Raw genomic sequence first — 56,493 nt, forward strand, 5'->3', positions numbered from 1 at the left:
CATGACCCACTCCTGGTGTGCTGAGGAACATTCCCCAGCCCCAAGACTGGCCACTCTGCGGGCCCCGCACAAGCCAAAACCCCAAAGCCAAACGCGGTGACCGCCCCTCTGAGGCAGCCACCGCGTCTGCGGTTTAGTTCAACGTGTTGTAGGGCTCATCAGCCCGCCGCTTATCACGGCGCCTGTGCCCCGAATCGGGTGCATCGTTGCTGCTTGAAGTCCTGGATCCATCGGATGTTTTCCGTGGTTGGGCTGTGGTGCCATCCGGCACTAAAACTTCCGGCAAAAGCGGCGCTTGTTACACATTCGATGCCAAGCGCCGCTGGCCTTTAGATGGCTTCGGTGCGGCGCAGCAGCCAGTCTTTGGCGGCGCCGCTGACGCGGGGCAGCAGGCGCTCGCGCACGGTGGCGTGGTAGCGGTTGAGCCAGTCGATCTCGTGCGCTTGAAGCAGGCTGCGCTCGATGGGGCGGGTGTCGATGGGGCAGAGGGTGAGCGTCTCAAACGCCAGCATCTCGCCAAAGGCGCCGTTCTCCGCGGTTGGCAGCGGCACGTTGAGCACGAGGTTTTCGATGCGCACGCCCCACTGGCCGGGGCGGTAGAGGCCGGGCTCGATGGAGGTGATCATGCCGGGCTCCATGGCCATGCTGGGGTCGGGCAGGCCTTTGGAGATGTTCTGCGGGCCTTCGTGTACGCCGAGGTAGTAGCCCACGCCGTGGCCGGTGCCGTGGCCGTAGTCCAGGCCGGCTTCCCAAAGCGGTGCGCGGGCGATGGCGTCCAGCATGGGGCCCAGGGTGCCGCGCGGGAAGCAGGTGCGGGAGAGCGCAATGGTGCCGCGCAGCACGCGGGTGTAGTCGGCCTTTTGCTCCGCGGTGACTTCGCCCAGCGCCCAGACGCGGGTGATGTCGGTGGTGCCGGCCAGGTATTGGCCGCCGGAGTCGATCAGCAAGAGGCCATTGGTGCCCAGGGCCGCGTGGCTTTCCGGCGTGGCGCGGTAGTGGGGCAGGGCGCCGTTGGCTTGCCAGCCGGCGATGGTGGCGAAGGAGAGGCCTTTGAACCCGGGTTGGCGGGCGCGGGCGGCGGTCATGCGCTCGTCCACGGTCAGTTCGGTCCAGGCCTCGCCCGCGGCCAGAGCGGCTTCAAACTCGGCATAGAACTCGCACAGGGCGGCGCCGTCGCGTTCCATGGCGTCGCGCACGTGGGCGGCGTCGGCGGCGCTCTTGCGGCTCTTGGCCTGGGTGCTGGGGTTGATGGCTTCGACCACGCGCACGGCCTGGGGCAGGCTGTTGCGCACGCCGTAGGTCACGCGCTTGGGGTCGAGCAGCACGGTGCTGCCGGCGGGCAGGGCGGCCAGCACGACCGTGGCTTGTTCGTAGGGGCGCAGGTGCACGCCCTCGGCGGCGAGCTGGGCGTTCAGGGCGGCGTCCACCTTGCCTTCGGCCATGAAGAGCTGGGCCTGCTGCGTGTCCACCAGCAGGTGGCCGATGAAGACGGGGTTGTAGTCCACGTCGCTGCCGCGCAAGTTCAGCGTCCAGGCCAGATCGTCCACGGTGGAGATCAGGTGGTGCGTGGCGCCGGTCTTCTTCATGGCGGCGCGCAGTTCACCCAGCTTGTCGGTGCGCGTGCGGTCCACCCAGGGGGCGTCCAGCGCCACCACGGGGGCGGTGGGCAGGCCGGGGCGGTCGGGCCAGATGCTTTCGAGCGCACTTTGGTCGTGCACGAGGGCGATGCCCTGGGCGGTCAGGGCCTTGAGCAGGGCTTGGGCAAACGCGAGGCCAAGCACGTGGGTGTCCACGGCGAGCTTGTGGCCGGAGCTCAGGTGTTGCGTCAGCCACTCGATGACATAGCTCGGTGCGGCGGTGGGCACGCGCACCAGTTCGATGCCGCTGCCGGCCAGCTCGGCCTCGGCCTGCGTCCAGTAGCGGCTGTCGGCAAACAGTACGGCGCTGCGCTCGGTCACGACCAGGGTGGCGACGGAACCCGTGAAACCGGACAACCACTGCCGCGCCTGCCAGCGCTCGGGCAGGTATTCAGACAGGTGGGGGTCGGCCGAGGGCACGAGCAGGGCCTGGCAGCCGGTGCGGGCCAGGGCCAGGCGCAGTTCGGCCAGGCGTTGGGTCACGGGGGAGGTGCGGGTGTCCATGGGCAGTCCGTAGGCTGGGGTCAAGCAACCCACGATTGTGGCCGGGGACGGCGGGCTCGCCATCCGTCATGGGCTTGGTCGCTGTGACGCCCTGCTCAGAGCTCGGTGCGCAGCGCCCAGAGCTCGGGGAACAGCACCACGTCCAGCATCTTGCGCAGATAACCCACGCCCGAGGTGCCCCCGGTGCCGCGCTTGAAGCCGATGACGCGCTCGACGGTGGTGACGTGGCGGAAGCGCCAGAGCCGGAACGCGTCTTCCAGGTCCATCAGCTCCTCGCCCATTTGGTACAGGTCCCAGTGCTGCTGCGGCTCGCGGTAGACCTGCAGCCACGCGGCTTTGACACCCTCTTGCGCGGCGTAGGGCTGGGTCCAGTCGCGCTCCGTGGCGGCGCTGGGCAGGGCCAGCCCCCGGCGGGCCATGAGGCGCAGGGTCTGGTCGTACAGCGAGGGCGCTTCAAACGCGGCTTGCACGGCGGCCAAGCGCTCGGCGTGGTGGGCGTGCGGCTTGAGCATGGCCGCGTTTTTGTTGCCCAGCATGAACTCGATCTGGCGGTACTGGAAGCTCTGAAACCCACTGCTCGGGCCGAGGTAGGGCCGGATGGCGCTGTACTCGGTGGGCGTCATGGTAGACAGCACGTCCCACGCATGGACCAGTTGCTCAAAGATGCGGCTCACGCGGGCCAGCATCTTGAAGGCTTCGGGCAGGCGGTCTTCGGCCACGCAGGTGGTGGCGGCTTGCAACTCGTGCAGGGCGAGCTTCATCCAGAGCTCGCTGGTCTGGTGCTGCACGATGAAGAGCATTTCGTCGTGCGCGGGCGAGAGCGGCTTTTGCGCGCTCAGCACCTGATCCAAGCCCAGGTAGTCGCCATAGCTCATGGCCTGCGAGAAATCGAGCTGCGCCCGCTCCTCGTGGACGATGTCTTCGGGTTTGGGGGCGTGCGGGCAGCTCATCAAGTCACCTTGTTTTGTTTTTGGAATTCGGGGGCGCGCCAGGCCTCGGTGGCCAGGATGTCGGCCAACTGCGTGACGGCGTCAAACGCATCCGCAAAGCGGGTGTAGAGCGGGGTGAAGCCAAAGCGCAGCAGGTGCGGCTCGGCCTCCAGGCGGCGCGGGTCGCCGGCGCGGAAGTCGCCCACCACGCCGCGGGCGATCAGCGCCTGCATCACCGCGTAGGCGGCGCCGCTGAGGTCGCCATTCAAGGCCAAGGAGACCTGGCTGCCCCGTTGGGCGCTTTCCTTGGGCGTGACGATGCGCGCCTGCGGCACGCGGGCCTCGACCTCGTCCATGAAGAGCTGGGTCAGCGCCAGCGACTTGCTGCGCAGCGCGGCCATGCCGCCGAGCTTTTGCGCCTGTTCAAACACCTCAAGGCCCGATTCCAGCGCCGTCATGGCCAGCACCGCGGGCGTGCCGCATTGGTATTGCTGGATGCCGGCCGCGGGTTGGTAGAAGGGGCTGAAGGCAAAGGGCTGGGCATGGCCCAGCCAGCCCGACAGGGGCTGGTAGCTCAGCCCATGGTGGCGCGGGTGCACCCACACAAAGGCTGGGGCGCCGGGGCCGCCATTCAGGTACTTGTAGCCACAGCCCACGGCGAAGTCCGCCGCGCTGCCCAGCAAATCCACGGGCACAGCGCCGGCACTGTGGGCCAGGTCCCAGATGGTGAGCGCGCCGGCCTGCTGCGCCCAGCGCGTGAGCAGGGCCATGTCGTGCATGCGCCCGGTGCGGTAGTGCACGTGGGTCAGCATCAGCACGGCGCAGCGCTCGTCCAGGTGGGCGGGGATTTCGTCGGGCGTATCCACCAGCACCAACTCACCCCCATGGGCGCGCACCACAGAGTCCGCGATGTAGAGGTCGGTGGGGAAGTTGCTGCGCTCGCTCACCACCTTTTTGCGCTGGCCTTGTTGCAGCGAGAGCGCGGCGTGCAGCACCTTGTAAAGGTTGATGGAGGTCGAGTCCGCCACCAGCACCTCGCCGGTGCGGGCGCCCACCAGCGGGGCCAGCTTGTCGCCCAGGCGGCGCGGGGCGTCGATCCAGCCGGCCTTGTTCCAGCTCTCGATCAGGTCGCTGCCCCACTCCTGCTCGATGGCGCGGCGCACACGCTCGGCCGTGGCTTTGGGCAGGGCGCCCAGCGAGTTGCCGTCCAGGTAAATCTTGCCCTCGGGCAGTTGGAACAGCTCATGCAAGGGGGCCAGGGGGTCCTGTGCATCGAGTTGCAAGGCGTCATCACGGGTCATGGCATCACTCCAAAGAACGCAGCACCGCACGCACCGGGGAGGCACAGGCCCCCACCCAGCGCAGCGGCAGGGCAATTAGCTCGTAGTCGCCCTCGGGCACCTCGTCGAGCACCAGGTTTTCCAGCACCCGCAGATCATGCGCGCGCAGCTGCTGATGGGCATCCAGGGTTTTGCTGATCGCCGGGTCCACCGAGGCGGTGTCGATGCCCACCAAGCGCACGCCGCGCTCGGCCAGCCAGGCGAGGGTTTCGGGCGCGTAGGCCGTGAAGTCCTCGCGCCAGACGCGGTCGGCTTGCTGGGCGGTGCGTACCAGCACGCGCGGCGGCAGGTCCACACTGGCATGGGCCAGATGCTCGGGGCGAATCAGCGCGCCCACACCGATGGCGTGAATCACCCGGCAGGGGCCCAGGTAGGCGTCCAGATCGACCGCGTCAATGGCTGGGGCGCCGTCGGCGTAGTGCAGGGGGGCGTCGGCATGGGCGCCCACGTGCGGGCTGGTGGTGACGGCGCTCAGGTTCACCGGACATTGCGGTGAGCGGCGCGCGGTCCATTCGAGCGCAAAGGGTTGGTCCCCCGGGAAGATGGGGGCATCGGCGCTGACAGGCGGGGAGAGATCCCAAAGGCGGCGTTTTGGCATGGGCGCGCACCATAGCGAGGGTTGAGGGGGCGTGGTGTCGGTTAAATCTGACACCGCACGCGCCTTATCGTCTCTGAAGCTGCGTTACCCGCCAAGCGGTGTGGTGTGCAGGATCCTGAGTGCATCGTCGCGATTGGCAGCCAAGCCATTGGTCCATTCGCTGGCCAAGCCCTGTCGCGCCAAGTCCGGCAGCAACTGGGCCCGCACAAAGGCCGATTGGCCGTAGCGCGTGATGCGGCGGTAATGCTGCTGCGCCACCCGGGCCACAAAGGCGGTGTAGGGCTCGGCGAGCTCGGGCGCGAGTTCAAAGCCTTCGTAGTTGACGACGCCGTCCACCCGCTGGGAAAGGGTTTCGAGCTTGGCTTCAATTGCGGTCTGAAGGGCCGCCAAGTCCTCAAGGGTGCGGATCTGAAGGTGCGACAGGTCCAGGAACAACACGCCGTGCTGGGCATCGAACACCAGGCGCTGCGCCAACGGACGGCGCAGCAAGCGCTCGCGCAGGGCGAGGGGCTCGGGGGCGAAGAGTGCGGCCTCCATGGGGCGCAGATCGGGGCTGAGGGCCGGGCGAAAGTCCATCAGGGCCAGGACGTCCCGTTCCACATCCAGGCCCGGGGCGACTTCGATCAGCTCCAAGCCCGTGGGGGTGAGGCGCAACACGCAGCGCTCGGTCACGTACAGCACCGGCTGGCCGCGCGCCGCCGCATGCGGCCCGCTGAAGGTTCGGTGCTCCACGGCGCGCACAAATTTGCGCACGCCATCGCCCCCAAACTGCCCGGTGAACACCAGGCGCTTGGCCGCCTGCGAGATGTTGATGAAGCCCCCCGCGCCCGCCAGGCGCGACCCAAAGCGGCTGACGTTCACGTTGCCCTCGGCATCGCACTGCGCCAGGCCCAAAACCGCCAGATCCAGGCCGCCGCCGTCGTAGAGGTCGAACTGGTAGGGCTGGTCAATGACGGCCTGCGTGTTGACCGCCGCGCCAAAGTTCAAACCCCCGGCCGGGATGCCGCCAATCACGCCAGGCTCGGTGCTGAGGGTGATCAGGTCAATCACTCGCTCCTCGGCCGCCACGGCGGCCACGCCTTCGGGCACGCCGATCCCGAGGTTCACCAACTCCCCGGCGCGCAACTCCAGCGCTGCGCGGCGGGCGATCACCTTGCGGGCGCCGGGGGGCAGCGGCGTGAGTTGCGTCAGGGGCACGCGCAGGTGGCCGGCAAAGGCCGCGGAGTAGGGCGTGGCAAAGGTCTGCAGGTGCTCCTCCGCCCGCTCGGCCCGGACCACGCAGTCGACCAACACGCCCGGCACCTTGACCTCCCGCGGGTGCAGGCTGCCGCGCTCGGCCACCTGCTCCACTTGGGCGATGACGATGCCGCCGCTGTTGTGCACCGCCATGGCCAGGGAGAGGGTTTCCAGCGTCAGCGCTTCACGCTCCAGCGTGAGGTTGCCGTCCAGGTCTGCCGTGGTGGCGCGAATCAGCGCGACGTGGATGGGAAAAGTCTTGTAAAGCAGCAACTCCTCGCCGGCCAGCGTCATGCGCTCGACCAGGGTCTCTTGCGTGCGCTCGTTGAGTTTTCCGCCGCCGTGCAGCGGGTCCACAAAGGTGCCGAGGCCCACGCGCGTCAGGTGGCCCGGGCGGTGCGCGGCGATGTCGCGGTACAGGTGGGTGATGACCCCTTGCGGCAGGTTCCAGGCCTCGATCTCGCCGGCCACGGCCAGCTGCTGCAGCTTGGGCACCAAGCCCCAATGCCCGCCAATCACCTGGGCCACCAGGCCCGCGTGGCCCAAGTGGTTGAGCCCGCGCTCGCCCCCGTCTCCTTGGCCCGCGGCATACACCAGGCGCAGGTTGCGCGGCTGGCCCGTGGATAGATACCGCCGCTCCAGCGCCAGCGCCAGGGTTTCGGCAAAGCCAATGCCCACAAAGCCACTCGTGGCCACGGTGTCCCCGTCGCGCACCAAGGCCAGGGCCTCGTCGGCCGTGACCAGCTTGCCGCCTTCGTAGGCACGCAAGCCCTCCAAGAGTTCACGCGGTGTGTGGGGCATGGGGGCTCCAAAGGCGGGGGAATCCGCCGGTGGGCCCAGCTTAGCGGCCGGGTGGACCGCCGCCCTTGACGTGGCTCAGTCCCGGAATTGGGGCGGCGCGCCGCGCCCCGCCATCAAGGCCTTCATCAGGTCCTCAGACAGTAGCAGGCCAGCATTCCAACTGGCAATTTGCTGCAAGCCATCGGCCACGCTGTGGTCGCGGGCGTAGTTCAGGGCCTGTTTGCTGCCGCGCACGGCCAGCGGGGATTTGGCTGCGATTTGCTGGGCCAGCGCCAGCACCCCAGCGTCGAGCGCTTCGCGGTCATCGAACACGCGCGTCACCCAGCCGCACTGCAGGGCTTCGGGGGCCGCCATCTCGCGCCCGGTGTAGGCCAGCTCCCGCACCAAGCCTTGGTGGCCGATCAGCTTGGGCAGGCGCTGCAGCGTGCCCACGTCGGCGACCATGCCGATGTCGATCTCTTTGATGGCGAAGTGGGCGTCGGCGCTGCAGTAGCGCAGGTCGGTGCAGCACAACAGGTCCACGCCGCCGCCCAGGCAGGCGCCGTGCACGGCGGCGAGGATGGGTTTGCGGCAGCGCTCCAGCGCGCTCAGGCAGTCTTGCAGCTCCAAGATGAGGCCGTGCAGCTTCTCGCGCACGCGGGCTTCGCAGTCGTCTTGGATTTGCTGTTGCAGGCCCATCATCATCTTGAGGTCGATGCCCGCGGTGAAATGCGGCCCCTCGGCGCGCAGCACCAGCGCCCGCACCTCGGGCGTGCGATCGGCCCATTGGGCGGCAGCCCGCAACTCCTGCCACATCGGCCAGTTCATGGCATTGGCCTTGTCGGGCCGGTTCAGGCTCAACACGGCGACGGCGCCGTCCAGGCGCAGCGCCAGGGTCTCAAAGGGGGGCAGGGTGGGCTCGGTCATGGGGGATCCTCAGGGGACTGGGGCGGCGCCATCATCCCGTGCGGGCGGGTCGATGGCGGCCGCTTTCCTGGGGGCAGCTCTCAAGCCCCCATGCGGGCTTTGCCGGTGGTGTAGCGCTCCACCCAAGCCAGGAACTCACCGTACCAAAGCTGGCTGTTGCGCGGTTTGAGCACCCAGTGGTTTTCGTCCGGGAACCACACGAGGCGGGCCGGCACACCGCGGGCTTTGAGGGTGTTGTAGTAGGCCAGACCCTGGGCGTCGGGCACGCGGTAATCGAGTTGGCCGTGGATCACCAACGTGGGCGTGACGGCGTGCTGCACCACGGCGTGGGGCGATTGGGCATCCACCTTGGCCGGGTCCTCCCAGTAAGCGGCGCCCAGTTCCTGCGGGAACCAGGTGTAGCCGTCGGTGGCGAACATGCCCTGCCAGTCAAAGCAGCCTGCGTGGCAGATGTAGGCCTGATAGCGCCCTGGCGCCACGCCGCGGCCGGTGTGGCCGTTCATCCAGGCCACCATGTAGCCACCGTAGCTGCCGCCACTGGCGCAGATGCGTTTCTTGTCGATCCAGCGCTGCCGCAGCAGCCAGTCGGTGCCGGCCTCCACGTCTTGCAGCTCCAACTGGCCCCAGCGGGCGTTGATGCTGCTCTTAAAGGCGTTGCCGAAGCTGGAGGAGCCGTGGTAGTTCACGCAGGCCACCACCTGACCGGCATTGGCGAACACCTGGTGGTTCCAGCGCCAGTGCCAGCTGTCCCCAAAGGCGGTGTGCGGCCCGCCGTGGATGACCTGCAGCGCCGGCCACTTTTTTTTCTTGTCGAAGTCCGGCGGGTAGACCAGCCACATCTGAACCGGGTCGCCCTCGGCGCCGTCAACCCACACCTCTTCGTGGGCGCCGAAGCGGTGGGCGGCCAGCGCGGCATCGTTCAGGGCCTCCATGCGCTCGGGGCCTTGCTCGCCGAGTACCGACAGGCGGGGCGGGAACTGCACGCTGTCGTGCAGCACCACCACCACGCCCGCCTGAGCATCAAAGCTCGCCGCGTGCCCCCCTTCGAAGAGCACGGCGGGCTCGCCCGCGGAGGCTGGTAGCGCCCATTCCCAGAGGTGCTGGCGGCCGTGCTCCTCGGCCATGAAGCGCAAGGCCAGGTCGTCTTCCCGCCAGCGCAGCGGAGCGGTGACTTCGCGGTCCCACTCGCTGCTCAGCACCGCCCACTGGCCCCGGTCGTCCAGCACAGCCAGCTGCGCGGGTGCCGTGTGGCTGCGCCCCCGCTCACTGGCGATGAAGGCCAGGTGGCGGCCCGCGTGGCTGTGCCGGGGCGCGTCGAAGTCCCAGCCCGCGACCTGCAACAGCGTGCGCAGCGCGCCGGTTTTGACGTCGATTTCACCCAGCGCAAAGCAGTTTTCACTGCGCTTTTCTTCGGCGGGGTCGAACGCGAACACGATGCGCCGACCATCGGGGCTGATGTCAAAACTGTGCGCGCCGGGTTCTTTCCAGTCCAGCGAATGCTCGGAGCCTTCCATCAGGTCGCGCACGCGACCGGTGCGCAGGTCCAGCACATGCAGGTGCGGCACGCGGCCCATGGGGATGTGGTGGTCCCAGTGGCGGTACATCAGCTCGTCCGTCACATAGGCAGAGGTCTTGCGCGCCTTGAAGGCCGCAAGCGCCTCGGCTTGTGCCTTGGCCCCGCGCAGGCCGGGCCAGACCCAGGAGATGAAGGCAATGCGCTGGCCGTCCGGGAACCAGCGGAAGGCCTCGACCCCTGTCGCCACCGTGGCGGCGCGCTGGGCCTCGCCGCCATCCGGGGCGATCAGGTAGAGCTGCGGTTCTTCGTCCTTGCTGCCGCCTTGTTCGCGCTTGGCCATGAAGGCGATGCGCTCCCCGGTCGGGCTCCATTGCGGGGCGCTGTCCTTCTCGCCCGCCTCGGTCAGGCGCCGCGGCTCACCCCCGAGCGTGGAGAAGAGCCACAGGCTGCTCTGGGCCTTGTTCGCCTCCATGTCGTAGCGCGTCACCGCGGCCACGGCCTGCGCCCCATCCGGGCTCAGCGAGGGCTCGCCAATGCGGGCGAGGGCCCACAGGGCGTTGACATCAAAGGGGGCGGCGGGCGTGACGGTGCGCGGCATGGCAGGGCCTCAAAGGGATGAGCCGCGCAGTTTGGCAGGTTCGGTGGTCTCCCGTGGCGCTGGATGTTGCGATTGGCGGCGGGTGGCCAAGATCATCGAGCCGTACGCTTCACGTCTCGGCCGCGGCACCCAGGCGTTGCACCAAGAACTCCACCGCCACCCGCACCTTTGGGATTTGGTAGCGCGTCTGCAGGTAGAGCAAATAGATCCCCGACTCCACACCGCGGCCGACGGACACCGGCTGATCGAGCGTGACGGGGACCAACTCGCCGGTGCGCAGGTGGCGCTCCAAACCCCACTCCGACAGCAGCACCAAGCCGCGGTGCCGGCAGGCCATCGCGATCAGGCTGGCGCCATCGTTGCTGATGAAGGCCGGCGTGACGGGCAGTTCGCGCCAACCGTCTTCGTCCAGCCCTTGCCACTTGATCACGGCGTTCGGGCCGCGGTACATCAGGGCGCGATGGGATGTCAGGTCGTCGAGGGTGCGCGGGGTGCCCATCGCTTGTAGGTAGGTGGGCGATGCGGCCAGGATGAAGCGGTTGGGGTCGAGCCGACGCGCCACCACCCGGTCTTGCGGCTGGCGGCCGCCGCGGATGGCGATGTCGATTTGGTCACGCCCCAGGTCCACCAGGGAATCGCTCAGGTGCACGTCCAGCAGGATATCCGGGTAGCGCTCTGAGAACTCTTGCAACGCGGGCATCAGCAGCAGTTGGCCGTAGCTGGGCATGGCGCTGATGCGCAGGGTGCCACTGGGGGTGCTGCTGCGCTGGCCAACCAGCTCTTCGGCGTCGTGCAGTTGGGCCATGCCGGCGCGGACTTGCTCCACGTAAAGCGCACCAAGTTCGGTCAGCCGCACCGTGCGCGTGGTGCGATGCAGCAGTTCAACGCCCAACTCGGCCTCCAGGTCGGAGATGCGGCGCGAGATCGACGAGGCCGGCACCCCGAACGCCTTGGCGGCGCGGGAGAAGCTGAGGGTGTCCGCCACCCTGACGAGGTAATTCAGTGCGCGCAGTTTGTCCATCGCTCGGCCCTTTGGCGGCTCAAATTTGCTGATTTGACAAAAGATTTTGCCGAATACGCCGTATTCCGTCTTGAACGAGTCTTCCCTAGCATTCAACCCATCGACAGCCACTCGCCACACGGCGCCAAGGAACCCGACATGACCACGATGCTCAAAGCCCAATACGCCGAACGCGGCCCGATCCCGCAAGCGGTGATCGCCCCCGTGCCGTTCGAGCGCCCCGTGTTGTCCCAGGGCCAGGCCCTGGTGGCCGTGCTGGCTGCGCCGATCAACCCGAGCGATGTCTTGATGCTGACCGGCCAGTACGGCCTGTTGCCGCCGTTGCCCGCCGTGGGGGGCAGTGAGGGCGTGGGCCGCGTGGTAGAGCTGGGGCCCGACACGCAAGGCCCCGCCATCGGGCAGACCGTGTTGCTGCCCGCCGGTGCCGGCACCTGGGCCACCCATGTGGTGGCCCCCGCGGCCCGATTGATCCCATTGCCCAACGAAGCTGACCCCCAGCAACTGGCCATGCTCACGGTGAACCCGCCCACGGCGTCCCTGCTGCTGAGCGAGTTTGTGGCCCTGCAACCGGGCGACTGGGTGATCCAGAACAGCGCCAACTCCGGTGTGGGCAGCTACGTGGTGCAGCTGGCCAAATTGCGCGGGCTGAAGACGGTGAACATCGTGCGCCGCGAATCGGCCGTGGCCGGTGTGCAGGCGCAGGGGGGTGACGTGGTGCTGGTCGACGGCGACGATCTCGCCGAGCGCGTGAAGGCCGCCACGGGCGGCGCCGAGATCCGGCTGGGCATCGATGCCGTGGGCGGCAAGGCCACGATGCGACTCGCCGGCGCTCTGGCCGAGAGCGCAACCATCGTGAACTACGGGGCACTCGGTGGCGAGGCCTGCACCGTGTCGCCGCGCGAACTGGTGTTTCGCGACGTGACCCTCAAAGGGTTCTGGCTGGCCCGCTGGTTCCGCACTACACCGCAGGCCACACAGTACGCGCTACTGACCGAGTTGGCCGGGCTGATCGCCGCCGGCAAGCTCCGCACGCCCATCCAGGCGACCTATGACGTGGCGCAGATCCAGGAAGCGATCACCGCCGCAACGGCGGACGAGCGGCAGGGCAAGATCTTGATCACGCCGGCGCACGGCTGAGCGTGCGGCCCCTTGGCGAGGGGGCTGGCGGGTGGTTTCGAGTCGCTTGCAGAGCACAGCGCCGTGGCCCACTGTCAGCACCCCCCGCGTGCGCCCTCAGGCCCCGATACGCCACGCCGCCAAAAACTGCTCCCGCAAGACCCCATCTCCCTCGCGCCGCCAGGCCGCGAACACCGCCGAGGGTTCGAGCGCTTCGGTCAGGCGTTTGAACACCACGCCGGGGATGCCGGCGCGCGCAAATGCTGCGGGGACGATGGAGACGCCGAGACCCTGGGCGACCAGCGAGACCACCGAGAGCCAGTGGCGCCCTTCGTGCTGCAGGCGGGGGTAGAAGCCGTGGGCGCGGCAGATTTCGATGATGCGGGCGTGGTAATCCGGTGAGCCCTTGCGGGAGAAGAGGATGAACGGGTGGTCGGCCAGGGAGGCCAGGGTGATCTCGGCCGCCTCCGCCGCCGGATGAGCGGCGGGCAGGCAGGCCAAAAACGGTTCCGCGTAGAGCGGTTGGCTGGTGAGGCCGGGGGGCAGGCGGTCGGTGTGAATGAGGGCGAGGTCCAGCTCGTCCTTGAGCAGGGCGTCGATCTGGTCTTGTGAGTTCAGCTCCACCACCACCACCTCCACGCGCGGGTGCCGGGCCTGAAAAGCCTGCAGCCAGTGGGAGAGCCCGTGGTGCAGGGTGGAGCCCACAAAACCCAGGCGCAGGCGGCCAACCTCGCCGGCCTGCACCTCGCGGGCCAGGGCGCAGGCCTGCTCGGCACCGTCCAGCAACGCCAGGGCCCCGGGCCGAAAGGCCTCACCGGCGGGGGTGAGGCGCACGCCCTTGCTGTCGCGCTCAAAGAGCCGGGCGCCGACGCTGGCCTCCAACTGCTGGATGGCGACCGAAAGCGGGGGTTGGGACATCGCCAGCCGCTGGGCGGCGCGGCCGAAGTGCAGCTCGTCGGCCAGGGCCATGAAGCAGCGCAGGTGACGGAATTCCAGGGTTCGGGCCGGAATGCTCATATGCGATACGAATCGTTGCAGTGGTTTTTTGAATTGGACACGAATCGTCACGCCTTGGATACTCCGCGGCTTCGGAACGGAGACACCACGATGGCCACCAAAGCAAGTTTTCACTGGGACGACCCCCTGCTGCTGGACCAGCAGCTGACGGACGACGAGCGCATGGTGCGCGATGCCGCGGCGGCTTATTGCCAAGAGCGCCTGATGCCGCGCGTGCTGGAGGCCTTCCGCAACGAGCAAACCGACCCGGCGATCTTCCGGGAGATGGGCGAGCTGGGCCTGCTGGGCCCCACCATCCCGACGCAATACGGCGGCGCCGGCCTGAACTACGTGTGCTACGGCCTGGTGGCCCGCGAAGTGGAGCGCGTGGATTCGGGCTACCGCTCGATGATGAGCGTGCAGTCGTCCCTGGTGATGGTGCCGATCAACGAGTTCGGCAGCGAAGCCACCAAGCAAAAGTACCTGCCCAAGCTGGCCACCGGCGAGTGGATCGGCTGTTTTGGCCTGACCGAACCCAACCACGGCTCGGACCCCGGCTCGATGGTGACCCGCGCGCGCAAGGTGCCGGGCGGCTTTGAGCTCACCGGCAGCAAGATGTGGATCACCAACTCGCCCATCGCGGACGTGTTCGTGGTGTGGGCCAAGGACGATGAAGGTGCTATCCGCGGCTTTGTGCTGGAAAAGGGCTGGAAGGGCCTGACCGCCCCCGCCATCCACGGCAAGGTGGGCTTGCGCGCCAGCATCACGGGCGAGATCGTGATGGACGGCGTGTTCTGCCCCGAAGAAAACGCCTTCCCCGAGGTGCGCGGCCTAAAGGGCCCGTTCACCTGCTTGAACAGCGCCCGCTACGGCATCGCCTGGGGCGCGCTGGGTGCGGCCGAGTTCTGCTGGCACATGGCGCGCCAGTACACGATGGACCGCAAGCAGTTTGGCAAGCCCCTGGCGGCCAACCAGCTGATCCAGAAGAAGCTGGCCGATATGCAGACCGAGATTACGCTGGGCCTGCAAGGCTGCCTGCGCTTGGGCCGCATGAAGGACGAAGGCACGGCCGCCGTGGAGATCACGTCCATCATGAAGCGCAACAGCTGCGGCAAGAGCCTGGAGATCGCCCGCATGGCGCGCGACATGCTGGGCGGCAACGGCATCAGCGACGAATTCGGCATCGCCCGCCACCTGGTGAACCTGGAAGTTGTGAACACCTACGAGGGCACGCACGACATCCATGCGCTGATCTTGGGCCGTGCCCAGACGGGCATCGCCGCGTTCTGATGCACGCCACCATTGCCCTGGTGGGCGCGGGTCGCACCGCCGCTCATCTGGGCCAAGCCTTGCAAGCGGCCGGTTGGCCGCTTGTTGCTTTGGGTGTGCGCGATGCCTTGCGTGCGGCGCCGCTGGCGCAGGCCTTGGGGCTGGCGCCGCTCACGCCGGCCGAAGCTTGTGCGCGGGCGGATTGGGTGTTTCTCGCGGTGCGGGACGCCGACATCGCACCCGTGTGCGCGGCCCTGCCGTGGCGCGCGGGGCAGGTGGCGGTGCACCTCAGCGGGGCCACGCCGCTGGGGGCGCTAGAGCCGGCGGTTGCGGCCGGAGCGCGTGCGGCGGGCTTTCACCCGTTGCAATTGATGGCCGACCCGCTGCCCAGCCGCGAGGCAGCGGCGCAGGTGTTTCGCGGTGTGGTGGTGGGCATCGAGGCCGAGGCCTTGGATGCAGCGCCACTGCACCACCTGGCGCGCGACCTGGGCGCGCTGCCGCTGGCCTTGCAGTCCGAGCAACGGGCGCTTTATCACGCAGCGGCCAACTCCGGTGCCAGCGGCCTGCTGGCCCCCTTGAGCTTGGCGCAAGCCTTGATGGCCCAAGCCCTGCAGACCGACGAGGCCACCGCCTGGGCGGCCTTGGCACCGCTGGCGCGGGGTGCGTTGGATGCTGCGCTGGCGCGGGGCGTGGGCGGGGCGCTGTCCGGCCCGCTGGCGCGGGGCGATGCCGCGGTGTTGCACCGCCATGTGCAGGCCTTGCAGACCCAAGCGACGGCGGATCAACAGCAGCTGTACGAGGCCCTGATGCGGGCGCTCTTGCCACTGGCCGCCAAGCGCCTGCCGCCGGAGGCGGTGCAGGCGCTGGAAGACAGTTTGAGGGCCTGAGTCAGGCCCTCCTTTGATCGGCTTACTCGCCCAGGTACGCGGCGCGCACCTTCGGGTCCGCCAGCAGCTCGTGGCCGCTGCCGGTCATGGTGACGACGCCGGACTCCATCACGTAGCCGCGGCTGGCCAGCTGCAGGGCGCGGCTGGCGTTTTGCTCGACGAGCAGGATCGTGACGCCCTGGCCGTGGATCTCGTTCACCACCTCGAAGATCTTGTCCACCATGATGGGCGAAAGACCCATGGAGGGTTCGTCCAGCAGCAGCACCTTGGGGCGGGCCATCAGCGCGCGGCCCATGGCCAGCATCTGCTGCTCGCCGCCGCTCATGGTGCCGGCCAATTGGTCGCGGCGTTCCTTGAGGCGCGGGAAGAAGGTGAAGACGCGCTCCATGTCCGCAGCGATCTCGGCCTTGTCGTTGCGGATGTAGGCGCCCATCTGCAGGTTTTCGACGATGGTCATGCGCGTGAAGGTGCCCCGGCCTTCGGGCACCATGACCAGGCCTTGCTTGGCCAGGTCCCAGGCGCCTTGGCCGCGGATGCTGCGGCCGAGGTATTTCACGTCGCCGTCGGCCACGGACTGCAGGCCGGTGACGGCCTTGAGCGTGGTGGTCTTGCCGGCGCCGTTGGCGCCGATCAGGCTCACCAGCTCGCCTTCGCGCACTTCAAAGCTGACGCCCTTGACAGCTTGGATGCCGCCGTAGGCGACCTTGAGCTTCTCGACTTGGAGGAGGATGGGTTGGCTCATGGTGGGATCAGTGCGTTTGGGCGCCGAGGTAGGCCTCGATCACCTTGGGGTTGCGTTGGACTTCGGCGGGCGTGCCTTCGGCTATGGGCTTGCCGTAGTCAAGCACGGTGACGCGGTCACACAGGCCCATCACCAGCTTCACATCGTGTTCGATCAACAAGATGGTGCGGCCGTCTTTGCGGATGCGGTCGATCAGTTCGCGCAGCACCACTTTCTCGGTGGCGTTCATGCCGGCGGCGGGCTCGTCCAGTGCGATCAGCTTGGGGTCCGTGGCCAGGGCGCGGGCGATCTCCAGGCGGCGCTGGTCGCCGTAGGAGAGCGTGCGGGCGCGGAAATCGGCGTACTTGCCGATGCCCACGTAATCCAGCAGCTCGCGGGCGCGGGCGTCAATGGCCTTCTCTTCCGCCTTGAAGGCTGGGGTGCGCAAGATGGCGCCCAGCAGGCCGCTATGGGTGCGCACGTGGCGGCCCACCATTACGTTCTCAGCCGCCGTCATTTCGGGGAAAAGGCGGATGTTCTGGAAGGTGCGCGCAATGCCGGCCTTGGCCACCAGGTGCACGGCCTCGGGCTTGTAGGCCTGGCCGCCGAGCTCGAAGGTGCCGGAATCGGGCACATAGAGCCCGGTGATCACGTTGAAGAACGTGGTCTTGCCGGCGCCGTTGGGGCCGATCAGGCCCACGACTTGCCCTTGCTCGATGGTGATGCCCACGTCGGAGAGGGCTTGCACGCCGCCAAAGCGTTTGCTGGCGCCGACAACTTTCAAAATGGTGTTCTTGCTCATGACGCCTTACTCCTTGACGGGCACCGGGGCGGGTTTGCCATGTTCGGGGGCGGGCCACAGGCCGCGTGGGCGCATCAGCATGATGACGATCATGGCCAGGGCCACCAACATCTGGCGCAGGATGGCCGCATCGATGCGGCCGTCGGTGAGCTGTTGCACGTCACCGGCCACATAGCGCAGCACCTCGGGCAGGGCAGCCAGCAACAGGGCGCCGAGGATGACCCCCGGCAAGTGCCCCATACCGCCCAGCACCACCATGGCCACGATGAGCACCGACTCTTGCAGGCTGAAGGATTCCGGGCTCACAAAGCCCTGGAAGCCCGCGAACATGGCCCCGGCCACGCCGCCAAAGGTGGCGCCCATGCCGAAGGCCAGCAGCTTGAGGTTGCGGGTGTTCAGGCCCATGGCCTTGGCGGCGATTTCGTCTTCACGGATGGCCATCCAGGCACGGCCGATGCGCGAGTTCTCCAGGCGGTGGCAGATCAGCACCGACACCACCACCAGGGCGAGGAACAGGTAGTAGTGCAAGGTCACGCCGGGCAATTCAATGCCGAACAGTGAGGTCTTTTGCGACAGCGAGACGCCGAACACGTGGATGGAGTCGATGCTGCCGATGCCGCGCGGGCCGTTGGTCAAGTTGACCGGGTGCTCCAGATTGTTCATGAACACGCGGATGATTTCGCCAAAGCCCAGCGTCACGATGGCGAGGTAGTCACCCCGAAGCTTGAGCGTGGGGGCACCGAGCAGCACCCCGGCCAAGGCCGCCAAACCGGCGCCCAGCGGGATGACGATCCATAGCGGCGTGTGCAACCCATTGGGAAACCACTCGGCAATCAGCGGGAAGTTCTCGATCAGGTGCGGGCTGCCCATCAGCGCGAACATGTAGGCGCCGACGGCGTAGAAGGCCACGTAGCCCAGGTCCAGCAGACCGGCGTAGCCCACCACGATGTTCAGCCCAAGGGCCAGCAGCACGTAGAGCAGGGCGGTGTCCAGAATGCGCACCGGCCCAGAGCCGAACTGCTGCGCCACCAGCGGCAGCCCCATCAGGGCCACCGCGCAAAGCAAAAAGGTGATCAGTTTTTTGTTCATGAAACGCTCCTTAAGCGCGGTCCGCCACGCGCTCACCCAAGAGGCCCGAGGGGCGCAGGGTCAGCACCAGGATCAGCGCGACGAAGGCAAAGATGTCGGCGTAGTGGCTGCCCAGCACACCGCCGGTCAGGTCGCCCAGGTAGCCCGCGCCAATGGCTTCGATCAGCCCCAGCAAGATGCCGCCCACCATGGCGCCTGCCAGGTTGCCGATACCGCCGAGCACGGCGGCCGTGAAGGCCTTGAGACCGGGCATGAAGCCCATGGTGTGCTGTGCGGTGCCGTAGTTGGCGGCCCACATCAGGCCGGCTACGGCGGCCAGTGCGGCACCGATGACGAAGGTGGCCGAGATCACGAAGTCGGGCTTCACGCCCATCAGTGCGGCAACCTTGGGGTTCTCGGCTGTGGCCCGCATGGCGCGCCCGAGTTTGGTCTTGTTGACCAGCCACATCAGCGCAGCGAGCAGCACGCCCGTGGTGACCAGGATCACGACCTGGGTCACCGAGATGACGGGCCCGCCCAGGTTGAAGGGTTCGGCCGGCAGCAGTTGCGGGAAGGGCTTGGGGTTGGGTTTCCAAATCACCATGGCCAGGGTCTGTAGCAGCAGGCTCATGCCCATGGCGGTGATCAGCGGTGCCAGCCGGGGTGCGCTGCGCAGGGGCCGGTAGGCGATCTTTTCGATGCTGAAGTTGACGATGGAGCAGACCACGATGGCGCACAGCAGCGCCACGATCATCAAGGCCCAGCCGGGCAGGCCTGCGCCGGCCAGGGCGCCCACCACGGTCCAGCTGACCAGGGCGCCAATCATCAAGATCTCACCGTGGGCGAAATTGATCAGGTTGATGATGCCGTACACCATCGTGTAGCCCAGGGCCACCAGGGCGTACATCGCCCCCAGCACCAGGCCGTTGATCACTTGTTGAAAAAAAACTTCCATGGGTATTGAGCGCGCGAACGCCCCTCAGGGATAGAACCCAAGAACATAAGCAGATTGCGTGCCAAACCTCTGAAACGGGGCGTTCCCTGGGCGCCACGCCTGGGCTTGTCGCCAACGGGGCGGGAAGCCACACTTCAGCCCCCCGGGTCGTCTGGCGATCCACCTGCGTGATTACCCTGATGCCCCGATCCCCTTTAAGCCCGCTCAGCCGTCTGTTGTGGCGGCACCAAATGGCGCTGGCCACCGGCCTGACGGTGGTGCTGGCAGTGGCCGGCTTCAGCTTGACCCACCGTTTGACCGAGCGTGCGGGCTTGGAGCGACTGACCGAGCTGGGGGTGGAGCGCCTGGAGCTGTACGCCGGTAGCCTCGAAGCGGAGATCACCCGGCTGGCCCATGTGCCCGCCCTCGTTGCCTTGGGGGACGAAGTGGCGGCGGTGCTGGAGGGGGATGCCGGGGCGGAATCGCGGGTTCAGCGCCGACTGGCGCAAATCAATGCCCAAGCGGGCTCTCTGTTGATCGCCGTGGTGGACCGTGCCGGCAAGTTGAGATTGTTCAGCGCCTCGGAGGCCCCCAGTGTGCTGGAGACCGCTCGCCTGGAATCGATCGCCGCCGCTTTGGTGGACGGGCAGTCTGGCTTCTTCTCATCGAACGAAACCAGCACCGATTACTTCCATGCGGCGCCGGTGCGCCGGGGGGACCGGGTGCTGGGGCAGGTGATGGTGCGCATCAATCTGGCGCCGTTGGAGGCCACCTGGGTGGGGCTCGGGCAGCGCTCGCGGGGTGAAAAACTCCTGGTGGTGGATCGGCAGGACGTGGTGACCCTGAGCTCCGTGCCGGCGTGGAAGTACCGCCGGTTTGTCGAGGGCTTCAACACCCAGAGCTGGGCGGAGATGCCGCGCCATCTGTCCCTGCACTACCCGCCGCAGGGCCGGGATGCGCTGCGCTGGGAGTCACGCGGCGAAGCCAGTGCGGGGTCGATGCTGTGGCAGTTGCAGGCGCCTGAGGGGGATCGGGCGCGGGACTTGCCCACGCGGTTGTTGGTGCAGGAGCGTCCCATGATGGCCTGGGGCCTGCGTTTGATGACCCTGTCGGACCCGACGGAAGTGTGGCGCGATGCCGGCCGTGCGGCCTGGGGCGGCGGCGCTTTGGGGGCGTTATTGGGGCTGCTGGGCATTTATTACCTGTTCCGGCGTCGGGCCATGATTCAACTGGCCCGTGCACGGGATGCGCTGGAGCGCGAGGTCGAAGAGCGCACGCAGGCCCTGAGTCAAGCCAATGCCGAGCTCACGCGAGAAATTGAGCAACGGCTGCGAGCCGAGGACGAGTTGGTGCAGGCTGGCAAATTGGCCGTTCTGGGGCAGTTGTCGGCGGGGGTGGCCCATGAGGTCAACCAACCGCTGACGGCCTTGCGGGCGCTGTCGGCCAACTCGCAGCGGTTTCTGGAGGCCGGCAAGCTGGAGGCCGTGCAGCGAAATTTGGTCAATATCGAGGCGGCGGTCGAGCGCATGGCGCGCATCACCTCGCAGCTCAAGAGTTTTTCGCGGCGCAGCGGAACCCGGCACGAACGGGTGAACTTGGCGCAAGCGGTGGCCAATGCCCGGGTGTTGTTGGAGCACCGCCTGCGCGAAGCCCAGGTGCAGGTGGACGAGCAGGTGGAGGTCACGTTGCACGTCCATTGCGATGGCACGCGACTGGAGCAGGTGCTGGTGAACTTGATCGGCAATGCGGTCGATGCCATGGAGACCGCGCCGGCGCGTCGCCTGGGCCTGCGTGCCTGGACTCAGGGGGCCCGGATTTTTGTGGCGGTGAGCGACACCGGCGCCGGGCTGAGTGCCGAAGCGCGGGCTCGTTTGTTCGAACCGTTCTTCACGACCAAGCCGGCCGGGCAGGGCCTGGGCTTGGGGCTGGTGATTTCAGCTCAAATCGTGCGGGAGTTTGGCGGCATGCTGGTGCCTTGGCCGGGGGAGTCGGGCATGGAGTTCCGCTTTGACTTGCCCGCTGCACATGATGAGGGACGTTGAGATGTTTGAAGGCGTGGAAGTGCTGTACGTGGAAGACGATCCGCAGGTCCGGGAGTCTCTGGTGCAGACCCTGGAGTTGGCGGGCCTGACTGTGCGGCCTTTTGAATCCGCGGAAGCCCTGTTGAGTGCCTTTACCCCGGGGCAGGCCGCTGTGGTGGCCACCGACGTGCGCTTGCCGGGGCTGGACGGTGTGGCCTTGCTGGAGCGGCTGCTGGCGCTGGACGACACCCTGCCCGTGGTGTTGGTGACGGGCCACGGCGATGTGTCCATGGCCGTGAAAGCGATGCGGCTGGGCGCGTATGACTTCATTGAGAAGCCGTTTGCGCCTGAACGTTTTGTGGAAACCCTGCAGCGGGCCATCGAAAAGCGGCTGCTGCGCCAAACGGTGGAGGACTTGCGGACGCAGTTGCAAGACCGGCACGGCATCGAAGCGGCGTTGCTGGGTCGTTCGGCGGCGATGGAACAGGTGCGACAACGGGTGCTCAAGCTGGCCGGCACGAATGCTGACGTGATGATCTTGGGCGAAACCGGGACGGGCAAGGAGTTGGTGGCGCGCTGCCTGCACGACCACAGCAAACGGCGCGATCGTCATTTCGTGGCCATCAATTGCGGTGGGCTGCCCGAAAGCCTGTTTGAAAGCGAACTGCTGGGTCATGAATCGGGCGCGTTTACCTCAGCCGCCAAGCGACGCATTGGCAAGTTGGAGCACGCCAATGGCGGAACCCTGCTTTTGGATGAAATCGAGACCATGCCCGTGGCACTGCAGATCAAACTGCTGCGGGTGCTGCAAGAGCGCAAGTTGGAGCGCTTGGGCTCCAACGACGAAATCAAGCTGGACGTGCGGGTGATTGCGGCGACCAAGGCGGATTTGCTGAAGCTGTCCGACGAAGGCAAATTCCGTGCCGACCTGTACTACCGGCTGAACGTCGCTGTCTTGGAGCTACCCCCGCTGCGTGAACGGCGCGAGGACATTCCCTTGTTGTTTGAACACTTTGTGGCACAGGCCGCCGAGCGCTATGGATGCGAGCGCCCGGACCTCGACCCCGACAAGCTGCGGGAGCTGATGGCGCACGACTGGCCCGGCAACGTGCGCGAAGTGCGCAATGCGGCCGACCGATTTGTGCTGGAAGGCGGCGGGGAGTCCCTGCTCCCGGTCTCGGCGCCAGGAGGGGTGAATTTGGCGCAGCAACTGGAAGCGGTCGAGCGCGCCTTGATCGAGCAAGCGCTCAGCCGCCATGGCGGCAACGTACAGCGGGTCATGGAAGCCCTTGGGGTTCCCAAGAAGACGCTGTACGACAAACTTCACCGATTGGGGATTGAGCTGGAGCGTTTCCGCGGGGATCGTCCGTGAGGGGGCGGATGTCGGTTCGGTTACTGGGCCGGGTGTTCGGCTGGGCCCTTGGCTTGGGCGTCAGTGTTTCGGTGAGCGCGCAGCCCCCGGCCCCGCCGAAGCCGTCACCGACGGTGATCGTGCAAGGGATTCAGTGGGGCTCGTCGCAGCGATTCGAAGGCGATCAACGCCTCTTGCCCGGTCAGGCTCTGGAGGTGTGTGGGCCGCTGAACCAAGGCCAGGCGGTGGAGTGGAGTTTCTACGCCAGCGCCCCGCTGGGCTTTCAGGTGCTGCACCGCATTGGCAAGCGCGTCTATCGCGCTGACCAGCGCACCAAAGCAAAGTCCCTGCAGGGCCGCCTGGTGCCGGAAGAATCGGTCCGCTACTGCTGGTCGTGGACCAACCGCACCCCAGCACCGGCCGCCGTGGCTTTCATGCTGCGGTATTGAGCGGCTCCGGGAGCCGCTGGGCGTCAAACTCAAAGCGGAAGCACGAGCCGACGCCTTGGGTACTCTCCACCTCAATCTGCCCCCCCATCAGGCAGACCAAGCGTTGAGCAATGGACAGACCCAGCCCCGTGCCGCCGAAGCGCCGGGCAATGGAGGCGTCCGCTTGCTGATAGGGTTTGAAGAGGGCCTGCTGCTGTTCCGGGCTCATGCCAGGGCCGGTGTCGGTAACGGCAAGGCACAGGCGCAATTCGGTGCACCCTTCGCCCCCAGGACTCTCTGAGTGCCAATCGGCGCGTTGAATGTCGACACGGACCTCGCCCTTGGCCGTGAACTTCAAGGCGTTGCCAACCAGATTGACGATGATCTGCCGCAATCGAAGGGCATCGCCCAGGAGATGGTGGGGGACGCCCGGCTGAATGCGTGCCGCCAACTTCAGCCCTTTGGCATGCGCTTGCGGCAGCAGCGGCCCCAGCGCTTCTTTCAGGCACTCATGAAGCGTGAAGGGCGCGCTTTCCAGTTGCACCCCGCCAGCTTCCAGTTTGGCCAAGTCCAGGCTGTGGTTCAGCAGTTCCAGTAAACCTCGACCGGACTGCAGGGCCAGACCCAGCAGTTTGCGCTGGCGGTCCGTGATCTCACTGCCCATGACCAGTTCGGTGAGGCTGATCATTCCCGCCAGGGGCGTGCGCATTTCATGGGCCAGATGCGAGGCCATCTCGGTTTGTCCACGGGCCTGATGCTGCGCTTCGCGGAGTTGGCGCTGGACTTCCAGTCCCGCTTCGATCACGTCGTGAATGTCGACGCCCACCAAACGCCCGGTGTCGGTGGGGCCGGCGTGCAACTCCAAGCGATACCACCGGGTGCCCTCGGGGAGGTGCAGTGAAGCGGTGTGGCGCCAGACCTGGTTCTTACGAGCGGTATCCAGGGCCTCCTGGGCCCGCGGGGCATCGGCCAGCAAACGGGCCAGGTCCGAGGCCTGCGCCCAGCCTTGGAGGCGCTCCAGCAGGTCCAGGGCGACGGCGCTGCCCGCCAGCAAGCGACCCGAGGCCAAGCACAGCTCGGCAGACAGGCCAGGGTCAGCGGTCCGGACGGGAGGCGATGCGGTCATGGGCAGGTGGGAACAGCCTCGCCGTTTTAGCACGTAGCTGGGGGGGCCGTCCTTAGCGGCTTGCCCTCACGCGCAGGATTTCGTCCAAGATCAAGGCGATGGCCCCGAGGGTAATGGCGCTGTCGGCCACGTTAAAGGCCGGGAACGACCAACCGCCCCAGTGGAATTGCAGGAAGTCCACCACATAGCCGTGCCACAAGCGGTCCACGCCGTTTCCCACGGCGCCACCCAGAATGAGTGCCAAGGCACAAGCGAAGAGTCGCTGATTGCCATGACGCCGCAGCATCAACGTGATGAACACCGCGGCAGCCGCAGCCAAGCCCGTGAAAAACCAGCGCTGCCACCCGCCGGCCCCAGCCAAAAAGCTGAAGGCAGCCCCGGTGTTGTGGGCGCGAACCAAGTTGAAGAAATCGGTGACGCGACGGCTGTCGTGCAGGTCAAACGAGCCCAGGATCAAAACCTTGGTGAACTGGTCGGCAAGTAGCACGATGCCAGCCAGCGCCAGCCAGCGCCACCAGTTGGGAACCGCGGCCTTCATTAGGCGTGCGCCCGGGCTTCGCCCGCGCCATGCAGGTTGTCATCGCAGCGACCGCACAGCTGCGGGTGCGCGGGGTTGCGACCCACGTCCTCCCGGTAGTGCCAGCAGCGCTCGCACTTGTCCGCGGTGCTGGGGTGCACCTCAACGGCCAGGGTTTCGCCCGCGACCAGCTCCACGTGCGAGACGATCAGCACAAACTTCAGGTCGTCGCCCAGGCTGTTCAAGACCGCCCAGTCGTCCGCGCCCACCGTCAAGCGCACTCGCGCTTGCAGGGAGGCCCCGATGCCGCCTTCGGCGCGCACCGCTTCCAAGGCCTTGTTGACCTCGGCACGCACGGCCAAGACGCGGTTCCATTTGCCGATCAGGGCCTCGTCGGCGCCGGCGAAGGCCCAGAACTGCTCTTCAAAGAGGCTCTTGCCGCTGCCAGCCACACCAGGTTGGCCGGCCTGGGCAAAGAGCGGCCAGGCTTCTTCGGCGGTGAAGCTCAGGAAGGGGGCCATCCAGCGCAGCATGGCGTGCGTGATCTGCCACAGCGCCGTCTGCGCCGAGCGGCGCGCCAGGCTCTTGGGGGCGGTGGTGTAGAGGCGGTCCTTCAGCACGTCCAGGTAGAAGGCGCCCAGGTCCTCGGAGCAGTAGACCTGCAGCTTGGCCACCACGGGATGGAACTCGTAGCGTTCGTAATGGGCCAGGATGTCGGCTTGCAATTGCGCGGCGCGCGCCAGGGCGTAGCGGTCCACCTCAAAGAGCTGCTCTGCCGGCACGGCGTCGGTGCTGGGGTTGAAATCGCTGACGTTGGCGAGCAAGAAGCGCAAGGTGTTGCGGATGCGGCGGTAGCCGTCCACCACGCGCGCCAGGATCTTGTCGTCAATGCCCAGGTCCCCGCTGTAGTCGGTGGCGGCCACCCACAGGCGGATGATCTCGGCGCCCATCTTGTCGGAGACGGTTTGCGGGGCGACCACGTTGCCCACCGATTTGCTCATCTTGCGGCCCTGGCCGTCCACGGTGAAGCCGTGGGTCAGCAGGCCCTTGTAGGGTGCGCGGCCGTGCAGGGCGCAGCCCAGCAGCAGGGCGGAGTGGAACCAGCCGCGGTGCTGGTCGTGGCCTTCCAGGTAGAGATCGGCCTCGGGGCCGCTCTCGTGCGCCAGCCCGGCGTGGCTGCCCTTCATCACGTGCTCAAACGTGGAACCGGAGTCGAACCAGACCTCCAGGATGTCGGTGCTCTTGCTGTAGTTCGCGCCTTCGGCGCCGAGCACATCCTCGGGGGTGAGGCGGCTCCAGGCCTCCACGCCGCCGGCTTCGACGATGTCTGCTGCCTTGTCCAGGATGGCCATGGTGTCGGGGTGCAGGTCACCGCTGTCCTTGTGCAGGAAGAAGGGCAGGGGCACGCCCCAAGCGCGCTGGCGGCTGATGCACCAGTCCGGGCGGTTGGCGATCATGTCGCGCAGGCGCCCACGGCCGTTTTCGGGATAGAAGGCCGTTTCTTCGATGGCGGCCAGGGCCAATTCGCGCAGCGTCTGGGTGGGGGCTTCACGCGTGAAGACACCTTCGGTGCCCTTGTGCGGTGCGTCCATGCGGATGAACCATTGCGACGCGGCACGGTAGATCACCGGCGTCTTGTGGCGCCAGCAATGCGGATAGCTGTGGGTGATGGTGCTGGTGGCCAGCAAGCGGTCGGCGTTTTGCAGCGTCTCGATGATGACGGGGCAGGCCTTCCAGATGTTCAGCCCGCCAAAGAGGGGCAGGTCCTCGGCATAACGGCCGTCGCCCTGAACCGGATTCAGGATTTGGTCGTGCCGCAAGCCGTGGTTCATGCAGGAGAAGAAGTCATCCAGGCCATAGGCCGGGGCGCTGTGCACGATGCCGGTGCCGTCCTCGTCGGTGGCGTAGTCCGCCAGGTACACCGGCGAGAAGCGGGCATAGCCGGCGTCGGTGGCGGCCAGTGGGTGGTGGAAATTCAGCCCCGCCAGGGCCTCGCCCTGGGCGGTGGCGACGACCTCGCCCTCCAGAGCCCAGCGCTTGAGGCAGTCTTCGACCCGCGCCTGGGCGACGATGAAGGAACCGCGCGCCGTCTTCACGGCGGCATAGCGCAGCTTGGGGTTGAGGTTCAGCGCCTGGTTGGCGGGCAGCGTCCAGGCGGTGGTGGTCCAGATCACGGCGCTGGCCTGCAATTCGCCCTCCAGGCCAAAGGCCGCCGCCAACTTGGCGGGTTCGGCCGTGGGGAAGGCGACATCCAGGGTCTGGCTCTTTTTGTCGGCGTATTCGATCTCGAATTCGGCGAGCGACGAGCCGCAATCAAAGCACCAGTACACGGGCTTCAAGCCGCGGTACACAAAGCCGCGCTCGATGACCTTCTTGAAGGCGCGGATTTGCCCCGCCTCGTTCTTGGGGTCCATGGTGGCGTAGCGGTTCGACCACTCGCCCAACACGCCCAGGCGCTCAAAGTCCTTGCGCTGCAGCGCGATCTGTTCGGTCGCGTAGGCGCGGCTCTTGGCCTGCATGTCGTCACGGCTCAGGTGGCGTCCGTGGGCCTTCTCGATGGCGTTCTCGATCGGCAGGCCGTGGCAGTCCCAGCCGGGCACGTAGGCGGCGTTGAAACCCATCAGTTGGCGGCTCTTGACCACCATGTCCTTGAGCACCTTGTTGACGGCGTGACCGATGTGGATGGCGCCGTTGGCATAGGGCGGGCCATCGTGCAGCACAAACTTGGGTGCACCCGCGCGCGCGGCGCGCAGGGATTCGTAGCGCCCCTCGGCTTGCCAAGCCGCAATCCAGCCCGGTTCACGCTTGGGCAGGTCGCCGCGCATCGGGAAGGCGGTATCGGGCAGGTTCAGGGTGCTGCGGTAATCAGGCGCTTGGCTCATGGCAGTCAGGGTTCAAATGGCCCGGGCGGGGGCTCAGTGGATCGGCAGTTGGGGGCAAGGCAGTGCCTTGCCAGGTGCCGCTTTCGGCACAACCGATCGTCAAATTCGGTCGCGGGTGGTTTGGCGCCGCTCGGCGGCATGGCCGTCGAACCACGCACGTGCTGCCGCCACATCCGCCGCGATGGCGGCGGTTAGGCTGTCCAGCCCTTCAAATCGGGCTTCATCACGCAGTTTGTGCAGCAGTTCCACGCGGGCGAGTCTACCGTAGCCCCCCTCTGGGCCCAGCGAAGCCGGCCACTCCAAACAGTGGACCTCGAGCAGCATCCGCCCGCTGTCATCGACTGTTGGGCGACTCCCCAGCGACGCCACACCGGGCAGGGGCGTCGGTCCGAGGCCTTCGACCTGAACCACGAAGATGCCGCGTGCGGCGGGCTTGGGGTGCGAAAAGCGTAGATTGAGGGTCCGAAATCCGCTGCCCAAAGTTCGGCCCAACTTGAGTCCGTGCAGAACATGGCCCGTCACCGCATAGGGCCGGCCGAGCAGGGCGCTGGCGCGGTCCATCAGCCCAGCCCCCAGCGCCTCGCGAACCGCGGAGCTGCTGACGCGCAGGCCATGCACCTCGTAACTCATCATGCGGGCGACATCGAACCCGAGTTGTGTGCCCAGGGCGTCCAGCGTGGCGTAGTCGCCTTGGCGTTGAGCGCCGAAGCGGAAATCGTCGCCGACCAGGACATAGCGGGCGCCGAGGCCTTTGACCAGAACCTGTTCGACGAAATCGCGTGCACTCAGACGCGCCAAACGCGAATCAAACTTCAAGACCACGGTTTGGTCGATGCCACACCGCTCCAATTCGGCCAGTTTGTCCCTCAGCGTGGCGATGCGCGCTGGCGCCAGCTCGGGTTTTCCAGCCAGTTTGGCGAAGTGGTCCCGAGGATGCGGTTCAAAGGTCAGCACACAACTGGGCAGACCCCGGTGCTGCGCTTCGCTGCGCAGGAGGGCCAGCATGGCCTGATGGCCCCGGTGCACGCCGTCGAAATTGCCGATGGTCAGCGCGCATGCAGGCGCGATGGCGGGGTGGTGAAAGCCTCGGAAGACCTGCATGCTCAGTACCGGCGCTCCAGGGTCAGCACTTCGTTCTCTCGCTGCATTTGAAAGCGTTTCAAAAAGCTGTTGCCGATCAGCACCAAGTTCATCGGCTGGGGCGTGACGATGGCCTCCACGCCCGGCACTTCGACATCGCCGATGCGGACGCGGTCCAGCGTGAGCACATGACCGGGCACGCGCCCATTGGCGGTTTGAACCCACACCTGGCGTCCGTTGCGGTAGCGCAATCCCATGCGCTGCGCGTCGTTCACCCCAATGGCGACCGCGGTGGCCCCGGTGTCGATCATGAAACGCATCGTCTGACCGTTGATCATGCCAATGCCGGTGAAGTGACCGTCTTCGTCCGCGCCCAGGACAATTTTTTGTTGGCTGGACGTTGTGCCCTGTGAGACCGGCAGGGCTCCCAGTCGCAGCAGTTGGCGCTGTCCGTCGAACTCGACCATCGCGCCATCGTCAGACAAGCCAATCAGCCGCACGCCATCGATGGTCTGCCCGATTCGCACTGATCGGACTTGGCCTTCAATCACCAACAGGGCGGTGGAGGGCCCCAGGGTGCCGTTGAGCGAGACCCGCAACCCGGCTGACCACGCCGGCAGAGCGAGCAGCGCACAGGTCAGTAGCAGCGGGCGAATCATGGGGGTCAGTCCCGGAAGTTGTTGAAGCTCAGCGGGGTGTCGCTGATTTCCTTGCGCAGCAGGGCGATGCAAGTTTGCAGGACGTCCCGGTCCTTGCCCGTCACCCGGACAGCGTCCCCCTGAATCCCGGCCTGCACCTTGAGCTTGCTGTCCTTGATCTTGCCCACGATCTTTTTGGCCAAGTCGCTGGGAATACCGGCGCGGACTTTCCAGACCTTCTTCACCTTGTCCCCGCCCAGTTTTTCGACTTTGGCCTCGCGATCAAAGTAGGTGAGCTCCACTTTGCGCTTGGTCATCTTGTCCATGATCACGGTTTCGAGTTGCTCCAACTGGAAATCCGAATCACCGACCAACTCGATCGTGCTGTCTTTTTCTTTGCCCTTGAGCTCAATAGAGGCGCCGGTACCTTTGAAGTCAAAGCGGGTTCCGATTTCCTTGGCGGCGTTGTCCACACCATTGCGGATCTCAACAAAATTGGGCTCAAGAACGGCGTCAAAAGATGGCATGGGATTCTCTTTCTGAGGGTTACGGGGACAATTCTCCGCGATGAACCCGCTGCATGCTCCCCCCGTGGTCGAAACCGATGTCGACCTGCGCCCCTACAACAGCTTTGCGTTGCCTGCGCGAGCCCGCCGCCTGATTCGCCTGCGCTCCGAGGCCGACTTGCGCTGGGTGATCAACCACCCGGAATGGGGTCCGGTGCCGAAATTTATTTTGGGCGGGGGCAGCAACTTGGTGCTGACACGGGACGTGCAAGCCCTGGTGTTGAAGGTGGAAGTGCTGGGCCGTCGACTTTGGGATGACGGCGACAGCTGGGTGGTGGAAGGCGGCGCAGGGGAGTGCTGGCACGATTTTGTGCAGTGGACCTTGCAACAGGGGGCCCCAGGTTTGGAAAACCTGTCCCTCATTCCGGGAACGGTGGGTGCGGCGCCGGTCCAAAACATTGGTGCCTATGGCGTTGAAGTGCAGGATCGGTTCGAGAGTCTGGATACGGTGGACCTGATGACGGGCCGAACGGTCACGCTGGACCGCGCCGGCTGCCGGTTTGGTTACCGTGACTCGGTGTTCAAGCAGCATCTCAAGGATCGCAGCGTCATCCTGCGCGTTCGATTTCGGTTGCCCAAGTCTTGGCGTCCCGAGTTGGGCTATCTGGACCTGCAGCGCGCCGCAGAGCAAGCCGGCGTGGCGGAGCCCACTGCTCAGCAGGTGGCTGATTGGGTGTGCGCCATTCGGCGGGCCAAATTGCCGGATCCGGCGCAGATCGGCAACGCCGGTAGCTTTTTTAAGAATCCGGTCGTCAGCGAGGCGGTGTGCCGCGAAGTGATTGCCCGCGATCCACATTTGGTTCACTACGCCCTGCCGGATGGCCGCTACAAGCTTGCGGCTGGCTGGTTGATTGATGCCTGTGGTTGGAAAGGCAAGTCCATTGGCGGAGCCGGGGTCTACGAAAAACAAGCCTTGGTGCTCGTGAATCGTGGGGACGCCCGAGGGGGGGAAGTGCTGACCCTCGCGCAGGCCATCCAGGCTTCGGTGTTAGCTCGGTTTGGTGTGGTGCTGGAAGCCGAACCCGTCGTGGTCTGAGCCTTGGCCTTAGGGCACGACGAGGCTGCCACAGGTTTGGTCTTGCCCCTGGTGGCGGTCTCGGGGGCGGGGTGGGCGTTCCGTCGAACCTTGAATCACATCGTGCCAACGCCACTGGGCCTGAATTCGCCACGGCCCGCTGCCGCTTAAGGCGTAGGCGTCCTCGAGACGCACGGTCACGGTTCGCGTTTGGTGGGCCGCCCAGCGCTGGTATTCCGCTTTCTCGGGGTCGCCCCGTTTGGCCCGGCCGCCTTGGTAGGGCAAGGCGGTGTCGCCTTGGTGCACCGTCACGAATGGGTTGAGCCAAGCCCCCTCAAAGGGGCTGCCCCATGTCAAGAGCCACACGGCCGTGGCGCTTGTGTTGCGCAACTCAAAACGCAGCCAATGCCCCTTGGCATCGGCCCTGATGGTCATGTGGCACGCCAGCGGCGCCGGGGCGGGGGCGGGCGGCACGTTGGGCGCCTGGACTGCGGCACTCATGAGAAGTAGGGCTTCGGTCAGCATGGTTCAAGTGTGCGCCGCTTGGCCCGCAGCGCCAAGGCCGGAATGAAAAACGCCGCCCCGTGGGGCGGCGTTGAGAGGCAAGCAACGCTTGATTTAGTTCTGAGCCGGGGTGTTCTCGGCAAAGTATTCGTGGTTGTCCGAGTTGTCCAGCGCCTTGGCGGGATCGCTCTGCGCCAGGCTCTTGGCCGCCGATTGACCATAGGCCCAGTCGTCGGTGCCGGCGATGACGTTGAAGTGCAGCATTTCGTGGATCAAGGTGCCGGCCTTGCTGTCGGTGCCGGTCATGCCCGCGTTCCAGAAGGCGCCGCACAGGTAAATCTTGTACGGTTGCGTCGGGTAGACGTAGGCGTAGGTGCCGGACTTCTTGCAGCTGCAGTCAAAGGTGATGGCGGCGTTTTGGAACGCGTCGCGGGTCTTGGTGAAGTGATCCAGGGCGGTGGCGCGGCCGGCGCTGCTGTAGGTGCCGAACCAAGTCACGTAGCGCGGCGTGCCGCTGCTCAACGTCGACAGATAGCTGGTGGACTGCACCGCGTAGTTGGTGGCTGCCGTGCGAGCAGAGCCCAATTGGCTTTGTTGAGTCGACGAGCAACGGCCGGTGAAGCTGGTCGAAGCGGCGCTCGGGGCCGGATCACTAGGAGCCTTGGTGGCGCTGAGTTGGGCGGTGCGCTCTTCCAGCTTCAAATAGATCGGCTGGCTGTGCAGCGCCTCGGCGCTCGAGCCGCTGTGGCCGTGCGCGTCGTAGCGAATGGTGTACAGACCGTTCTGGCTCATGTCATAGAGGCCGGTCAATTCCACCGAGAAGTTGAGGCTCTCGCCCGCGGCCAGCTTGCGATGGTCCACGGCGCGCGGCATCACGCGCTTGTAGTGAGCGCCCAAGTACAGGGGGCGGGTGCCGTTAACTTCGATCCTGAACAGCGACTCTTCAATGTCGTCGCTGGGCAGCTGCCAGTTCAGCACTTGCACCGGGTGGCGGCAGGTGTTGGTCACGGCCACGTTGACCGTGACATCGGAGTCACCACGCACCACCGGCGACGCGGCGCTCAGGCGCACATCCACACACGACTGGCCCGCTTGGGCGCTCAGGGCCAGGGCGGTGCCGGCCAGGACGAACAGGGTCTTTTTCATGGCGAAAGGAGTAGAAGTGCGCTTCAGGCGCTGGGTTGACGAAAAACGAATTGAAGCTTCGTTTCTCATCAAAAGGAATGAGGGCGCACCCGAAGTGCGCCCTCATTCGCGGGGTAGGAAAACCCCAGGTTATGGATTCGCGGTGATGTATGCCTTACATGCCGACGTAATTGGGGCCACCGCCGCCTTCGGGCGTGATCCACACGATGTTCTGGGTCGGGTCCTTGATGTCACAGGTCTTGCAGTGCACGCAGTTCTGCGCGTTGATCTGCAAGCGGTCGCTGCCATCCTCGTTCTTCATGAACTCGTACACCCCGGCCGGGCAGTACCGCTGTTCCGGCCCGCCAAAGCGCGCCAAATTGGTGGCCACGGGCACGCTGGCGTCCTTCAGCGTGAGGTGGGCGGGCTGGTCTTCGGCGTGGTTGGTGTTGGAGATGAACACCGAGGAGAGGCGGTCAAAGCTGAGCTTTCCATCGGGCTTGGGATAGGCGATGGGCGCACAGGCGCTGGCGGCTTTCAGCGATTCATGATCGGCTTTGTGGTTGTGCAGGGTCCAGGGAGGCGACTGCACGCCAATCTTGGGCAGCAGCCATTGCTCAATGCCCGTCATGAGCTGGCCCATGGTCTTGCCCTTCTTGAACCACAGCTTGAAGTTGCGGGTTTGCTGCAGTTCCTCGTTCAGCCAGCTTTGCTCAAAGGCGGCCGGGTAAGCGCTCAGCTCGTCTTGCGCGCGACCGGCGGCCAGGGCCTCGGCTGCCGCTTCGGCGGCCAACATGCCGCTCTTGATTGCCGCGTGGCTGCCTTTGATGCGCGCGGCGTTCAGGTAGCCGGCATCACAGCCAATCAGCGCGCCGCCCGGGAACACCGTTTTGGGTAGGGCTTGGGGGGTGCCGTTGTTGATGGCGCGGGCACCGTAGCCAATGCGCTTGCCGCCTTCGATGTGGGCCCGAATGGCCGGATGGGTTTTCCAGCGCTGCATTTCTTCGAAGGGGCTCATGTGGGGGTTCTGGTAGTCCAGCCCGATCACGAAGCCCAGCGTGACCTTGTTGTCCTCCAGGTGATAGAGGAAGCCCCCGCCAAAGGTGTCGTCCACCATGGGCCAGCCTGCCGTGTGCACCACTTTGCCGGGTTGGGCCTTGTCGGCCGGGATTTCCCAAAGTTCTTTGATGCCGATGGCAAAGCTCTGAACATCCCGCCCTTCGGTGAGCTTGAAGCGAGTCAGCAGTTGCTTGCCCAGATGCCCTCGGGCGCCTTCGGCAAAGATCGTGTACTTGCCGTGCAGCTCCATGCCGAGCTGGAAGTCGTCACCCGGTTCGCCGTCCTTTTTGACCCCCATGTTTCCCGTGGCCACGCCTTTGACGCGGCCCTGCTCGTCAACCACCACCTCGGCGGCGGCAAAGCCGGCAAAGATCTCGACGCCCAGGTTTTCAGCCTGCTGGGCCATCCACTTGACCACGTTCGAGAGGCTGACCACGTAACAGCCGTGGTTGTGGAAGGTGCGGGGCACCAGCCAGTCCGGCGTGCGGGTGTGGCCGGTTTCACTGAGGAACAAGATGTCGTCACCACTGACCGCCTGATTCAGCGGGGCGCCCAGTTCCTTCCAGTTCGGGAACAGCTCGGTCATGGCGCGGGGGTCCATCACCGCGCCAGAGAGGATGTGTGCGCCGGCCTCGGAGCCTTTCTCCAGCAGCACGACGCTCAAGTCCGGGTTGAGCTGCTTGAGGCGAATGGCTGTTGCCAAGCCCGCAGGCCCGCCACCGACGATCACCACGTCGTACTCCATCGATTCACGAGGGCCAAACTGAGCCAGGATTTCTTCGTTCGTCATGATTGGTGCCGGTTCAATGAGCGCAGGGCGATTCTAGGAATTTCAAAAATAAAACGAACGGTCGTTCTATTTTCTTGGAGCGGGTTCCCTAAAGCCGATACGGGAAAGCCCCGTGCTAACGTGGCCGCTCCTTCCCAATAAATGGGGCTGCATTGTGCAGTGCAATACAAATGAGCATTTCCATTGATCTTTCTGGGCGCGTGGCCCTGGTGACCGGCGCCTCCAGCGGTTTGGGTGCCCAGTTCGCGCGAACCTTGTCGCGCGCGGGGGCGGCGGTGGTGTTGGCCGGGCGTCGCGTGGAGCGGCTGAAAACACTGCGCGCCGAAATTGAGGGCGAGGGGGGGGACGCGCACGTCGTGACGCTGGATGTCACGGATGTGAGTTCCATCCGGGCAGCGGTGGCCCATGCTGAAACGGAAATGGGGACGCTGGACATCCTGATCAACAACTCGGGCGTGTCCACCATGCAGCGGCTGACCGAAGTGACGGAACAAGATTTCGACTTCGTGATGAATACCAACGTGCGCGGTGCCTTTTTCGTGGCGCAAGAGGTGGCCAAACGCATGCTGGCCCGGGCGCAAGGCTCGGCGCCTGGTAGTTTTACGGGCGGGCGCATTGTCAACATCGCCTCCATGGCCGGCTTGAGGGTGGTCAGTCGCATCGGTGTCTATGCCATGAGCAAGGCGGCCGTGGTGCACATGACGCGGGCCATGGCCTTGGAGTTCGGGAAGTACGGCATCAATGTGAATGCCATTTGTCCGGGTTACATCGATACCGAGATGAACCATCACCACTGGAGCACCGACGCTGGCAAACAGTTGATCGAGATGTTGCCGCGCAAGCGGGTGGGGGTCCCGGCCGATTTGGACACCGCCTTGTTGATGCTGTGTGCCAATGAAAGTCGATTCATCAACGGGGCCGTGCTGCAGGCCGACGACGGATTTGGAGTCTGAATGCTGGTGCGAGATCTCACCCCGCTGGAGGCCCGCGTCCTCGCCGTCTTGGTGGAAAAACAGCACACGGTGCCGGACAGCTACCCGCTGTCGCTGAACGCGCTCACCTCGGGCTGCAATCAGAAAACCGCCCGTGATCCCGTGATGAGCGCGGACGAATCCGACGTGCTGGCGGCGCTCAATGCGCTCAAGGACCTGAGTCTGGTGTTCGAGGTCAGCGGCAGCCGGGTTACTCGGTTTGAGCACAACCTCAAGCGCGTGTACGGGGTGCCCGGTCAGGCCGAAGCCTTGCTCACCATCCTGATGCTGCGGGGCCCGCAAACGGCGGCGGAACTGCGATTGAACAGCGAGCGTTTGCACCGTTTTGCGGATGTGTCCTCGGTGGAGGGGTTTCTTGAAGAGCTGGCGGAGCGCGAGCCGCCCTTGGCTCGCAAGCTGCCGCGGGCACCGGGCGCGCGCGAGAGCCGCTGGGCTTCGCTCCTGTGCGGTCCGGTTCAGGTGCCAGAAGGCGGCGTGCTGACCGGGGCAGCCAGTGGCCAGGACGAGGAGATCGCCCGGCTGCGGGCTGAAGTGGAGCTCTTGAAGACCCAATTGGCCCGCGTGATGCGGGAGTTGGGGATGGACGCTGGGGCGGTTGAATGAGTCAGCGGCGCCGCTGGGTGGCCGAATGCGTCCGCAAGATCGAGGCCGACTTTCAACGCAGCGCCGACACGCACCTGATTCCGGTGGCGGTGCCGGGGTTTCCGGACATTGATTTCTATCTGAAGGACGAGTCCAACCACCCGAGCGGGAGCCTGAAGCATCGACTGGCTCGCTCCCTTTTTCTCTATGCGCTGTGCAATGGATGGTTGCGCGAAGGCGCACCGGTGGTGGAAAGCTCCAGTGGTTCTACGGCGGTCAGTGAAGCCTATTTCGCTCGTTTGCTGGGGTTACCGTTTGTTGCGGTGATGCCCGCGACAGTGAGCGCGACCAAACGGGAGGCGATTGCGTTTTACGGGGGGCACTGCCATCTGGTCGAGGACCCCACACAGGTGTATGCCGAAGCCGAACGGTTGGCGCGTAACAGCGGCGGCCACTACATGGACCAATTCACCTATGCCGAGCGGGCGACCGACTGGCGGGGCAACAACAACATTGCCGAGTCCATCTTTGCCCAGATGGCCCGGGAGCGTCACCCCACCCCGGCCTGGTTGGTGTGCAGTGCAGGAACCGGCGGCACCCTGGCCACGCTCGGGCGGTTCGTTCGCTACGGCCGCCATGCGACGCGCGTGTGCGGGGGGGATGCGGAGCGTTCCGTATTTTTTGATCATTACCAGACCCGAGACCCGAATCTGACGCTGGACTGTGGCTCGCGCATTGAAGGGATCGGCCGCCCCCGCGTCGAATCTTCGTTCTTGCCCGACGTGATCGACGCCATGGTCAAGGTCCCCGATGCCTGGAGCGTCGCCGCCATGACCGCGCTGTCACAGCGTTTGGGGCGCCCCGTCGGCCCCTCGACCGGAACCAATTGGATCGCCGCGCTGGCGTGTGCGGCGGAGATGGTTTCGCGGGGAGAGCAGGGTTCCATCGTGACGTTGCTGTGCGACAGCGGTGAGCGCTATCGGCACAGCTACCACGATGCGCACTGGTGCGAGGCGCAGGGCATCAGCGGCGCCGCGTTCACAGAAAGCGTGTCGGTGTGGATGGATCGGGGGGCAGCGCTTCCTGCTGATTTGAAAAGCGCGTGGCGTTTGGGCGGCGCCTTGGCACAACAGGAGGGCGCCTGATGGTGATGCGTGTGGGCTGGGCCCTGGTCTTGGGTTTTTGCATGAGCTGGGCGCAAGCGGCCGATTCAGCACGCCAGGGCGTGGTGATGGCACTGGGCGGATCGGTCCGTTTCGACAACCAAGCGGTGTGGACCCGATTGGTTCAGGAAGCCGGCGGCAAGGGGGCTCGTTTTGCCGTGTTTGCGACGGCCGCTGGCAACCCGGACCGCACGGCGCAGCGGTTGAAGGCGACGCTTGAACAGTACGGGGCGGTGGCCGAAATCGTGCCGGTGGCCCCGCGATTGAAGGGCGTGGATTGGAAGGCCACACGCGATGACCCCAAATGGGTGGAGCGCGTGGCTGCCATGGACGCCGTGTTCTTTTCTGGGGGCTCCCAAGGCTTGATCGTCGACGCCCTGCAACCCGAGGGACAGGCCAGCCCCATGCTGCAGGCGATTCGCCGGGTTCAGCAGCGGGGAGGGGTGATTGCAGGCACCAGTGCCGGCGCGGCCATCATGAGTGCCTGGATGTTCCGCAACGCGCCCGACACCCTGGCTGTTCTTCGCGGGCAGTTGCGTGACGGACAGGAGGTCGACCGCGGCTTGGGTTTTGTGGGCGCTGACCTGTTTGTCGATCAACACTTCTTGCGGCGGGGCCGTATCGGTCGTTTGTTGCCCTTGATGCATGCCAAAGGCTACCGCTGGGGGTTGGGGATTGAGGAAGACAGCGCGGCCTTGATTGCTGGGAATCAGATCGAAGTGGTGGGGGCTCGGGGAGCGTTGCTGGTGGACTTGAGCCGTGCCGAACGAGACAAGCGACTGGAACCCTTCAATCTCCGGGGCGCGCGGGTTAGCTTTCTGGACCGGGGCGACCGCCACGATCTGAGTACCGGGGTGACCACACCCTCGGCGGCCAAACTCACCGACCAGCGCATCGACCCCAACGCGTCAGATTTCAAGCCCTATTTCGACCAGGACCCGTTCTTTCCAGATATCTTGGGGGACAACGTGCTGGTGCGCGCCATCGTGCAGTTGGTCGATGGCCCCACCCGGGAATTGCGGGGCATTGCCTTCAATGGGACCGAACTGCGGGCGCTGCCAGCCCCTCCGCCGGGGCGGCGGGCCAAGCCCGAACCGACACCCGAGGAAATGGGTTTTGAGTTCAGGCTGCACATCCTGCCGGACACCATTGCCTACTACACCGGGGCCCTAGGGGGCGAGGACTACACCGTCTTGCGGGTCGGTTTGGATGTCCTACCGGTTCGCATGACGGCGCCGATCTACCAAGCTTGGCCGCCGGTTAAATCGCCCCAGCGCAAGAACGCACCACCGGAGCGCATCCGTCGCGCTCAAGGCCCCGAGAACCCGCGCGGTTGAGCGCGAAGGAATCCAGATGGAACGTCAAACCCATGTGCTGCAGGGCAGCACCGTTGGCACCCAGCGCTCAGTTCAAAGCCTGCACTTCGGTGCCGGGTCGCGCCGCGTTTACATCCAGGCCAGTCTGCATGCGGATGAAATTCCGGCCATGCTGGTCGCCCACCACCTGCGGCAGCGCCTCACGGTGCTCGAGCAGCAAGGGCAACTTCAGGCCGAGGTGGTGCTGGTGACGGCGGCCAACCCGCTGGGGCTATCGCAGCAAATCCTGGGCAAACACCAGGGTCGTTTCGAATGGGACAGCGGTCACAACTTCAACCGGCACTATCCGGATCTGGTCGAGCCGGCGCTGGCGCGGGCGCGAGCCAGCGGCGAGTTGGGCGCCGATGCGGCTGCCAACACGGCGCTGCTGCGGCGGTGCATGCAGGAGGCGCTGGCGCAGGTCCAGCCCCGCAACGAGTTGGCGAGTTTGCGCCACACGTTGCTGGGTCTGGCACTGAGTGCGGAAGTGGTCCTGGATCTGCATTGCGACAACGAAGGGGTCATGCATCTCTACAGCACGCCGGAGCAGTCCGGGATGGCGGCGCAGTTGGGGCAGTGCCTGCGGGCTGAAGTGGCACTGCTGGCCAATGAGAGTGGGGACTCCCCGTTCGATGAGGCTTGCTCCACGGCATGGCCCCGGTTGCAGCGGGCATTGGCCCCGGATCACCCCCTGCAACTGGGCTGTTTCGCGGCCACCGTTGAGCATCGGGGCGTGTGCGATGTCACCCATGAATGGGCGGCCCAAGATGCCGAGGGCCTGCTGCAATTCCTGGGTCTTCAGGGGCTGATTGTGGGCATGACCCCGCCCCCGGACCACGGCTGCGCCCTGCGCCCCCTGGCCGGATCCCTGCCGGTGGCGGCACCGCATGCGGGTGTGGTCGTGTTCTTGAGCGATCTGGGTGGCGCGGTATCGGCTGGGGAATGCCTGGCTGAGTTGATTGACCCAGTGAGCGGAGAATCCACCCGACTGCTCAGCCCGGTGGATGGGCTGTACTACCGTCGCGAACAACAGCGCTGGGTGCAGGCGGGGCAGACAGTCTTTCAAGTCGCGGGGGCCGAGGCTCAGCGCGTGGGCAAGTTGTTGTCGGCCTAGGCCGGCGCGGATGAGAGCGTGGGATGCAAAGCCTGATCGTTGAAGACCTGCACAAAAAATACGGCGACCGCGAGGTGCTGAAAGGCGTTTCGTTGGCGGCCAAGCCCGGGGACGTGGTGACGCTGATCGGCTCCTCGGGGTCGGGCAAGAGCACTTTTTTACGCTGCCTGAACCTGCTGGAACAGCCGCATCAGGGTCGATTGCGACTCGGCGATGAGGAGCTTCAGTTGGTTCCGGACCGTGACGGCAGTTTGAAAGCACGGGACCCCAAACAACTTCAGCGGTGGCGAGCCCGCCTGGCGATGGTGTTTCAGAACTTCAACCTCTGGGCGCATCGAACCGTGGTTGAAAACGTCATTGAAGCGCCGATCCATGTGCTGGGCGTGAGTCGTGACGAGGCCGTGGCCAAGGCGGAAGCCTTGCTGGCGCGGGTGGGCGTGGCGCATCGCAAGGACGTTTACCCCGCGCAACTTTCCGGCGGTGAGCAACAGCGTGTGGCCATTGCCCGGGCGCTGGCCATGGAGCCGGAGTTGATGCTGTTTGACGAACCCACCTCGGCCTTGGATCCCGAACTGGTGGGCGAAGTGCTCAAGGTCATGAAGGACTTGGCCGCCGAAGGCCGCACCATGATCGTCGTCACCCACGAGATGGGCTTTGCCCGCGAGGTGTCCAACCACACCCTGTTTTTGCACCAAGGCAAGGTGATTGAGGAGGGGCACCCGAAGGACATCCTCATCAACCCCAAGAGCGAACGCCTCAAGGCCTTTTTGTCGGGCGGTCTGAAATAAAGCGAGCCCCGCATGGCGGGGCTCGCTCAGGGTGGCGTTGCCTCAGTGCGCGTGACCCATCGGAGCCGAAGCCCCCAAGGCGCGCACCTTTGCTGTGACAGCCAGAGACTCCACTTTGCCGTCCACATGGCGAACCTGCAACACCAAGGGCAGGTCACTGCCTTCGGTCAGCGTTTGCTTGAGCCCGAAGAGCATGAGGTGCAAACCGCCTGGACGTAGCGTCACGCTTTGACCGGCGGGCAAGGCAATTTGCTCGACCTGGCGCATGCGCATGGTGCTGCCTTCCATGCGCATTTCGTGCAATTCCACTTGCTCTGCTACGGGGCTGCTGGCGCTGACGAGCGCGGCGACAGTCTTGGACTGCAGGGTGACGAAGGCGCCGGTGGCCTTTTGCTGCGCCACGGTGGCGCGGGCCCAGGCATCGGAGGCTTGAACTTGGGCCGCCACCGGAAGGGCGGCCGTCATCGCCAGCAGGCAAGCTGTGAGAAGAGAACGTGTGGTCATGGGCGTCTCACTTCGTTTCTGGTGCTGGGCGCCGCAGCGCCAAAGACAGCCCGACCGCGCCAATCAGGGCAAACAGCAGACCGCTCCAAATTTCATACCCCAGCCCCAAAAAGCGATAGGCCGCGGCTTCGCGGCAATCGGCGGTGACCATGAAGACTTCCGGCCACCGCATTTCCAGGTCCAGAGCGGTGAGGATCTTGTCGGCCGCGGTCATGGCGCAACTGGCTGATTCAGCGGCAACCTCGTGCTGGTAGGTGGCAGCCACTAGGCCGGCGAGAGCGAGCACGATTAAGGGCACCGCCGCCACGCGGACGACCGTGGCCTGGGCGGACTGTGCCGCGACGGCGGCCAATCCCCCCAGGGCGGCCACCGCCGCGATCAGCAAAAACACGCCGCGCTGCAGCACACACCACGGGCAGGGTCGCACCCCACCGACATGTTGGGCCAAGAGCGCGCCGATGACGGCGGCGAGACAAAGGGCGGCCAGCGCAAAGAGCACGCGCGGCCGGTGTTGCAACAGGCGCTCAATCACGGTGCCAACTCGGCAATCATTTCAATCTCGACGCAAGCGCCCAGGGGGATCTGCGCCACCCCAAAGGCACTGCGGGCGTGGGCACCGACTTCGGCACCCATCACTTGGGCGATCAACTCCGAGGCGCCGTTGGTGACCAGATGCTGCTCGGTGAAGTCGGCCGTGGAGTTCACCAGGCTCATCAGCTTGACCACGCGCTTGACGCGGCCCAGGTCGCCCCCAGCGGCGGCTTGCAGCGTGCCCAGCAGGTCAATGGCCACGGCGCGGGCGGCTTGCTGGCCGGTCGCCGTGTCGATGTCCTTACCCAGTTGGCCGGTCCAGACCTTGCCATCGCGCTTGGCGATATGGCCCGACAAGAAAACCAAGGAACCGGTTTGGACATAGGGCACATACGCGGCTGCCGGGGTGGCGACGGCCGGTAAGGTAATGCCCAGGGATTGCAAGCGTTCGGCGATGACAGAACTCGACATGGGGACCTCGGTCGACAACAAGACAAAAACACCGCATCGTACTGGGCCCGCCCTGCCGGGGGATGGCGGCGAGCGGGTGCCGGGTTCGCGGTTCTCGGAGGCTGCGCCGTGGGGGCTGTGGCTCGTGGCCGGCTGCGCCTGGATGCTCGGCCTGGCGGCCGTTCAGTTCCTGCCGCGCTTGGCAACGCCCCCCGAACAAGCCGGCGCGGGCGCGGCGGCTCTGATGCTGCTGCTCGCCTTGGGCGTGCGCCGCCTGCGCACGGGGGTGATCCCGCTGCTGGCATTCGCCGTGGGGGTCGGTTGGGCCCACGGGCGGGCGGAGTGGCGTTTGGCCGACGCCCTGGCCCCGCAACACATCGGCGTGCCGCTAGCGATTGAGGGGGAGGTGACCGGGTTGCCCCAGGCCTTGGTTGGGCACGGGGGGGACGCCGGCTGGCGTCTGGGGTTTGCGGTGGAGCGGGCCCCGGCGGGTGTGCCCAGCCAGCTATCAGTCACTTGGTTCCCGGGCAAGGCTCGGGTACAGGCGCCCAAAGCGGGGGAGCGTTGGCAGTTGACCGTGCGGCTCAAACCTGTGCACGCCCTGCAAAACCCTGGCTTGCCGGACGGGGAGTTGTGGCTGCTGGAGCGCGGCATCCGGGCCCAGGGCAGCATTCAGGCGGGTGTGCGTCTGGCCGAGGCCTCGCCTTGGAATCTGCAAGCGCTGCGCGAGGGGCTGCGCGAGGCCCTAAGCCACACGCTGGCCGACCCGCGCGCTCGCGCCGTCATGGCCGGCTTGGCCATAGGGGATCAAGCGGGGCTCAGCGCGAAGGATTGGGCGCTGCTGCGCGACACAGGCGTGGTGCATTTGTTCGCCATCAGTGGGCTGCACATCACAGGCTTTGCCTGGCTGGCGGGCGCCCTGGTGGCGGCATTGTGGCGGCGCAGTGCCGCCCTCAGTGGTCGCTGGCCGCGCCCGCTGGCTGCGCGCTGGTTGGGGCTGGCCGCCGCTGCGGCCTATGCCGTGTTGGCGGGATGGGGGGTGCCCGCCCAGCGCACCGTGGGGTTGATGCTGGTATTGGCCCTGCTGCACAGCAGTGCGCGGCTGTGGCCCTGGTCCCTGGCATTGACGCTGGCGGGTGCGGTCATCGGCGCGTTCGACCCCTGGGCCCTGGTGACGCCGGGGTTTTGGCTGAGCTTCGTGGCCGTGGCGCTGTTGATGCACGGTGGGGAGCGTCGACCGGCCGCCTCCGCGGTCGCCGGACATCCCCTCGATGACGACGAGCCTTTGTTGCAGGAGCCGCCCACGCGGGCTCAGCGGTGGCTTGGCGCCTTGGGCCATGCGGCGCGCGTGCAGGGCGTCATCACCCTGGGGCTCGCGCCGCTGAGCCTGATCTTCTTTGGTCAGGTGTCGGTGGTCGGTTTGCTGACCAAGGCGGTGGCCATTCCCTGGGTGACCTGGGTGCTGACCCCTCTGGCCCTGATGGGCACGCTGCTGGCGCCCCTGTGGCACGCGGGCGCGGCAGCGACAAACCTGCTCTTTGGGCTGCTTGAAGCCGCCGCGCACCTGCCCGGTGCCGTGTGGTGGTCGGCGCAAGCGCCCGGGGCGGTGCAAGTGCTCGCCCTGGGGGGAGTGGCCGCAGCGGCCTGGCGTTCGCCCTGGCCCCTGCGCGTGGCTGGCGCGGTGGCCGTGCTGCCTGTGGTGCTGTGGCGGCCACCGGCACCCCCCCAGGGTCAGTTTGAAATGACGGTGATCGACGTGGGGCAGGGCAGCGCCGTGTGGGTGCGCACGGCGGGCCACCACCTGCTGTTCGACGCCGGCCCCCGCTGGGGCGGCGGCAGCGATGCCGGCGCCCGCGTGGTGGTGCCGACGCTGCGGGCCCACGGGGTTGGCCATTTGGACGCCCTGGTGCTCAGCCATGACGACGCTGACCACACGGGCGGTGCGCAAAGCGTGCTGTCCGCCTGGCCCATGGCCCAGCGTTGGTGTCAATTGCCGCCGCATCATCCGGTGAATCAGTCGGGGTCTCCCGTCCTGCCCTGCCAGGCAGGGCAGCGCTGGGTGTGGGACGGCGTGGCGTTTGAGTTCCTGCATCCCGAGCCCGCGGAGGCCCGAGGCGCCGCTCCGAAGCAGGCCCCACCGCGCGATAACGCCCGCTCTTGCGTGCTGCGGGTTCAGGCCGAAGGCGGCGTCGCCGCTCTGTTGACGGGCGACATCGAAGCGGCACAAGAAGCGGCGCTGGTGGCGCAGGGCGCCCCTTTGCAATCTGATGTGCTGGTGGTGCCGCACCACGGCAGCAAAAGCTCGTCGACGCCAGCGTTTGTAGCGGCGGTCCAGCCCCGCTGGGCGTTCGCTCAAGTCGGATTCATGAACCGCCACGGTCACCCGGCCGAGCGGGTGCGGCAGACCTACGCGGCGCAGGGTGTGCCGCTGCTCACCAGCGCGGCGTGCGGGGCTTGGCGCTGGTCAAGCGATGAAGCCCCGGGCGCGTCGGGCTGCTGGCGGGTGCAGCGGCGGCGGTATTGGATGGCAGCAGCACCCTCGGCGCTGACTCCTGTGACAGGGGAGGACGGCGATGCTCAGCCCTCACCAAGTTTTTGACACTTGGAGTTCAACCTGCCGTTTCTGCAGCGGGAAGTCCCCCGGAATGGAGCCCGGTGCAGGGCTGGGCTCTCTCGCATCTGTGTTGAACAGATTGCGAAGCGTGCCAGTCACCTGCCAAGCTGTCGGGCTCGCACGGCGCCAGTGCACGGTGAGGTCGAGTAACGCGTAATTGGGAACGGGCGAGCGCAGGTCTCCGGGATCCCGCACACGCCCCGCCACATGCCAAGCTTGTGCGGCAAGGTGCCAGTCGGCGCTCAATCGGCTATCCATCCCCAGTTTCAACATGCGGCCAGGTGTCATGCCTGGTTTGGTATTCAATAGTTTGTCGGTGGAAGATTGAACCGAGAAACTGCCGGTTAGCTTGATTCTGGCGGAGGCCTGCCACCGGACCTCGGTTTCCATGCCTCGGCCTTCTTGGTCTCCCAGGTTTTGCACGGTGCTGCCAGTGGTGGGGTCTGCATTGGGGACCAAGCGAATTTGGTCTCGAACTTTGTAGCGGAATAAGTTGATGCCGAGGCTGAAAGCGGGGCTGGCTTGCCAATCTGCCGCAACTTCCCAAGTTTGAATGCGCTCGGGTTGCAGTGATGGGTTGCCCTGTTGAACGGGGTTGTTCTCCGTATACAGCTCCGCAAACGTAGGAGCTCTGAAGGCCTTGCCAACCAGAAGCTTGAGCGTGAGGTCGTGGCGCGCGTCCCAGACGACAGCCGCTCGCGGGTTGGTGGTCGCGCCAAAGTCGGAGTAGCGGTCATGACGGACGCCCAGGGTCAGCGTCCAATCGGGCTGCACCCGCCACTCGTCCTGAAGCAGCAGGTAGGACAGTCGGCGTTTTTGCGGACGCATGTAGGGATCCGAGGTCGAGGTATCCACCATCTGACCCAAAGGAATGGCGGCCGGGCCGATCCCCGGAATCACCATGAACCTGAAGTTCTTGATTTCATGGGTTTCATAAACATTCACGCGTTGTGCGCCGGCCCCGAAGCGAACCCGGTGTCCTTCGAGCCCTCGAAAGGTCGCAGCCGCTTCGGCGTGCGTCACCCGTGTGCTACGCCCAGGCGAACCGAACATGCCGTCCGGGAAAGCGCCGCCAAACGCTCCAGCAGGGAATAGCCAAAACGCGGTGTCTCCGCTCATACGATTCAAGTCGATTTGCGCTTGAACATCCCAACCGGGGGCCCACTCGGTTTTTTGGTACGAGAGCCCAAGGACGCCCAAACGAACGTCAACCCGGTCACGCCCCGAGAGCGCCGAGGCCAAACCGGCGCCGGTTCCAATGCGCCGCCGGGCCTTGTAGCTACCAAGCAGCTCCCACGATCCAAGGCCCACCGTCAGTTGGGTATCCAAGTCATCGTGAGGTCGGTGTAGCGATCCTGGCGCAAGCGAGGCGCGCGTCCCGAACAGACCGTCCAAGGTGGTTTGCACATCCGCTTCAATGCGTTCATTCGGCCCATCGGTTTGCCCGACTCGCAAATGACCGTACCACTGAAGCGCGCCCTCATGACCACCGTGTGACAGCGTGATGGCGTGTGTATCGCGCGACCCAACCATGACTTTGGTGCGTAGACCGGGCCGTTCTGCCCCACGCCAAGTGGTGACGGCAATCACCCCAGCAAAAGCGTCCGCTCCATATAGGGCGGATCCAGGTCCGCGAATCACTTCGACACGGGCAATCTGCTCCACGGGCATATTCACCCATGCTTCTTCTGGCCCGCCCAAGGTAGGAGCCTGACGTCGAATTCCATCCACCAGGAAAAGCAGCTGGGGTGAGAACTCCCCCCCAATACCGCGCAGGTAATACCGTGGGTCGTAGAGGTAGTAGGTCTTGCCCACATGCAGGCCAGGTACTTGCTCCAATACCTGGCCCAAGTCATTCGCTCCCATTGCGCGAATGTCCTCGGCCGTGAACACCGACGCCACTGCCGGTGCCCGGCGCAGGCTCTGCTTGCTGCCCGTGGCGATGGTCACGGTGGCGGCATCGCCATAGGCCAGGGCGAGGTCTTCTTCGTCAGCTGCAAGACCTGCCAAGGGCAGGGTTAACAGCGGGGTGAGCAGCCAAGAGGGTCGAATCATGACGGGACTCCTTCTTACCAACGCAATGTGGTTTCAAGGCTCAGGCTGCGCGGTGCCTGGGGCAGGTCGTTCACGATGCGTCCGGGCGCCAAGCTGGGCTCGCGGATATCGGCGTTGCCGCAATTGCGGCAGTGCAGGCTGAGCGTGTAGCGGGGCTGGACCCAACGCAGGCTGAGGTCGGCACGCGTGTAGTCCGCCACCGGCGGCCGGGCGTCCCCTAGGGCGCGGGCCCGGTCGGCCACGTGAAGCAGCCGCAGGGCCAGGGCCCAGGCACTGTGCGGGCGCCAGTCCACGTCCACACTCATCACCCGGGCGGGGGCATAGCCTGGGGCGGCGCCAGTGCTTTCGTCGCGGGCGCGCTGGTGGGCCCATTGCGCACCCAAGCTCAGCCCGGGCTGCACCTGCCAGCGCCACTCCAATTCCAGGCCGCGCCCGGTTTGGTCGCCAGTGTTGTTGAAAGTGGTGCCGGTGCCGGGAGTGGGGTTGGCCGTGGTCCGGATGATGTCTTCCATCCGGTAGCGGAACAGGTTCAGGTTCAGCTGCATCTGGCGCTGTGGCTGCCAGAGCAGGGCCAGCTCCGTGGTGCGGATGGTTTCGGGCTTGACGTTCGGGTTGCCCCGTGCCACGGGGTTGGTGATGGAGTACAGCTCGGCAAACCCAGGGGCACGGTAGGCCTGGCCGTGCAGCAGCTTGGCCGTCAGGTTGTGGGCGGCCTCCCACACCAGGGCAAAGCGGGGATTGGTGGTGTGGCCCACGTCGGAAAAGCGGTCGTGGCGCAGGCCCGCGGTCAGGCTCCAGTCGGGGGCCATCTGCCAACTGTCCTGAAGATAGAGGTAGCGCACTTGGCGCCGCTGGGGGCGGATGAAGGGATCGGTGTCGCTGTGGTCGCTGAAGCTGGGGAGGGGAATGGGCAGCCCATTGGGGGCGTAGCTGAAGTTCTTGCCCTCGGCAGTGCGGTACAGGTCGATGTCGTCGATGCCGGCGCCCAGACGCCACTGGTGGCCGCGCCAGCCGGTCCAGTTCAGGTAGGCGCTCAAGCGCCACTGGTGCTCCCAGGTCTCCGGCGCTCCCAGCATGGCGTTGGGGAAGCTGCCGGTGGGGAACTTCGCTCCGGGCGGGAAGATGACAAAGGGCGCTGGAATGAGCTGTTGGTAGCCGTGGTAGGAGAGGCTGGCTCCAGCCCCCAGGCTGTCCCCCAGGTGCTCCTCGGTCCAGCTCAGGTCGGCCAACAGCCGGCGTGTGCGCTCCAGGGATTCGGCGTCCAGGGACTGGGCAACACCGATGCCCGATTGCATGTCGCGCACCTGATAGGTGGCCCGCAGCCGCCAGTTGCGCAAACCCAGGTCCATCCCCAGGTCCAGCGTGTCACGCCCCACGCTCAGGGCCGACGGGGCATGGCTGACTTGGGTCCCAAAGGCGGCGTCGTTGGCGGTTTGGGCATCCTTCTCAACGGTTGCTGCAAAGCCATCGCTGAAGCCCCGGTGGACGTGCCAGGCGTAATCGAAGTCGCCGATCACCCCGCCTTGCTGCCACCAGGCATCACGGCTTTTGAACGAGCCGACGTGGGCGCCGGCCTCGGCCTTGGGCAGGTCGCGGCCATTGCGAGTCACGATGTTGATCACTCCTGCATAAGCATCTGCCCCGTAAAGGGCGGAGCCCGGCCCGCGCAGCACTTCGATACGTGCGATGGTCTCGACCGGCCACCCGCGCCAGCCTTTGGTGCCGCGATCGCCCCGCACCGAGACGGTCATGGGGTGGCCGTTGTGCAGCACCAGGATCTGCTGATTGAATTGCGAGTAGATGCCGCGCATCACCCACAGCGGTGAGTACAGCAAGCTGGTTCGGGAGACATGAAGCCCGGGCACGCGCGCCAGCACGTCCTCCAAGTCGGTGGCGCCCATGGCCTGGATGTCGTCGGCCGTGAACACTGTGGCCACCGCTGGGGCCCGTCGCAGGGGTTGTTTGCTGCCCGTTGCAATGCTCACCGTGGCCTGGTCGCCGTAGGCCAGGGCGAGGTCTTCGTCCTCGGCAGCGTGGGCGGAGCCCAGCGTCGCACCGAGGGCGAGCAAGAAGGGAAGGGGCCGAAGCTTCATGGCGATCTCCTGGCGGTCTCGGCTGATTTCAACAGGTTGCGGCCCGGATGGGTGTGGCACCGGCAACACGTCCCGGGCAACCCCCCGCAAACCCGGGGCGGGGGCCCCATTCAGCCCTCATGCGGGGTTTCGGGGGCAGTGCGAGGCAGGGTGACGATGACTTGGGTTCCCAGGCCGGGGGCGCTGTCCACCGCAATGCGGCCGCCCAAAAGGCCGGTGACCAGGGTGTGGACGATTTGCATGCCCAGGCCCGAGCCGCCCTGGCCGAACTTGGTGGTGAAGAACGCCTCGAACACTCGTTTGCGAACGGCCTCTTCCATGCCATTGCCGTCGTCGCTGCAGACGATCTGGACGTGGTGGTCGCCCCAGGGGCGGCATTCGACGCGGAACTCGCCGCCGTCGCGCCCGGCAAAGGCGTGGATCAACGCGTTTTGCGCGATGTTGGTGATCACTTGCCCCAGTGGGCCGGGATAGCTGTCCATGCGCAGGTTGGGCTCCAGGTGCGCAATGACCTGGAAGGGTGTCCGCTTGAACATGGGATGCAGGGTGGTGAGCACCTCACGCAGGACCTCGTCCGCCTTGAAGGCGCGACGTTTGTCAGTGGTCTGATCGACGGCCAATTGTTTGAAGCCGCTGATGATCTCGGCCGCGCGCTGCACGTTGCGGGTGACCAGCGAGCTGGTGTCGACGCCTTCTTGCAGGCCGCGCTCCAAGTCGGAGCGGCGCAGGCTCCCCTCGGTCATGGCGCGCGCCAGCTTTTGCTGCTGCTCCTCTAGCGTGGTGGCGGCCATGAGGGCGTTGCCCAACGGGGTGTTGAGTTCATGGGCCACGCCGGCGACGAGGCGCCCGAGGGAGGCCAGTTTTTCGGTTTCCACCAGGTGGTTCTGGGCCTGGGTCAGGGCATCCAGCGCTTGGTGCAGCTCTTGATTGGCCGTGGAGAGCGAGGCCGTTCGCTCGGCCACCCGCCGCTCCAGGGTCTCTGCGTGCGCGGCCAGTTGGTCGTTCTTGTGCTGCAGTTCTTTGTCGCGCTGCTCCAGCGTGTCCATCATGCGATTGAAGACCTCGGCCATGCGGACCAGATCCTTGGGGCCGTAGGGCCGCGCCCGGGCCGCCAAGGCGCCATCGCCCGCACGGGCCATCACCTCCGACAGTTCCCCCAGCGGTCGCGAAAGCCGCAGGGCGAGTTGACGCAGCACCCAAATCAGCACCACCGCGCTGGCTAGTCCCACGCCAAAGTTGATGAAAATCAGGCGCCGCACGAGGTCGGCCAACGCCGCCTTGCCTTGGGTGACTCGCACATAGCCCAGCAGTTCACTACGGGCGGGTTCACCATCGAAGGGGGAGGCCTCGGAAGGTTGCGTGAGCACGGGGGCAACGAAGCTCCAGTAGTCACCGCTTTCGGCTTCCAAATAGGCGGCACTGGCTTGCGCGCGCGGGCGGGAGGCGGCTTGGGCGGGCGCGTTGCCCCGGGCGATCAGCACCACGCCGTCGGGGTACAGCAGTTCCACACGCTGCACATCGGGGTAGGAAAAGGCGCGGTCCAGAGCGGCCCGGGCGTTGTCACCGCCTTGGGTGAGCAAGGCCAACTGGCTTTGCTGGGCCAGGCTGTGGGCCAGGTTGAGGCCCTGGGCCTGGAGCGTCTCGCGGGCTTGGAGGCTGCTCTGCCAGGAGCTCAGCCAGGCGGAAAGGCTGCCGGCCAGCAACACGCCCACGCCCACCGCAATGGTGAGCTGGCGCCGGAACGTGCTGCGCAGCAGCCGCTCAAGCCAGTCGGAGGGCAGCAGGCTTTTCATCGTTCGGGAAGCAGCAGGTCATAGGTGCGCTGCACTTGGGGGCTGAGGTCCACGCCCAAGTGACTGGCGGTTCGGGTGTTGAGGGCCGCGTGCACGTCGCGCAGGGCTTGCGGGCCTTTGGTGGGGCCGGTGCGGGCCAGCACCGCCAGGGTCGTCGTCCCCAGCGTGCGGCCCAGTTCCGGGTTGTTGGGATACAGCGAAAACAAGGCGCCGCGGCGCACGTGCGCCAGGTTGCTGGAAAACACGGGCACGTTCCGGTTCCAACTCTCTTGAATGACCAGCGGCAGCACCGCCGCTTCGTCCACCGTGCCGGGGTCTTGCGGCAGCCACAAGGCGTCGGGTGCGCTGGCTTGCGCAAAAAAATCTTGGTAGTGGCGCAAGGCCGTTTTGAGGTCTTCAGCCTCCAGGGTCCGCAGTTCCAAGCCCGTGGCGCGCGCGGCGTCTTTTGCCAGCGGCATCAGCCAGCCGCTGCTGCGGTTGGAGAACACCACGGTGACGCGTCGCACGCCCGGCGCCAGCAACTTGAGGCGCTGGAACAGCAGCTGAGGGTCGGGCGCGAGGCTCAACAGGGCTGCGGTGCGGCTATCGCCTTCAGCGGGGCTGATGATGCCGCTGCCCACCACGTCGCAGTCGAGGGTCAGGGCGGTTTTCAGGGCAGCGCGCCCCAGGGCCACGACCACCCGCGGTTTGCGTTTGCCCAGCTCGGCCGCCAGGGGGGCGGGGTCCACTTGGGGGGGCACCGGGTGCCGTTCCACCCGGCCCGCCAGACGCTCGTCCAGGCCCGCCAGAATTTGGGCGAAGACCGACCGGAAGGGCTCGCCCAGCTCGGGGTACAGCACGGGCACCGTTTCGCGCGGGGCCGAGGCCTGGCTCCAAACGCCGGACGGCCCCACGGCCCAGCAGCCCGCCACCCACCGGCACCATGTGCGGCGGTTCAACGGGCGCAAAAGCGGGGACGTGGGCGGGTGCATCCGTTCAAGCCTACCGCGACTTCAGGGCGCTGGGCGGGACTTGCACTTCGAAAAAGACGGAGATCCGGGGATTCGCCTCAGGGCCGCGGGTCTTCGCGGACGGGGCCGGAGCCTTCGCTCGGGCGCTCGGGCTGCCCGGCGTTCCGGAGCTGGGCGATTCGCTCCCCCAGGGTCGCCACCGCCAGCGCGTAGTAAGCGGACCGGTTGTAGCGGGTCAGTACGTAGAAATTGGGACTGCCCAGGACGTAGGTCGGCGGTTTGGCCCCCCCGTTGTCCAGCTTCACCAGCGCCCAGGGCGTGGGGGTCGGGAGGGGCAAGGAAATGCCGGCGCTTTGCAGCTCGTCGGCCGACCAGCGCGGCTCAATGTCCGGCTCCAACAAGCGAGCCAGCGCATGGGCATCGGGCGGCGCCTCGGCTGGCCAGGCCCAGGCCAGGTGCGAAACCAAGCCGCGCTGCCAGCCGTGCTTTTGCAGGAAATGGGCGACCGACCCAATCGCATCCACGGGCGAACCGCGCAAGTCCACCTGGCCGTCGCCGTCAAAGTCCACCGCGTAGGTGCGCCAGCTGCTGGGCATGAACTGGCCCCAGCCCATGGCCCCGGCAAAGCTGCCGCGGAACTCCGCGGGGTCCCGGCCGGTTTCACGGCTCAAGCGCAGGAACTCGGACAATTCGTCGCGGAAAAACCCGCTGCGGTTGCTGCGCCCGACTGGAAAATCGAAGGCCAGCGTGGCCAGGGCGTCCAGCACGCGATAGCGGCCCAGGATCTGACCGTAAAACGTCTCGACCCCAATGATCCCGACGACCACCGAGGCCGGCACACCGGTCTGCTGTTCGGCACGAGCGAGCGCGGCTTCATGCTGGGCCCAAAACGCGAGACCGGCCTGCAAACGCTTGGGCTCTATGAATCGGTCCCGATACGCCCCCCAGTCCTTGGCCTGCCCCACAGCGGGCGGAAGAATCAGTTGCGCCACCGAGGCCTGGTAGCGCGCTTGGCCCAGCTGGGCCAAAACTTCGGCCTCGGTCCATCCGTTGAGGGGCCCCGCCACCTGGGCGTGCGCCCAAGCCCGCACGTCCCGGCGCTGCTCATAGTGCCCGGTCCGGCTGCCGTGCACGGGCGCGGCGGCCGCCGTGAGGGTGGGGGCCTTGCGCGGCGCTTTTTTCTTGCCGGGCGCAGCCATCACGGGCTGGGCAAGCGCGACGGTGAGCGCCCACACCAGGGCGCTACGAACGGGAACATGGAACCGGCTGAGCACAAAAACCTTAAGGAGCGGAGGGAGGCGGGGGCGCAGTGTGCCGCAGCACGGCCAGGGCGCCCGTGAAATCGCGCCACCAGCGCCAACGCCAGCGCCAGGCGTCCACGGCCGATAGCGGCGTTGGCGCGCCAAACCGCTGGGTCTCCAAGGTCTGAAGCTGGTGCGCCACGCTGGCGGCCGCGCTCCCCCATTGGTCTCGGGCCAACAGCGCCCAGCGCAGGGGCGCGTGGTGAGTGGCGGCCTGAAGGAGCCCCGCATGCTGCAGCGCGCGATGCGCGCGCCGATGCAGCCGCGCCCACGGATTGGCGTCGCGCTGCTGCCAGCGGGTCCAGGCCAAAAGACCGAGGGTCAGGACGCCAATCACTGCGGCGGTGACTTGCCCCAGGGCTTCCCAATCGGGGGCTTCAAAGCCGAGCCGCCCCAGCAATTCAAATTGCTGGCTGCGGGCATAGCCGACGACCCACTGCTGCCACCGCAGGTCGATGCGCTCGCCCCAATGCCGCAGGTGCAGCCATAACGTGGGGTCGAGCGCGTCGAGGGTGCCCCGCAAGATCCCCCGGGGCGGGGCCAGGCGTTGTCCCCACTCCACCCGATCGGGCGCCACGGCGGCCGTGGGATCGGCGCGCAGCCACCCCTGTCCGGCCTGCCAGAACTCGATCCACGCGTGGGCATTGCTGTTGCGTACCACGGCCCAGCCGTCCTGCAGCGTGGGGTCCGCGCCTTGGTATCCGGTCACGATGCGCGCCGGAACGCCCGCGGCGCGCAGGGCGAACACGCTGGCGGCCGCGTAGTGCTCACAAAACCCCCAGCGGCGGCCAAACCAAAATTCGTCGATGGCGTGCGGTGACACCTCGCCGTAAGGGCCTGGGCTGAGCGTGTAGGTGAACGCCTCGGTGCGGATGTGGGCCAGCAGGGCGGCCACCTTGGCGCGGGCATCGCCTTCAGGGGCCAGGGTTTGAGCCCAGGCGCGAAGCTGAGGGTTCAAACCGGGCGGCAGGCTCAGGGCCGCCCGCAGGCTGGGGTGGGGCGTGAGGGGGCTGCGGGCCCGGCCCCCTGGCCAAGCCTCCATCACCAAGCGCAGCCGTTCCGTGACGGGCCGCTCCGCACGCCAGCTGTGGTCGGCGGTTCGCAGCAGGCGCACGCCGTCGGGTGTCCACAAATCCCCGGGGGTGCCGGCACCGAACTCCAGTTCGGGCAACCACTCCAGGCGCTGTGGCTCCAGCAGCATTTCATAGCGCAGCGCCGGGGCGTCGGGGGTGGGGGCGAACTGAAGCGCCGGGGTGGCATGCGCGCGGCCCTCGGTGGGCAGCGTTTGCCAGGTGAGACCGTCGAATTGGGTCAAGACGGGCCCGCGGATGTAGATCTGGGCGGGTGCGGGCAAGGGCCGACCGTCTAGCGGCCGCAAGCGCAACGCAATGCGCTCATCGGTTGCCAGGTCGGCCACTTGCCCGAAGCTCAGGCGGTCGGTCAAACCCGTGCTGGCGCCCTGAGACGGAACGCCCCACAGCGGCGCGATGCGCGGAAACAGGACAAACAGCAGCACCATCACGGGCAAGCCCAGCAGCGTGGTGCGGGCCGCTTCGCGAGCGGCTACACGCAAATTGGGCTGGCCCAACGGCATTTGGGCCAACACCACCGAGCTCAACAAGCCCCAAACACTCAGCCCGGCCCACGCCGCGACCCACAGGGCTTGGCTGTGCAGAAACTGGGCCAACACCAAGAAAAATCCCAGAAAAAACACCACATAGGCATCGCGCCGTTGGTGCATTTCCAGGAGCTTTAGGGCCAGCAACACCGTGACCAAGGTGAGTCCGGCCGGCCGCCCAATGAGGGCCCCGTGGGTCAGTTTGGCCCCCACGCCCGCCACGAGGAGCAGAGCCACCAGCCAGCCCCGGTGGGGTAGCGGCTGGCTGCGGGCGGCCAACAGCAGCCGCCACGCCAAGAGCAAGATCACCATCCCCGCCGCCCAGGGGGGCACGCGCAGCAGGTGCGGGGCCGCGCACAGGGCCACGACGCCCACGAGGAAAAAGGTGTCCCGCGCGTCGCGTGCCAGGGGTTTCATGCCAAAGCCAAGCGCTCAAGCGCCTGACGGCGCTGCTCCGACCCCTGAGCGGGCGGCAGTTCATCGCTGCCCAAGCGCAGGCCCCAGTCCTGACCGGTGGCGTCCACGGCCACGACCCAAGCGGCCAAGCGCTGCCAGCGGCGCTCGGGGTCCAGGCCTTGGGTGTGCGCGGCATCCAGCCAGTGCAGGCGGCTGGCTTGAGCGGCGCGCCGCTCGGCCACCCACAAGGGCCCTTCCGGGTCACTGGATTGGGCTTCGCGTTTCCACAGCACATCCCGCAGGCGATCGCCGGTTTGCCAGGCCCGGAGTTGGTGCAACTCCTCGTCTTGGGTGTGACCGTGACCCCGCGCGGGGCTGGACTCGGTCCCGGTGAGGTCGGTCGGTAGGGGCGGGCACGGCGTTTCGACGGCGGGGTACACCCATTGACGGCTGGCCGGCTGCCAATAACTCCAGGCGACAAAAAGCCCCAGTGGAAAACGGGTTTCAATGCGCAGGCGTGGCAGCGGGTGGCGCCCGCGGTTCGCGGCGCGCCAGCTCAGGTGCACTTCAGCGTGTGACTGGGCCGGCACATCCACCCAGGCCCATGGGGCGTTGACCGCTTCGGCCCAGCGAATGCCCACACCAAACCGCGCCCGACCGGGGTTGTGGACGCGCAGCACGACCGGCAAATCGGCATCCGCATGGCCCCCCTCCAAGGGTTGCAACGACCAGTGCAGGTCACTCAGATTGCCGTGCGTGGTGAGCATGGACGCCAATCCTGCGCCGCACAGCAAGAAAGTAAGGGCATAGCCCAGGCTCAATTGATCGTTGATGGAGGCGACCAGCAGCACGGCCTGGGTCAGCAAGAACGCCACGCCGATGCGAGTGGGCACGATGTAGAGGTGGCGCTGGCTGAGCCGCCAATCGTCTTGGGCTGGGTGCCGTGCCGACAGCCAGGCGCGCCAGCGCGTGCGCAACGGGTTCACGGCAGGGGGACGGATTCGATGAAGGCGCGAACTTGCTCCACGGCGCCACGGCCGGCCGCGGCGCGTGGGCGCAAACGGTGGGCCAGTACTTGAACCGCGGTGGCCTGGAGGTCGTCCGGCGACACGTGGCCCCGGCCGGCCAACAGGGCTTTGGCGCGGCCCACGCGCAGCCAGGCCAGACCGGCGCGGGGTGAAAGCCCCTCAACAAACCACTGACCATTGCGTGTGGCGTCGATCAAGGCTTGTAGGTAATCCAGCAACGCGGGGCTGGCGATGACCTCTCGGGCCTGGACCTGGGCGGCCAACAACTGCGGGGCTTGCATGACAGCCTGGAGCTCGGCCAAGACCTCCCGGCTGTCGCGTCCGACCAGCAACTCGCGTTCGGCGCTGCGGTCCGGATAGCCCAGCCGAATGGTCATCAAAAAGCGATCCAGTTGGGATTCCGGCAGCGGGTGCGTGCCCAATTGCTCGGTCGGGTTTTGCGTCGCGATGACGAAGAACGGTTGAGGCAGCGGGTGCGTCTGCCCTTCCAGGCTGACCTGGCGCTCCTCCATGGCCTCCAAGAGGGCGCTTTGGGTCTTGGGGCCGGCCCGGTTGATTTCGTCGGCCAACAGCACTTGCGCGAATACCGGGCCGGGCTTGAAGTGGAACTGCCCGGTGCTGCGCTCAAAGACCTGCGCCCCGAGCAAGTCGGTGGGCAACATGTCGGCGGTGAATTGCACCCGCGAAAATCGCAGGCCCAGACTCACCGACAAGGCTTGTGCGAGCGTGGTCTTGCCGACGCCCGGGAGGTCTTCAATGAGCAGGTGCCCGCCCGCGATCAAGCAGGCCAAGCAGTCCTCCACCTGGGGGGCTTTGCCCTTGATCACCGTGCTAATCTGGCTCTGCACCTGACGAAGCAGGTGTGTGTCGATGGAGGGTGGCGTCATGGCGCACACCTTAGCAAAGTCTTGAATACCGCGTTTTTCACCCACCCTTCTTTCCTGTTGCACCAGATGGGCCCCGGGCACCCTGAATGCCCCGAACGCCTGGAAGCAATCGCCGAAGCCTTGGAGCAGACCGGGCTGATCGACCGCCTGCAGTTGGCCCAACCTCGCGCCGCCACGTGGGACGAACTGGCGCTGGCTCATACACCGGAGTACCTGGACCAGGTGCGGCAGCGGCTGACAGGTCTGGGTGAGGTGGTTCAACTGGACCCCGACACCGCCGCCAACCCCCACACGCTGA

At 66.4% G+C, this 56,493-nt stretch carries 48 protein-coding genes (1 of these 48 only partly in view); 15 read left to right on the forward strand and 33 right to left on the reverse strand.

All coding sequences use genetic code 11. From position 1 onward, the window contains the following. Nucleotides 1–329 precede the first annotated feature (329 nt). The 8 genes from I7X43_RS07905 to I7X43_RS07940 all read right to left on the reverse strand — a co-directional run bounded on the left by I7X43_RS07905 (nt 330) and on the right by I7X43_RS07940 (nt 11,086). Nucleotides 330–2,141: an aminopeptidase P family protein gene (locus I7X43_RS07905; RefSeq protein WP_198100701.1), complete on the reverse strand. Its 1,812-nt coding sequence runs from the start codon at nt 2,139–2,141 to the stop codon at nt 330–332. 95 nt (nt 2,142–2,236) lie between these two features. Beyond that, on the reverse strand, nt 2,237–3,091 hold the full coding sequence (gene kynA / locus I7X43_RS07910) for a tryptophan 2,3-dioxygenase (protein WP_198100401.1): 855 nt from the start codon (nt 3,089–3,091) through the stop codon (nt 2,237–2,239). Then, complete coding sequence (gene kynU / locus I7X43_RS07915; RefSeq protein ID WP_198100402.1) at nt 3,091–4,371, reverse strand: kynureninase; 1,281 nt, start codon at nt 4,369–4,371, stop codon at nt 3,091–3,093. The genes kynA and kynU overlap by 1 nt, the downstream gene beginning before the upstream one ends. A gap of 4 nt (nt 4,372–4,375) precedes the next feature. Beyond that, nucleotides 4,376–5,008, reverse strand: coding sequence for an arylformamidase (gene kynB / locus I7X43_RS07920; RefSeq protein ID WP_198100403.1), 633 nt, complete (start codon nt 5,006–5,008; stop codon nt 4,376–4,378). A gap of 84 nt (nt 5,009–5,092) precedes the next feature. Continuing rightward, nucleotides 5,093–7,045 carry an acyl CoA:acetate/3-ketoacid CoA transferase gene (locus tag I7X43_RS07925; protein WP_198100404.1) on the reverse strand — a complete coding sequence of 651 codons (1,953 nt, stop codon included), beginning with the start codon at nt 7,043–7,045 and terminating at the stop codon, nt 5,093–5,095. Between the two features lie 75 nt (nt 7,046–7,120). Further along, nucleotides 7,121–7,951: a crotonase/enoyl-CoA hydratase family protein gene (locus I7X43_RS07930; RefSeq protein WP_246480278.1), complete on the reverse strand. Its 831-nt coding sequence runs from the start codon at nt 7,949–7,951 to the stop codon at nt 7,121–7,123. A gap of 80 nt (nt 7,952–8,031) precedes the next feature. Then, the gene (locus I7X43_RS07935; RefSeq protein ID WP_198100405.1) at nt 8,032–10,065 is read right to left on the reverse strand and encodes a S9 family peptidase; all 2,034 of its coding nucleotides are present in this window, start codon (nt 10,063–10,065) and stop codon (nt 8,032–8,034) included. 109 nt (nt 10,066–10,174) lie between these two features. Beyond that, nucleotides 10,175–11,086, reverse strand: coding sequence for a LysR family transcriptional regulator (locus I7X43_RS07940; RefSeq protein ID WP_198100406.1), 912 nt, complete (start codon nt 11,084–11,086; stop codon nt 10,175–10,177). 138 nt (nt 11,087–11,224) lie between these two features. Between I7X43_RS07940 and I7X43_RS07945 the strand changes: the two genes are divergently transcribed. Beyond that, a complete protein-coding gene (locus I7X43_RS07945; protein WP_198100407.1) occupies nt 11,225–12,223 on the forward strand; it encodes a zinc-dependent alcohol dehydrogenase family protein in 999 nt (332 codons plus the stop codon). A gap of 96 nt (nt 12,224–12,319) precedes the next feature. Here the strand turns inward: I7X43_RS07945 and I7X43_RS07950 are convergent, their stop codons facing one another. Beyond that, nucleotides 12,320–13,219: a LysR family transcriptional regulator gene (locus tag I7X43_RS07950; protein WP_375140388.1), complete on the reverse strand. Its 900-nt coding sequence runs from the start codon at nt 13,217–13,219 to the stop codon at nt 12,320–12,322. A gap of 90 nt (nt 13,220–13,309) precedes the next feature. Between I7X43_RS07950 and I7X43_RS07955 the strand changes: the two genes are divergently transcribed. Together I7X43_RS07955 and I7X43_RS07960 are read left to right on the forward strand one after the other, a co-directional pair. Continuing rightward, complete coding sequence (locus I7X43_RS07955) at nt 13,310–14,488, forward strand: acyl-CoA dehydrogenase (RefSeq protein ID WP_198100408.1); 1,179 nt, start codon at nt 13,310–13,312, stop codon at nt 14,486–14,488. Next, entirely contained in the window at nt 14,488–15,354 is an 867-nt protein-coding gene (locus I7X43_RS07960) for a DUF2520 domain-containing protein (RefSeq protein WP_198100409.1), read from the forward strand. Before I7X43_RS07955 ends, I7X43_RS07960 begins: the two co-directional genes overlap by 1 nt. A gap of 22 nt (nt 15,355–15,376) precedes the next feature. On the opposite strand, the gene I7X43_RS07965 is transcribed toward I7X43_RS07960, so the two are convergent. Genes I7X43_RS07965 through I7X43_RS07980 form a run of 4 tightly spaced genes read right to left on the reverse strand, consistent with a single transcriptional unit; the run spans nt 15,377 to nt 18,900 of the window. Further along, nucleotides 15,377–16,096, reverse strand: a complete 720-nt coding sequence (locus I7X43_RS07965) for an ABC transporter ATP-binding protein (protein ID WP_198100410.1) — start codon at nt 16,094–16,096, stop codon at nt 15,377–15,379. A 7-nt stretch (nt 16,097–16,103) separates the two neighbouring features. Continuing rightward, nucleotides 16,104–16,877, reverse strand: a complete 774-nt coding sequence (locus I7X43_RS07970) for an ABC transporter ATP-binding protein (RefSeq protein ID WP_198100411.1) — start codon at nt 16,875–16,877, stop codon at nt 16,104–16,106. A 6-nt stretch (nt 16,878–16,883) separates the two neighbouring features. Continuing rightward, on the reverse strand, nt 16,884–17,966 hold the full coding sequence (locus I7X43_RS07975) for a branched-chain amino acid ABC transporter permease (RefSeq protein WP_198100412.1): 1,083 nt from the start codon (nt 17,964–17,966) through the stop codon (nt 16,884–16,886). A gap of 10 nt (nt 17,967–17,976) precedes the next feature. After that, the gene (locus I7X43_RS07980) at nt 17,977–18,900 is read right to left on the reverse strand and encodes a branched-chain amino acid ABC transporter permease (RefSeq protein WP_198100413.1); all 924 of its coding nucleotides are present in this window, start codon (nt 18,898–18,900) and stop codon (nt 17,977–17,979) included. Nucleotides 18,901–19,079: 179 nt separating this feature from the next. Between I7X43_RS07980 and I7X43_RS07985 the strand changes: the two genes are divergently transcribed. The 3 genes from I7X43_RS07985 to I7X43_RS07995 are packed head-to-tail and all read left to right on the forward strand — an operon-like array spanning nt 19,080 to nt 22,700. After that, nucleotides 19,080–20,921 (forward strand): sensor histidine kinase, encoded by a 1,842-nt coding sequence (locus tag I7X43_RS07985; protein ID WP_198100414.1) that lies wholly within the window; start codon nt 19,080–19,082, stop codon nt 20,919–20,921. Then, nucleotides 20,905–22,272 (forward strand): sigma-54-dependent transcriptional regulator, encoded by a 1,368-nt coding sequence (locus I7X43_RS07990; RefSeq protein ID WP_375140389.1) that lies wholly within the window; start codon nt 20,905–20,907, stop codon nt 22,270–22,272. Before I7X43_RS07985 ends, I7X43_RS07990 begins: the two co-directional genes overlap by 17 nt. A gap of 8 nt (nt 22,273–22,280) precedes the next feature. Further along, nucleotides 22,281–22,700, forward strand: coding sequence for a hypothetical protein (locus tag I7X43_RS07995; protein ID WP_198100415.1), 420 nt, complete (start codon nt 22,281–22,283; stop codon nt 22,698–22,700). Here I7X43_RS07995 and I7X43_RS08000 read toward each other — a convergent pair. From I7X43_RS08000 to I7X43_RS08025, 6 genes are all read right to left on the reverse strand, one after another. Next, nucleotides 22,684–23,805 carry a sensor histidine kinase gene (locus I7X43_RS08000; RefSeq protein ID WP_198100416.1) on the reverse strand — a complete coding sequence of 374 codons (1,122 nt, stop codon included), beginning with the start codon at nt 23,803–23,805 and terminating at the stop codon, nt 22,684–22,686. The two genes, I7X43_RS07995 and I7X43_RS08000, sit on opposite strands and share 17 nt — an antisense overlap. 52 nt (nt 23,806–23,857) lie before the next feature. Next, nucleotides 23,858–24,343, reverse strand: a complete 486-nt coding sequence (gene lspA, locus I7X43_RS08005) for a signal peptidase II (RefSeq protein WP_198100417.1) — start codon at nt 24,341–24,343, stop codon at nt 23,858–23,860. Beyond that, nucleotides 24,343–27,204, reverse strand: a complete 2,862-nt coding sequence (gene ileS, locus I7X43_RS08010) for an isoleucine--tRNA ligase (protein WP_198100418.1) — start codon at nt 27,202–27,204, stop codon at nt 24,343–24,345. Before ileS ends, lspA begins: the two co-directional genes overlap by 1 nt. Nucleotides 27,205–27,303: 99 nt before the next feature. Beyond that, the gene (locus I7X43_RS08015) at nt 27,304–28,305 is read right to left on the reverse strand and encodes a bifunctional riboflavin kinase/FAD synthetase (protein WP_198100419.1); all 1,002 of its coding nucleotides are present in this window, start codon (nt 28,303–28,305) and stop codon (nt 27,304–27,306) included. Between the two features lie 2 nt (nt 28,306–28,307). After that, on the reverse strand, nt 28,308–28,943 hold the full coding sequence (locus I7X43_RS08020) for a retropepsin-like aspartic protease family protein (RefSeq protein ID WP_198100420.1): 636 nt from the start codon (nt 28,941–28,943) through the stop codon (nt 28,308–28,310). Nucleotides 28,944–28,948: 5 nt separating this feature from the next. Continuing rightward, the gene (locus I7X43_RS08025; RefSeq protein WP_198100421.1) at nt 28,949–29,449 is read right to left on the reverse strand and encodes a YajQ family cyclic di-GMP-binding protein; all 501 of its coding nucleotides are present in this window, start codon (nt 29,447–29,449) and stop codon (nt 28,949–28,951) included. Nucleotides 29,450–29,489: 40 nt separating this feature from the next. Between I7X43_RS08025 and murB the strand changes: the two genes are divergently transcribed. Then, a complete protein-coding gene (gene murB / locus I7X43_RS08030; protein WP_198100422.1) occupies nt 29,490–30,524 on the forward strand; it encodes a UDP-N-acetylmuramate dehydrogenase in 1,035 nt (344 codons plus the stop codon). Nucleotides 30,525–30,533: 9 nt separating this feature from the next. On the opposite strand, the gene I7X43_RS08035 is transcribed toward murB, so the two are convergent. From I7X43_RS08035 to I7X43_RS08045, 3 genes are all read right to left on the reverse strand, one after another. Continuing rightward, nucleotides 30,534–31,028: a hypothetical protein gene (locus I7X43_RS08035; RefSeq protein WP_198100423.1), complete on the reverse strand. Its 495-nt coding sequence runs from the start codon at nt 31,026–31,028 to the stop codon at nt 30,534–30,536. Nucleotides 31,029–31,121: 93 nt separating this feature from the next. Further along, nucleotides 31,122–32,153: a M35 family metalloendopeptidase gene (locus I7X43_RS08040; protein WP_198100424.1), complete on the reverse strand. Its 1,032-nt coding sequence runs from the start codon at nt 32,151–32,153 to the stop codon at nt 31,122–31,124. 154 nt (nt 32,154–32,307) lie between these two features. Then, nucleotides 32,308–33,981: an electron transfer flavoprotein-ubiquinone oxidoreductase gene (locus I7X43_RS08045; RefSeq protein ID WP_198100425.1), complete on the reverse strand. Its 1,674-nt coding sequence runs from the start codon at nt 33,979–33,981 to the stop codon at nt 32,308–32,310. A gap of 170 nt (nt 33,982–34,151) precedes the next feature. On the opposite strand from I7X43_RS08045, the gene I7X43_RS08050 reads away from it, so the two are divergent. The 6 genes from I7X43_RS08050 to I7X43_RS08075 are packed head-to-tail and all read left to right on the forward strand — an operon-like array spanning nt 34,152 to nt 39,975. Further along, nucleotides 34,152–34,934, forward strand: a complete 783-nt coding sequence (locus I7X43_RS08050; RefSeq protein WP_198100426.1) for an SDR family oxidoreductase — start codon at nt 34,152–34,154, stop codon at nt 34,932–34,934. Next, nucleotides 34,935–35,576: a YceH family protein gene (locus I7X43_RS08055; protein WP_198100427.1), complete on the forward strand. Its 642-nt coding sequence runs from the start codon at nt 34,935–34,937 to the stop codon at nt 35,574–35,576. Then, nucleotides 35,573–36,700 carry a PLP-dependent cysteine synthase family protein gene (locus I7X43_RS08060; protein ID WP_198100428.1) on the forward strand — a complete coding sequence of 376 codons (1,128 nt, stop codon included), beginning with the start codon at nt 35,573–35,575 and terminating at the stop codon, nt 36,698–36,700. The genes I7X43_RS08055 and I7X43_RS08060 overlap by 4 nt, the downstream gene beginning before the upstream one ends. Beyond that, a complete protein-coding gene (locus tag I7X43_RS08065) occupies nt 36,700–38,055 on the forward strand; it encodes a cyanophycinase (protein ID WP_198100429.1) in 1,356 nt (451 codons plus the stop codon). The genes I7X43_RS08060 and I7X43_RS08065 overlap by 1 nt, the downstream gene beginning before the upstream one ends. A 16-nt stretch (nt 38,056–38,071) precedes the next feature. Continuing rightward, on the forward strand, nt 38,072–39,187 hold the full coding sequence (locus I7X43_RS08070; RefSeq protein ID WP_198100430.1) for a succinylglutamate desuccinylase/aspartoacylase family protein: 1,116 nt from the start codon (nt 38,072–38,074) through the stop codon (nt 39,185–39,187). Between the two features lie 23 nt (nt 39,188–39,210). Further along, the gene (locus tag I7X43_RS08075; protein ID WP_198100431.1) at nt 39,211–39,975 is read left to right on the forward strand and encodes an ABC transporter ATP-binding protein; all 765 of its coding nucleotides are present in this window, start codon (nt 39,211–39,213) and stop codon (nt 39,973–39,975) included. 42 nt (nt 39,976–40,017) lie between these two features. On the opposite strand, the gene I7X43_RS08080 is transcribed toward I7X43_RS08075, so the two are convergent. From I7X43_RS08080 to I7X43_RS08090, 3 genes are read right to left on the reverse strand one after another with little or no spacing between them, the layout of a single operon-like run. Continuing rightward, nucleotides 40,018–40,479 (reverse strand): copper chaperone PCu(A)C, encoded by a 462-nt coding sequence (locus I7X43_RS08080; protein WP_198100432.1) that lies wholly within the window; start codon nt 40,477–40,479, stop codon nt 40,018–40,020. A 7-nt stretch (nt 40,480–40,486) separates the two neighbouring features. Beyond that, entirely contained in the window at nt 40,487–41,011 is a 525-nt protein-coding gene (locus I7X43_RS08085) for a disulfide bond formation protein B (protein ID WP_198100433.1), read from the reverse strand. Beyond that, a complete protein-coding gene (locus I7X43_RS08090) occupies nt 41,008–41,481 on the reverse strand; it encodes a RidA family protein (RefSeq protein WP_198100434.1) in 474 nt (157 codons plus the stop codon). The genes I7X43_RS08085 and I7X43_RS08090 overlap by 4 nt, the downstream gene beginning before the upstream one ends. Between I7X43_RS08090 and I7X43_RS08095 the strand changes: the two genes are divergently transcribed. Then, nucleotides 41,465–44,059 (forward strand): DNA internalization-related competence protein ComEC/Rec2, encoded by a 2,595-nt coding sequence (locus I7X43_RS08095; protein ID WP_198100435.1) that lies wholly within the window; start codon nt 41,465–41,467, stop codon nt 44,057–44,059. The genes I7X43_RS08090 and I7X43_RS08095 overlap by 17 nt on opposite strands. Here the strand turns inward: I7X43_RS08095 and I7X43_RS08100 are convergent. The 8 genes from I7X43_RS08100 to I7X43_RS08135 form a co-directional block, all read right to left on the reverse strand. After that, nucleotides 44,045–46,129, reverse strand: coding sequence for a TonB-dependent receptor plug domain-containing protein (locus tag I7X43_RS08100; protein ID WP_198100436.1), 2,085 nt, complete (start codon nt 46,127–46,129; stop codon nt 44,045–44,047). The genes I7X43_RS08095 and I7X43_RS08100 overlap by 15 nt on opposite strands. 14 nt (nt 46,130–46,143) lie before the next feature. Continuing rightward, nucleotides 46,144–48,222 carry a TonB-dependent receptor plug domain-containing protein gene (locus I7X43_RS08105; RefSeq protein WP_198100437.1) on the reverse strand — a complete coding sequence of 693 codons (2,079 nt, stop codon included), beginning with the start codon at nt 48,220–48,222 and terminating at the stop codon, nt 46,144–46,146. 110 nt (nt 48,223–48,332) lie between these two features. Then, nucleotides 48,333–50,015, reverse strand: coding sequence for a sensor histidine kinase (locus I7X43_RS08110; RefSeq protein ID WP_198100438.1), 1,683 nt, complete (start codon nt 50,013–50,015; stop codon nt 48,333–48,335). After that, nucleotides 50,012–50,986: an ABC transporter substrate-binding protein gene (locus I7X43_RS16565; protein ID WP_198100439.1), complete on the reverse strand. Its 975-nt coding sequence runs from the start codon at nt 50,984–50,986 to the stop codon at nt 50,012–50,014. The genes I7X43_RS08110 and I7X43_RS16565 overlap by 4 nt, the downstream gene beginning before the upstream one ends. A 77-nt stretch (nt 50,987–51,063) precedes the next feature. Next, on the reverse strand, nt 51,064–52,239 hold the full coding sequence (gene mltB, locus I7X43_RS08120; protein WP_310737538.1) for a lytic murein transglycosylase B: 1,176 nt from the start codon (nt 52,237–52,239) through the stop codon (nt 51,064–51,066). A 7-nt stretch (nt 52,240–52,246) separates the two neighbouring features. Then, a complete protein-coding gene (locus I7X43_RS08125; protein ID WP_198100440.1) occupies nt 52,247–54,301 on the reverse strand; it encodes a transglutaminase TgpA family protein in 2,055 nt (684 codons plus the stop codon). Further along, complete coding sequence (locus tag I7X43_RS08130) at nt 54,298–55,266, reverse strand: DUF58 domain-containing protein (RefSeq protein WP_310737539.1); 969 nt, start codon at nt 55,264–55,266, stop codon at nt 54,298–54,300. Before I7X43_RS08130 ends, I7X43_RS08125 begins: the two co-directional genes overlap by 4 nt. Then, nucleotides 55,263–56,195, reverse strand: a complete 933-nt coding sequence (locus I7X43_RS08135; protein ID WP_198100441.1) for an AAA family ATPase — start codon at nt 56,193–56,195, stop codon at nt 55,263–55,265. The genes I7X43_RS08130 and I7X43_RS08135 overlap by 4 nt, the downstream gene beginning before the upstream one ends. Nucleotides 56,196–56,216: 21 nt before the next feature. Between I7X43_RS08135 and I7X43_RS08140 the strand changes: the two genes are divergently transcribed. Beyond that, a protein-coding gene (locus tag I7X43_RS08140) for a histone deacetylase family protein (RefSeq protein WP_246480279.1) crosses the window boundary here: on the forward strand, nt 56,217–56,493 show its 5' end (the start). 668 nt of this gene lie beyond the right edge of the window; the window shows 277 of its 945 coding nt (coding positions 1–277); the start codon lies at nt 56,217–56,219; its stop codon lies off the right edge, out of view.

Source organism: Inhella gelatinilytica (assembly GCF_016093295.1).
GTDB lineage: Bacteria > Pseudomonadota > Gammaproteobacteria > Burkholderiales > Burkholderiaceae_C > Inhella > Inhella gelatinilytica.

Coding starts and splice junctions, on each gene's coding strand:
- I7X43_RS07905 (WP_198100701.1), bottom strand. CDS start 2,141: ATGGACACCCGCACCTCCCCCGTGACCCAACGCCTGGCCGAACTGCGC.
- kynA (WP_198100401.1), bottom strand. CDS start 3,091: ATGAGCTGCCCGCACGCCCCCAAACCCGAAGACATCGTCCACGAGGAG.
- kynU (WP_198100402.1), bottom strand. CDS start 4,371: ATGACCCGTGATGACGCCTTGCAACTCGATGCACAGGACCCCCTGGCC.
- kynB (WP_198100403.1), bottom strand. CDS start 5,008: ATGCCAAAACGCCGCCTTTGGGATCTCTCCCCGCCTGTCAGCGCCGAT.
- I7X43_RS07925 (WP_198100404.1), bottom strand. CDS start 7,045: ATGCCCCACACACCGCGTGAACTCTTGGAGGGCTTGCGTGCCTACGAA.
- I7X43_RS07930 (WP_246480278.1), bottom strand. CDS start 7,951: ATGACCGAGCCCACCCTGCCCCCCTTTGAGACCCTGGCGCTGCGCCTG.
- I7X43_RS07935 (WP_198100405.1), bottom strand. CDS start 10,065: ATGCCGCGCACCGTCACGCCCGCCGCCCCCTTTGATGTCAACGCCCTG.
- I7X43_RS07940 (WP_198100406.1), bottom strand. CDS start 11,086: ATGGACAAACTGCGCGCACTGAATTACCTCGTCAGGGTGGCGGACACC.
- I7X43_RS07945 (WP_198100407.1), top strand. CDS start 11,225: ATGACCACGATGCTCAAAGCCCAATACGCCGAACGCGGCCCGATCCCG.
- I7X43_RS07950 (WP_375140388.1), bottom strand. CDS start 13,219: ATGAGCATTCCGGCCCGAACCCTGGAATTCCGTCACCTGCGCTGCTTC.
- I7X43_RS07955 (WP_198100408.1), top strand. CDS start 13,310: ATGGCCACCAAAGCAAGTTTTCACTGGGACGACCCCCTGCTGCTGGAC.
- I7X43_RS07960 (WP_198100409.1), top strand. CDS start 14,488: ATGCACGCCACCATTGCCCTGGTGGGCGCGGGTCGCACCGCCGCTCAT.
- I7X43_RS07965 (WP_198100410.1), bottom strand. CDS start 16,096: ATGAGCCAACCCATCCTCCTCCAAGTCGAGAAGCTCAAGGTCGCCTAC.
- I7X43_RS07970 (WP_198100411.1), bottom strand. CDS start 16,877: ATGAGCAAGAACACCATTTTGAAAGTTGTCGGCGCCAGCAAACGCTTT.
- I7X43_RS07975 (WP_198100412.1), bottom strand. CDS start 17,966: ATGAACAAAAAACTGATCACCTTTTTGCTTTGCGCGGTGGCCCTGATG.
- I7X43_RS07980 (WP_198100413.1), bottom strand. CDS start 18,900: ATGGAAGTTTTTTTTCAACAAGTGATCAACGGCCTGGTGCTGGGGGCG.
- I7X43_RS07985 (WP_198100414.1), top strand. CDS start 19,080: ATGCCCCGATCCCCTTTAAGCCCGCTCAGCCGTCTGTTGTGGCGGCAC.
- I7X43_RS07990 (WP_375140389.1), top strand. CDS start 20,905: ATGATGAGGGACGTTGAGATGTTTGAAGGCGTGGAAGTGCTGTACGTG.
- I7X43_RS07995 (WP_198100415.1), top strand. CDS start 22,281: ATGTCGGTTCGGTTACTGGGCCGGGTGTTCGGCTGGGCCCTTGGCTTG.
- I7X43_RS08000 (WP_198100416.1), bottom strand. CDS start 23,805: ATGACCGCATCGCCTCCCGTCCGGACCGCTGACCCTGGCCTGTCTGCC.
- lspA (WP_198100417.1), bottom strand. CDS start 24,343: ATGAAGGCCGCGGTTCCCAACTGGTGGCGCTGGCTGGCGCTGGCTGGC.
- ileS (WP_198100418.1), bottom strand. CDS start 27,204: ATGAGCCAAGCGCCTGATTACCGCAGCACCCTGAACCTGCCCGATACC.
- I7X43_RS08015 (WP_198100419.1), bottom strand. CDS start 28,305: ATGCAGGTCTTCCGAGGCTTTCACCACCCCGCCATCGCGCCTGCATGC.
- I7X43_RS08020 (WP_198100420.1), bottom strand. CDS start 28,943: ATGATTCGCCCGCTGCTACTGACCTGTGCGCTGCTCGCTCTGCCGGCG.
- I7X43_RS08025 (WP_198100421.1), bottom strand. CDS start 29,449: ATGCCATCTTTTGACGCCGTTCTTGAGCCCAATTTTGTTGAGATCCGC.
- murB (WP_198100422.1), top strand. CDS start 29,490: ATGAACCCGCTGCATGCTCCCCCCGTGGTCGAAACCGATGTCGACCTG.
- I7X43_RS08035 (WP_198100423.1), bottom strand. CDS start 31,028: ATGCTGACCGAAGCCCTACTTCTCATGAGTGCCGCAGTCCAGGCGCCC.
- I7X43_RS08040 (WP_198100424.1), bottom strand. CDS start 32,153: ATGAAAAAGACCCTGTTCGTCCTGGCCGGCACCGCCCTGGCCCTGAGC.
- I7X43_RS08045 (WP_198100425.1), bottom strand. CDS start 33,981: ATGACGAACGAAGAAATCCTGGCTCAGTTTGGCCCTCGTGAATCGATG.
- I7X43_RS08050 (WP_198100426.1), top strand. CDS start 34,152: ATGAGCATTTCCATTGATCTTTCTGGGCGCGTGGCCCTGGTGACCGGC.
- I7X43_RS08055 (WP_198100427.1), top strand. CDS start 34,935: ATGCTGGTGCGAGATCTCACCCCGCTGGAGGCCCGCGTCCTCGCCGTC.
- I7X43_RS08060 (WP_198100428.1), top strand. CDS start 35,573: ATGAGTCAGCGGCGCCGCTGGGTGGCCGAATGCGTCCGCAAGATCGAG.
- I7X43_RS08065 (WP_198100429.1), top strand. CDS start 36,700: ATGGTGATGCGTGTGGGCTGGGCCCTGGTCTTGGGTTTTTGCATGAGC.
- I7X43_RS08070 (WP_198100430.1), top strand. CDS start 38,072: ATGGAACGTCAAACCCATGTGCTGCAGGGCAGCACCGTTGGCACCCAG.
- I7X43_RS08075 (WP_198100431.1), top strand. CDS start 39,211: ATGCAAAGCCTGATCGTTGAAGACCTGCACAAAAAATACGGCGACCGC.
- I7X43_RS08080 (WP_198100432.1), bottom strand. CDS start 40,479: ATGACCACACGTTCTCTTCTCACAGCTTGCCTGCTGGCGATGACGGCC.
- I7X43_RS08095 (WP_198100435.1), top strand. CDS start 41,465: ATGACAGAACTCGACATGGGGACCTCGGTCGACAACAAGACAAAAACA.
- I7X43_RS08090 (WP_198100434.1), bottom strand. CDS start 41,481: ATGTCGAGTTCTGTCATCGCCGAACGCTTGCAATCCCTGGGCATTACC.
- I7X43_RS08100 (WP_198100436.1), bottom strand. CDS start 46,129: ATGATTCGACCCTCTTGGCTGCTCACCCCGCTGTTAACCCTGCCCTTG.
- I7X43_RS08105 (WP_198100437.1), bottom strand. CDS start 48,222: ATGAAGCTTCGGCCCCTTCCCTTCTTGCTCGCCCTCGGTGCGACGCTG.
- I7X43_RS08110 (WP_198100438.1), bottom strand. CDS start 50,015: ATGAAAAGCCTGCTGCCCTCCGACTGGCTTGAGCGGCTGCTGCGCAGC.
- I7X43_RS16565 (WP_198100439.1), bottom strand. CDS start 50,986: ATGCACCCGCCCACGTCCCCGCTTTTGCGCCCGTTGAACCGCCGCACA.
- I7X43_RS08125 (WP_198100440.1), bottom strand. CDS start 54,301: ATGAAACCCCTGGCACGCGACGCGCGGGACACCTTTTTCCTCGTGGGC.
- I7X43_RS08135 (WP_198100441.1), bottom strand. CDS start 56,195: ATGACGCCACCCTCCATCGACACACACCTGCTTCGTCAGGTGCAGAGC.